56 protein-coding genes and 2 tRNA genes (1 of these 58 running past the window's edge) are annotated in these 57,671 nt (G+C 29.9%); 25 read left to right on the forward strand and 33 right to left on the reverse strand.

Annotated elements, in window-relative coordinates:
• Positions 1-338: 338 nt before the first annotated feature.
• The 5 genes from hypE to ABIN73_05150 are packed head-to-tail and all read right to left on the reverse strand — an operon-like array spanning position 339 to position 4,390.
• Positions 339-1,346: a hydrogenase expression/formation protein HypE gene (gene hypE / locus ABIN73_05130; protein ID MEO0269104.1), complete on the reverse strand. Its 1,008-nt coding sequence runs from the start codon at positions 1,344-1,346 to the stop codon at positions 339-341.
• Between the two features lie 2 nt (positions 1,347-1,348).
• Complete coding sequence (locus tag ABIN73_05135; GenBank protein ID MEO0269105.1) at positions 1,349-2,122, reverse strand: ABC transporter permease; 774 nt, start codon at positions 2,120-2,122, stop codon at positions 1,349-1,351.
• Positions 2,115-3,053: an ABC transporter ATP-binding protein gene (locus ABIN73_05140; protein MEO0269106.1), complete on the reverse strand. Its 939-nt coding sequence runs from the start codon at positions 3,051-3,053 to the stop codon at positions 2,115-2,117. Before ABIN73_05140 ends, ABIN73_05135 begins: the two co-directional genes overlap by 8 nt.
• 7 nt (positions 3,054-3,060) lie before the next feature.
• Positions 3,061-4,155 (reverse strand): hydrogenase formation protein HypD, encoded by a 1,095-nt coding sequence (gene hypD, locus ABIN73_05145; GenBank protein MEO0269107.1) that lies wholly within the window; start codon positions 4,153-4,155, stop codon positions 3,061-3,063.
• Entirely contained in the window at positions 4,139-4,390 is a 252-nt protein-coding gene (locus ABIN73_05150; GenBank protein ID MEO0269108.1) for a HypC/HybG/HupF family hydrogenase formation chaperone, read from the reverse strand. Before ABIN73_05150 ends, hypD begins: the two co-directional genes overlap by 17 nt.
• Before the next feature lie 55 nt (positions 4,391-4,445).
• On the opposite strand from ABIN73_05150, the gene ABIN73_05155 reads away from it, so the two are divergent.
• The 5 genes from ABIN73_05155 to ABIN73_05175 are packed head-to-tail and all read left to right on the forward strand — an operon-like array spanning position 4,446 to position 9,057.
• Positions 4,446-4,808, forward strand: coding sequence for a sulfite exporter TauE/SafE family protein (locus tag ABIN73_05155; GenBank protein ID MEO0269109.1), 363 nt, complete (start codon positions 4,446-4,448; stop codon positions 4,806-4,808).
• 8 nt (positions 4,809-4,816) lie between these two features.
• On the forward strand, positions 4,817-5,011 hold the full coding sequence (locus ABIN73_05160; GenBank protein ID MEO0269110.1) for a MoaD/ThiS family protein: 195 nt from the start codon (positions 4,817-4,819) through the stop codon (positions 5,009-5,011).
• Positions 5,008-7,548 (forward strand): S8 family peptidase, encoded by a 2,541-nt coding sequence (locus ABIN73_05165; GenBank protein ID MEO0269111.1) that lies wholly within the window; start codon positions 5,008-5,010, stop codon positions 7,546-7,548. Before ABIN73_05160 ends, ABIN73_05165 begins: the two co-directional genes overlap by 4 nt.
• Entirely contained in the window at positions 7,545-8,213 is a 669-nt protein-coding gene (locus ABIN73_05170) for a segregation/condensation protein A (protein MEO0269112.1), read from the forward strand. Before ABIN73_05165 ends, ABIN73_05170 begins: the two co-directional genes overlap by 4 nt.
• On the forward strand, positions 8,203-9,057 hold the full coding sequence (locus tag ABIN73_05175) for an FkbM family methyltransferase (GenBank protein MEO0269113.1): 855 nt from the start codon (positions 8,203-8,205) through the stop codon (positions 9,055-9,057). The genes ABIN73_05170 and ABIN73_05175 overlap by 11 nt, the downstream gene beginning before the upstream one ends.
• On the opposite strand, the gene hypF is transcribed toward ABIN73_05175, so the two are convergent.
• From hypF to ABIN73_05230, 11 genes are read right to left on the reverse strand one after another with little or no spacing between them, the layout of a single operon-like run.
• The gene (hypF, locus tag ABIN73_05180; GenBank protein ID MEO0269114.1) at positions 9,045-11,312 is read right to left on the reverse strand and encodes a carbamoyltransferase HypF; all 2,268 of its coding nucleotides are present in this window, start codon (positions 11,310-11,312) and stop codon (positions 9,045-9,047) included. The genes ABIN73_05175 and hypF overlap by 13 nt on opposite strands.
• Positions 11,309-11,974: a hydrogenase nickel incorporation protein HypB gene (gene hypB / locus ABIN73_05185; GenBank protein MEO0269115.1), complete on the reverse strand. Its 666-nt coding sequence runs from the start codon at positions 11,972-11,974 to the stop codon at positions 11,309-11,311. Before hypB ends, hypF begins: the two co-directional genes overlap by 4 nt.
• 21 nt (positions 11,975-11,995) lie before the next feature.
• Positions 11,996-12,343 carry a hydrogenase maturation nickel metallochaperone HypA gene (locus tag ABIN73_05190; protein ID MEO0269116.1) on the reverse strand — a complete coding sequence of 116 codons (348 nt, stop codon included), beginning with the start codon at positions 12,341-12,343 and terminating at the stop codon, positions 11,996-11,998.
• On the reverse strand, positions 12,343-14,010 hold the full coding sequence (locus ABIN73_05195) for a formate--tetrahydrofolate ligase (protein ID MEO0269117.1): 1,668 nt from the start codon (positions 14,008-14,010) through the stop codon (positions 12,343-12,345). The genes ABIN73_05190 and ABIN73_05195 overlap by 1 nt, the downstream gene beginning before the upstream one ends.
• A 24-nt stretch (positions 14,011-14,034) precedes the next feature.
• Positions 14,035-14,532, reverse strand: coding sequence for a hydrogenase maturation protease (locus ABIN73_05200; GenBank protein ID MEO0269118.1), 498 nt, complete (start codon positions 14,530-14,532; stop codon positions 14,035-14,037).
• The gene (locus tag ABIN73_05205) at positions 14,510-15,973 is read right to left on the reverse strand and encodes a Ni/Fe hydrogenase subunit alpha (GenBank protein MEO0269119.1); all 1,464 of its coding nucleotides are present in this window, start codon (positions 15,971-15,973) and stop codon (positions 14,510-14,512) included. The genes ABIN73_05200 and ABIN73_05205 overlap by 23 nt, the downstream gene beginning before the upstream one ends.
• 3 nt (positions 15,974-15,976) lie before the next feature.
• Positions 15,977-16,963, reverse strand: a complete 987-nt coding sequence (locus tag ABIN73_05210; protein MEO0269120.1) for an oxidoreductase — start codon at positions 16,961-16,963, stop codon at positions 15,977-15,979.
• Positions 16,964-16,966: 3 nt separating this feature from the next.
• A complete protein-coding gene (locus ABIN73_05215; protein ID MEO0269121.1) occupies positions 16,967-17,419 on the reverse strand; it encodes a hydrogenase iron-sulfur subunit in 453 nt (150 codons plus the stop codon).
• Positions 17,420-17,432: 13 nt separating this feature from the next.
• On the reverse strand, positions 17,433-19,424 hold the full coding sequence (locus tag ABIN73_05220; GenBank protein MEO0269122.1) for a CoB--CoM heterodisulfide reductase iron-sulfur subunit A family protein: 1,992 nt from the start codon (positions 19,422-19,424) through the stop codon (positions 17,433-17,435).
• 14 nt (positions 19,425-19,438) lie between these two features.
• Positions 19,439-20,323 carry a CoB--CoM heterodisulfide reductase iron-sulfur subunit B family protein gene (locus ABIN73_05225; protein MEO0269123.1) on the reverse strand — a complete coding sequence of 295 codons (885 nt, stop codon included), beginning with the start codon at positions 20,321-20,323 and terminating at the stop codon, positions 19,439-19,441.
• A gap of 1 nt (position 20,324) precedes the next feature.
• Positions 20,325-20,891 carry a 4Fe-4S dicluster domain-containing protein gene (locus tag ABIN73_05230; protein MEO0269124.1) on the reverse strand — a complete coding sequence of 189 codons (567 nt, stop codon included), beginning with the start codon at positions 20,889-20,891 and terminating at the stop codon, positions 20,325-20,327.
• Positions 20,892-21,027: 136 nt separating this feature from the next.
• Between ABIN73_05230 and ABIN73_05235 the strand changes: the two genes are divergently transcribed.
• Together ABIN73_05235 and ABIN73_05240 are read left to right on the forward strand one after the other, a co-directional pair.
• Entirely contained in the window at positions 21,028-22,101 is a 1,074-nt protein-coding gene (locus ABIN73_05235; GenBank protein MEO0269125.1) for an alanine--glyoxylate aminotransferase family protein, read from the forward strand.
• A complete protein-coding gene (locus ABIN73_05240) occupies positions 22,098-23,477 on the forward strand; it encodes a class II fumarate hydratase (protein ID MEO0269126.1) in 1,380 nt (459 codons plus the stop codon). Before ABIN73_05235 ends, ABIN73_05240 begins: the two co-directional genes overlap by 4 nt.
• A 342-nt stretch (positions 23,478-23,819) precedes the next feature.
• On the opposite strand, the gene ABIN73_05245 is transcribed toward ABIN73_05240, so the two are convergent.
• The 6 genes from ABIN73_05245 to ABIN73_05270 all read right to left on the reverse strand — a co-directional run bounded on the left by ABIN73_05245 (position 23,820) and on the right by ABIN73_05270 (position 27,870).
• Positions 23,820-25,088 (reverse strand): hypothetical protein, encoded by a 1,269-nt coding sequence (locus ABIN73_05245; GenBank protein MEO0269127.1) that lies wholly within the window; start codon positions 25,086-25,088, stop codon positions 23,820-23,822.
• On the reverse strand, positions 25,085-25,549 hold the full coding sequence (locus ABIN73_05250) for an energy transducer TonB (protein MEO0269128.1): 465 nt from the start codon (positions 25,547-25,549) through the stop codon (positions 25,085-25,087). Before ABIN73_05250 ends, ABIN73_05245 begins: the two co-directional genes overlap by 4 nt.
• Positions 25,550-25,656: 107 nt before the next feature.
• Complete coding sequence (locus ABIN73_05255; GenBank protein ID MEO0269129.1) at positions 25,657-26,040, reverse strand: biopolymer transporter ExbD; 384 nt, start codon at positions 26,038-26,040, stop codon at positions 25,657-25,659.
• A complete protein-coding gene (locus tag ABIN73_05260) occupies positions 26,040-26,714 on the reverse strand; it encodes a MotA/TolQ/ExbB proton channel family protein (protein MEO0269130.1) in 675 nt (224 codons plus the stop codon). Before ABIN73_05260 ends, ABIN73_05255 begins: the two co-directional genes overlap by 1 nt.
• Complete coding sequence (ybgF, locus tag ABIN73_05265; GenBank protein ID MEO0269131.1) at positions 26,707-27,258, reverse strand: tol-pal system protein YbgF; 552 nt, start codon at positions 27,256-27,258, stop codon at positions 26,707-26,709. Before ybgF ends, ABIN73_05260 begins: the two co-directional genes overlap by 8 nt.
• 132 nt (positions 27,259-27,390) lie before the next feature.
• A complete protein-coding gene (locus tag ABIN73_05270) occupies positions 27,391-27,870 on the reverse strand; it encodes an OmpA family protein (GenBank protein ID MEO0269132.1) in 480 nt (159 codons plus the stop codon).
• Between the two features lie 114 nt (positions 27,871-27,984).
• Between ABIN73_05270 and ABIN73_05275 the strand changes: the two genes are divergently transcribed.
• From ABIN73_05275 to ABIN73_05325, 11 genes are all read left to right on the forward strand, one after another.
• Entirely contained in the window at positions 27,985-29,139 is a 1,155-nt protein-coding gene (locus ABIN73_05275) for an FIST N-terminal domain-containing protein (GenBank protein MEO0269133.1), read from the forward strand.
• A gap of 159 nt (positions 29,140-29,298) precedes the next feature.
• Positions 29,299-30,000 carry a BsaWI family type II restriction enzyme gene (locus ABIN73_05280; protein ID MEO0269134.1) on the forward strand — a complete coding sequence of 234 codons (702 nt, stop codon included), beginning with the start codon at positions 29,299-29,301 and terminating at the stop codon, positions 29,998-30,000.
• Positions 29,978-30,808 carry a DNA methyltransferase gene (locus ABIN73_05285; GenBank protein MEO0269135.1) on the forward strand — a complete coding sequence of 277 codons (831 nt, stop codon included), beginning with the start codon at positions 29,978-29,980 and terminating at the stop codon, positions 30,806-30,808. Before ABIN73_05280 ends, ABIN73_05285 begins: the two co-directional genes overlap by 23 nt.
• Positions 30,809-30,986: 178 nt before the next feature.
• Positions 30,987-31,061: transfer RNA gene (locus tag ABIN73_05290), tRNA-Glu, on the forward strand.
• A 10-nt stretch (positions 31,062-31,071) separates the two neighbouring features.
• Positions 31,072-31,143 (forward strand) — tRNA-Gln (locus ABIN73_05295).
• An 87-nt stretch (positions 31,144-31,230) separates the two neighbouring features.
• Positions 31,231-32,727, forward strand: coding sequence for a Do family serine endopeptidase (locus ABIN73_05300; protein MEO0269136.1), 1,497 nt, complete (start codon positions 31,231-31,233; stop codon positions 32,725-32,727).
• Between the two features lies 1 nt (position 32,728).
• Positions 32,729-33,460 (forward strand): signal peptidase I, encoded by a 732-nt coding sequence (lepB, locus tag ABIN73_05305; protein MEO0269137.1) that lies wholly within the window; start codon positions 32,729-32,731, stop codon positions 33,458-33,460.
• A complete protein-coding gene (locus ABIN73_05310; protein ID MEO0269138.1) occupies positions 33,441-34,376 on the forward strand; it encodes a TIGR00269 family protein in 936 nt (311 codons plus the stop codon). Before lepB ends, ABIN73_05310 begins: the two co-directional genes overlap by 20 nt.
• The gene (locus tag ABIN73_05315) at positions 34,366-35,118 is read left to right on the forward strand and encodes a glycosyltransferase family 2 protein (protein MEO0269139.1); all 753 of its coding nucleotides are present in this window, start codon (positions 34,366-34,368) and stop codon (positions 35,116-35,118) included. The genes ABIN73_05310 and ABIN73_05315 overlap by 11 nt, the downstream gene beginning before the upstream one ends.
• Positions 35,115-35,804, forward strand: a complete 690-nt coding sequence (gene bshB1 / locus ABIN73_05320; protein ID MEO0269140.1) for a bacillithiol biosynthesis deacetylase BshB1 — start codon at positions 35,115-35,117, stop codon at positions 35,802-35,804. The genes ABIN73_05315 and bshB1 overlap by 4 nt, the downstream gene beginning before the upstream one ends.
• Positions 35,805-35,810: 6 nt before the next feature.
• Complete coding sequence (locus ABIN73_05325) at positions 35,811-36,935, forward strand: hypothetical protein (GenBank protein MEO0269141.1); 1,125 nt, start codon at positions 35,811-35,813, stop codon at positions 36,933-36,935.
• Here ABIN73_05325 and ABIN73_05330 read toward each other — a convergent pair.
• The gene (locus tag ABIN73_05330) at positions 36,922-37,827 is read right to left on the reverse strand and encodes a CdaR family protein (GenBank protein MEO0269142.1); all 906 of its coding nucleotides are present in this window, start codon (positions 37,825-37,827) and stop codon (positions 36,922-36,924) included. The genes ABIN73_05325 and ABIN73_05330 overlap by 14 nt on opposite strands.
• Before the next feature lie 3 nt (positions 37,828-37,830).
• Entirely contained in the window at positions 37,831-38,364 is a 534-nt protein-coding gene (locus ABIN73_05335; protein MEO0269143.1) for a macro domain-containing protein, read from the reverse strand.
• 39 nt (positions 38,365-38,403) lie between these two features.
• Here ABIN73_05335 and ABIN73_05340 point away from each other — a divergent pair, with 39 nt between their 5' ends.
• The 7 genes from ABIN73_05340 (at position 38,404) to pbpC (ending at position 51,901) form a co-directional block, all read left to right on the forward strand.
• Positions 38,404-40,104, forward strand: a complete 1,701-nt coding sequence (locus ABIN73_05340; protein MEO0269144.1) for a hypothetical protein — start codon at positions 38,404-38,406, stop codon at positions 40,102-40,104.
• Between the two features lie 5 nt (positions 40,105-40,109).
• Positions 40,110-41,255, forward strand: a complete 1,146-nt coding sequence (sucC, locus tag ABIN73_05345; GenBank protein MEO0269145.1) for an ADP-forming succinate--CoA ligase subunit beta — start codon at positions 40,110-40,112, stop codon at positions 41,253-41,255.
• A 9-nt stretch (positions 41,256-41,264) separates the two neighbouring features.
• Positions 41,265-42,200 carry an aspartate-semialdehyde dehydrogenase gene (locus tag ABIN73_05350; protein ID MEO0269146.1) on the forward strand — a complete coding sequence of 312 codons (936 nt, stop codon included), beginning with the start codon at positions 41,265-41,267 and terminating at the stop codon, positions 42,198-42,200.
• Positions 42,190-43,425, forward strand: a complete 1,236-nt coding sequence (locus tag ABIN73_05355; GenBank protein ID MEO0269147.1) for a sigma-70 family RNA polymerase sigma factor — start codon at positions 42,190-42,192, stop codon at positions 43,423-43,425. The genes ABIN73_05350 and ABIN73_05355 overlap by 11 nt, the downstream gene beginning before the upstream one ends.
• Positions 43,422-44,225 carry a nitrilase-related carbon-nitrogen hydrolase gene (locus ABIN73_05360; GenBank protein MEO0269148.1) on the forward strand — a complete coding sequence of 268 codons (804 nt, stop codon included), beginning with the start codon at positions 43,422-43,424 and terminating at the stop codon, positions 44,223-44,225. The genes ABIN73_05355 and ABIN73_05360 overlap by 4 nt, the downstream gene beginning before the upstream one ends.
• Positions 44,226-44,292: 67 nt before the next feature.
• On the forward strand, positions 44,293-49,635 hold the full coding sequence (locus tag ABIN73_05365; protein ID MEO0269149.1) for an MG2 domain-containing protein: 5,343 nt from the start codon (positions 44,293-44,295) through the stop codon (positions 49,633-49,635).
• Complete coding sequence (gene pbpC / locus ABIN73_05370; GenBank protein ID MEO0269150.1) at positions 49,592-51,901, forward strand: penicillin-binding protein 1C; 2,310 nt, start codon at positions 49,592-49,594, stop codon at positions 51,899-51,901. Before ABIN73_05365 ends, pbpC begins: the two co-directional genes overlap by 44 nt.
• A gap of 3 nt (positions 51,902-51,904) precedes the next feature.
• On the opposite strand, the gene ABIN73_05375 is transcribed toward pbpC, so the two are convergent.
• The 9 genes in view from ABIN73_05375 to ABIN73_05415 are tightly spaced (at most 46 nt apart) and all read right to left on the reverse strand, a layout consistent with a single transcriptional unit that may run on beyond the window.
• A complete protein-coding gene (locus tag ABIN73_05375) occupies positions 51,905-52,126 on the reverse strand; it encodes a hypothetical protein (protein MEO0269151.1) in 222 nt (73 codons plus the stop codon).
• A gap of 46 nt (positions 52,127-52,172) precedes the next feature.
• Entirely contained in the window at positions 52,173-53,327 is a 1,155-nt protein-coding gene (locus ABIN73_05380; protein ID MEO0269152.1) for a VCBS repeat-containing protein, read from the reverse strand.
• Positions 53,324-54,091, reverse strand: coding sequence for a class I SAM-dependent methyltransferase (locus tag ABIN73_05385; GenBank protein MEO0269153.1), 768 nt, complete (start codon positions 54,089-54,091; stop codon positions 53,324-53,326). The genes ABIN73_05380 and ABIN73_05385 overlap by 4 nt, the downstream gene beginning before the upstream one ends.
• A 1-nt stretch (position 54,092) precedes the next feature.
• Entirely contained in the window at positions 54,093-54,986 is an 894-nt protein-coding gene (locus ABIN73_05390) for a hypothetical protein (GenBank protein MEO0269154.1), read from the reverse strand.
• The gene (locus tag ABIN73_05395) at positions 54,983-56,467 is read right to left on the reverse strand and encodes a radical SAM protein (GenBank protein MEO0269155.1); all 1,485 of its coding nucleotides are present in this window, start codon (positions 56,465-56,467) and stop codon (positions 54,983-54,985) included. The genes ABIN73_05390 and ABIN73_05395 overlap by 4 nt, the downstream gene beginning before the upstream one ends.
• Complete coding sequence (locus ABIN73_05400) at positions 56,464-56,889, reverse strand: DoxX family protein (protein ID MEO0269156.1); 426 nt, start codon at positions 56,887-56,889, stop codon at positions 56,464-56,466. Before ABIN73_05400 ends, ABIN73_05395 begins: the two co-directional genes overlap by 4 nt.
• Positions 56,890-56,903: 14 nt before the next feature.
• Positions 56,904-57,434: a hypothetical protein gene (locus ABIN73_05405; GenBank protein ID MEO0269157.1), complete on the reverse strand. Its 531-nt coding sequence runs from the start codon at positions 57,432-57,434 to the stop codon at positions 56,904-56,906.
• 11 nt (positions 57,435-57,445) lie between these two features.
• Positions 57,446-57,655, reverse strand: coding sequence for a hypothetical protein (locus tag ABIN73_05410; GenBank protein MEO0269158.1), 210 nt, complete (start codon positions 57,653-57,655; stop codon positions 57,446-57,448).
• A 1-nt stretch (position 57,656) separates the two neighbouring features.
• Positions 57,657-57,671, reverse strand: the 3' portion of a protein-coding gene (locus ABIN73_05415; GenBank protein ID MEO0269159.1) for a YceI family protein. 570 nt of this gene lie beyond the right edge of the window; only the last 15 of its 585 coding nucleotides appear in the window; its start codon lies beyond the right edge, outside the window; its stop codon occupies positions 57,657-57,659.

Genomic DNA, 57,671 nt, shown 5'->3' on the forward strand with positions numbered 1-57,671 from the left:
GATCATACAGGAATATTTTGTAGTAGGCACTCCTTATAATCTTATTGAACCAGAAAAATTCAATATATTTATATATTAATAATCCTTACAAGTCTAAAATGTTATGGGATTTTACACTTTAAAATTTATTTCAGAAAAAAAATTCAAACCACAAAAACAAATTTCTAAACCAGGGCCCCCTCCTGCCCCAGTTTTTTTACTTAATCCCTCCATAACTTTACCTCCTTTTAGAGATTTCATAAAATGCAAATTTTGTTCCAGAATTAAAAACCTTTAAAATAGAGGATTTTTTATATTTAAAAGTGTCTCAATGAGACAGGCTTATGGGACACTTGAAATCAGCAGATTCTTGGTAAGGGATCAGAGTAGGGCATATCAAGAATTCTTGTAACACCTAATTTTGTTTTTAATTTAAGGATGCCTTTATCTTTTTTTTCTTTTACTTCACCTATTATTTCACTATCTTTTCCTTTTTCACATTTCCTTAATATTTCAACTGCCTTTTCTGCATCTTTTCTTTTTACAAAGAATATCATTTTCCCCTCATTTGCCATTAAAAGTGGATCTATCCCAAGTATTTCAGAAAGTCCTTTTACTTCATCTGTAACAGGGATTTTTTCTTCAAAAAGAATTATATCAAAACCTGATTCCCTTGCAATTTCATTTAAAACTCCCTGAACACCTCCTCTTGTTGGGTCTCTCATAAAGTGAACTTCTATTTTATTTTCATATAATTTTTCCCATAATTCATTTAAAGGTGCTGTATCGCTTTTTAGTTCACCTTCAATTTCAATATTTTCCCGTGAAACAAGAATTGAAAAACCATGAAGTCCAATGGGTCCATTTACTATTAAAAGGTCTCCCTCTTCAATTTTTTCGTATCCAATTTCAACATCCTCTGGAATAAATCCTATTCCTGAAGTATTTATAAAAATTCCGTCTCCTTTACCTTTTTCAACAACCTTTGTATCTCCTGTAACAATTTTAACTTTTGCTTTTTCAGCCGAAATTTTTACTGAATCAAGAATTTTTCTTAAATCTTCAAAAGGGAATCCTTCTTCTATTATAAGGGATAAGGTTATAAACTCAGGAAATGCACCAACTGCAACAAGGTCATTAACAGTTCCATTTACAGCGAGTTCTCCAATATTTCCACCAGGGAAAAAAATAGGAGACACAACATAGGAATCAGTGGTAAAGGCAATTTTTTTGTTTTTATTTGTTAAAATGGCCGAATCTAATAATTTTTCTAAAAAAGGATTTTTGAATCTTTTTTTTATTTCATTTTCTATGAATTCTCTCATCAAAATTCCGCCTGAACCGTGAGCAAGTTCAATTTTATCCATAATTAATAATGTCCGAGAACACCCAATTTTTTTGCTTTTTTCTCACAGATACTAAAAATATAAAAACCTGTTAAAAAGTAAAAAATAAAAACAAAAAGAAGAATAATAAAATCCACTGGATTCATCTCAAAAATTCTAACCTTATGAATCATATTCTGCGCAATCATTCTAACTCCAAGGGAAAAGGGTAAAAATTTAAACAAAAATATTTTATCAGAAGGTGCCATTATAAAAAATACAAATAAGAACTGGAAAATCTGATAAGTTGCCTGAATTCTTTTAAAGATTAAACCAAGACCAGCTAATATAAATCCAATTCCAAAACTTGGGAAAATTGTTAATAAAAGAAGAGGAAAAAGAGAAATAATATCAATATTTAAAAATTTACCTGTTGTTATCATCATTAAAAAAAGTAAAGGAATTGTCCACAGAAGATTTATAATGTAAGTTGATATTGTTCTATACAATAATACTTTATGTAATCCAAAAGGGGTCATTGAAAGTTGTTCAAGCGTTCCTGCCCGTGCTTCCTCAGTAATATGCCAGCATATTTCGTATCCAAGGATTGAAAAGATCCATATATAGTAGCCTATTATTAATCCTTCAAGGGTATTTCCTAAATTAAATGTTGAGGGCGAAATAATTTTAACACCTAAAAATAAGAGTATAAAAATTACATAAATTGTAATCATTGAAAAGAGAGTATTGAATAAATAACTTTTCATTTCTCTAATTTCCTTTTTAAAAATAGCCTTTAAAAGTATTAAATCATTCATTTTTTACAATTTTTAAATAAATTTCTTCAAAGTCAGGTGTTATTTCTTCAAATTTTTTTAACCTGAAATTTTTATTTCTCATCATTTCAATAACATCGTAAATAATTTCGATTGATTTCAATTCTATTTCCATGTTTGTGTTATATTCATTTTCAATAAATTTTACAAGTTCAAATTTTTCTTTGAATTCTTTTTTAATATTTTCATTTATTTTCCCTTCAATTTCAAAACTAAAAGCTTTATATCCAAAAAATTCTTTTAAGTTTTTTATTGAATCAATTGCAACAATTTTCCCTCTGTTTATGATAATAACTCTATCACATATATCTTCAATCAGTTTCATATTATGAGAACTAACAATAAGTGTTTTGGATTCCTCTTTTGCTTTTTTTCTTATTAATTCTTTAAGTTCACGGGTGGTTTCAACATCAAGTCCAAGTGTGGGTTCATCCAGAAGAATTATTTCAGTATCTTTTATAAAAGCACAGGCAACTGCAAGTTTCTGCTGCATCCCCCTTGAAAGAAATCTTGCCTCTTTTTTTTCTTTTTCCCTTAAATTAAAGAAATCAATAAGTTCCTCAATTTTATTTTTAACATTTTTATAACTCAATCCCTGTAGAGAAGCAAAAAATTCAAGGTTATCCCTTACATTCAATCTCCAGTAAATATTTCTATTTCCTTCAAGAACAGATGCTATATTTTTTAAGGCAAAAGAAGGGGCTTTCAAAATATCTTTCCCTTTTACAATTATTTGACCTGAATCAGGAATTATAAGTGTTGAAATGCATTTTATTGTTGTTGTTTTTCCAGCTCCATTTGGACCTAAAAGACCTACAATCTCTCCTCTTTTTATTTCAAAAGAAATGTTATCAACTGCCTTAATTCCTCCCTTGTAAGTTTTTTTTAAATTTATTACTTCAAGAACATTCATAATTAAATTAATCTACTATTTTTTTATATTTATAATAGGCTGCACAAGCGCCTTCTGAAGAAACCATTGGAGCACCAAGGGGATTTAGTGGAGTGCAATCTTTCCCAAATAGAGAACATTCAAAGGGTTTCTTCTTTCCCTGTAATATAAGGGCAGCAATACATCCTTCCTTTGTTTCCTCTATTTCCTCAATTTTTTCCTTAAGTAGATTTAAAGCATCAAATTCTCTAAATTCTTCCCTTAAAATCCATCCACTATCAGGAATTAAACCAATTCCCCTCCATTTTTGAGGTCCTATTTTAAAAACTTTTTTCATTATCTCCTTTGCTTTTAAATTACCTTGAGGTTTACAGGACCTTTTATATTGAATTTTTACAGTATTTTCACTTCTTTCAAGCATTTGAATTAACATAAAAATTCCCTCTGCTAAATCAACAGATTCAAAACCTGTTACAACTATTGGAACCTTGTATTTTTCTGAGATAGGGATATATTCCTCAATTCCCATTACTGTGCATACATGACCTGGTGCTAAAAATCCCTGAATCTTATTAAAGGGATCATTTAAAATTGCTTCAATAGCAGGTGGGACTCTAAATTGACTTAATAAAACAAAAAAATTTTTCAAATTCAATTCCCTTGCTTTTAATATTACACTGGCATGGCTCGGAGTTGTTGTTTCAAATCCAATACCAAAGAATATACATTTTTTTTCTTGATTACTTTTAGCAAATTCTATTACCTCAAAAGGTGAATAAATCATTTTGATTTTTGCTCCATCAACTTTTGCTTTAAAAAGAGATTCCCTTGAACCTGGAACTCTTAACATATCTCCGTAAGTAAAAAGTATTGTATCCTTTTTTTTGGAAAGTAAAATTGCTGTATCAATTATCTCTTTTGGAGTAACACAAACAGGACAACCTGGTCCATGAACAAGTGTTATATTTGGGGGCAAAAGTTCATCAATCCCTGAACTTAAAATTGAATGGGTCTGAGAACCGCATACTTCCATTATAGTCCATTTTCCCCTTACTATTCTTTTAGTTTCTTCTATAAATAATTTTGTCTTTGAAGCTTCTCTGAATTCAGAAAGATATTTCATTTTCTTCTAATTTTTTTAAATAATCTTCATAGGTTTTTAAACTTTCTTCCGCTTCTTTTTTATCAAGAATCTGAATAGCAAAACCAACATGAACAATCACATAATCTCCTTCTTTTGCTTCAGGGGTTAGGTCAATACATACTTCCCTTTTTATTCCTCCAAATTCAACTTTAGCAAATTTTGAACCATCTTTCTCATATATGTTTATTATCTTACCTGGTATTCCGAGACACATTATTAATTTTAATATAAATCATTGAACTAAAAAAATTTTTTTAATATTATTAAATATGGTTCAAATTACAGGTTTTGTTTTAATAGGACTCCTTGCAGGTATTTTGTCTGGATTATTTGGAATAGGAGGAGGGCTTATAATAATACCTGCTTTAATTTTGTTTTTTAAGATGAATCAGCATCTTGCTCAAGGAACTTCCCTTGGTGCTCTCCTTCTTCCTGTGGGTATTTTAGGATTTCTTGAATACTGGAGAAACGGAAATGTTCATATTAAAGGGGCACTTCTTATTGCTCTTGGACTTTTTATAGGTGCTTTTTTTGGTGCCTATATTGCTAATATTATTCCTACCAAAACTCTTTCTAAACTATTTGCCATTTTTCTAATTATAGTTGCATTAAGGCTCTTTTTTGGAAAATAATTATACCTATGAAAGTTAAAATAGGTAAAGAAGAAAAAATTTTTAAGGAAGAAATAAAAAGGGTTTCGGATATTTTTAAAAAACTTGCTCTTAACCCTGAAGAATATATTGTTGTTAGAAAAAATGAAGTTTTAACTGAAGATGAAATTTTAAGAGAAGATGATGAGATAGAACTTATAAGGGTTATTTCAGGTGGAATTTGATAGCAGAAATTTTATTTTCTGTTAACTTAATTGTTCCTCTTGGAAAGCCTGATTATAACTTATCCTATAAAGAATTAAAAAGAGAAATTGAGATAAAAAAGGAAAAATTTTTAAATAATTTTAAATTTTTAAAAAATAATATAAAAATTAAAAAAACTCTTATTCTTTCCCAGAAAATTCTTATTGAAATTCCTGATTCTCTTTTAAAATATTTTGAAATTAATAAAGTGCCTTACTCCTTTGACCATATTATACCTCTCCCTAAACTTTCGCCTTCAGGTTCCTCAGGTTCTTTCTGGCACAAAAAATTTATAAATGCGGACACTTTTTATAAAATTGGTATTAAGGGTAAAGGAAATGTAGCTGTCATTATTGATACAGGAATTGATACAACACATACTGAGTTAAAAAATAAATTAATTCTCTTCAAAGATTTTGTAAATTATGGACCACCTTCTGATCCTCTCGGTCATGGAACTTTTGTTGCATCACTTATTGCAGGTGATTCAGCAGGAATTGCTCCTCTAACAAAACTTATTGTTCTAAAGGTTTTTTCAGAGTTAGGTGGGTTAATATCGGATATTCATGAAGCCTTTGATTATGTTGCAGAACTTATTGAAAATGGAATAAATGTAAAAATATTAAATGGCTCTTTTGGAACTCATCCTCTTTTTGATGAATTTTTTCCAGATTTATTCTATTTAAAAAATAAGGGTGTATTTCTTTGTTTTGCAGCAGGAAACGAAGGACCCTCATCAGGGACAACATCCTCTCCGGGTAATTATCCCTTTGTTTTTTCCTCAGGAGCCTGTGATTCAAATTCAAATGTTACTAATTTTTCTTCAAGAGGACCTTCTCCCTTTTCTCATCCTTGGAGTGATACAATTTATTATTTTTTTAAAGAATGGAACTTTGTCTCACCTTTTTTAATTGCACCTGGAAAAGACATAAAGGGTGCTTTTCCTTTAAATCAGTATATAATAGCAGATGGAACAAGTGCCTCTTCACCAATTTTAGCAGGTAGCATTTCCCTTATACTTCAATATAATCCCTTTTTAACACCTGATTCTCTTGCAAGAATTTTTAAAAATAATTTAAGAAGAAAACCTTTTAATAATTATCCCAATTATGAGGAGGGTTTTGGTTTTCTTGATTTAAAAAAAATAATTAAAGTTTTAGAAAGAAAGGATACTCTTTTATACTCAATTCAGAATTTTTCCCTTAATTCAAAAAGTTTTCCCATTTTTCAGAATGACACTTTTATAGTTAATGTATCTTTAATTTCAAATAAGATTTTTAATGACAGTGTAAAAATAAAATTTTTAAAAAACCCGGATTATATTATTTTTGATACTCTTTTTAATTTCTATGCTCAGGATATTTTAAATTTTTCTTCAAGGGGAGTTCTTTTAAATTATCCTGATAATGACACACTTAAATTTAACTTTATACTAACTTTTTCAAATTTCTCAAAAATTTATGAAATGAAAGTTTTTCTTTCTGATTCCCTTTTAACAATAAAAAATAAGAATTATGAGTTTTCCATTTCTTCAACAGGTTCAATTGGATTTTTAAGTTCAGAGCAAAAGAAAGGAAAAGGTTTTATTTTTAAAAATTACGGAAATTTACTTTATTACGGCAGTTTTGCTTTTGGAAATTCTTTTAATTATATTGTTGATAGATTTTATGAAAAATTTAATATAGATGATAGAGATACAAGACCTTTAAAGGAAGATAAATTTTATTTTAAAAAAGAAAATAATTTCTATACCTTTAAATTCAGCGATGATTATTCTCAACATCCAAAGGGAAATATATTGAAGGTAAAATTAAAGGATTTTGATGAAGGTTTTTTATTTATTTTAAAACCTGAAAATTTTGTAGAGGAGATGTATTTGTCTTCCTTTTTTGACCCAGATATTTTAAATCCCCTTACAAATTTTGCAGATTACGACAGTGCTTCAAGAATACTTTTTACTTCAAAACAGGGGGGCCCTGTTTTTGGAATCCTTGATATTGATAATTCTACATTTTGTGGTGTTTTAAAAAATGAAATATACACCTACCCTTATGGAGGACTTCCTGATTCACTCCAATATCTTTTTATGAAGGGAGATATATGGGATTTTAGCAAGGATTTAGGTGATTATTCAATTTATATTTCAAAGAAAGTAAATCCGTTAGATTCTCTTTTATTTTTTATTTTTGCAGGAGAAAATTTTGATACACTTTTATCAAAGAGGGAAAGAATTTTGAATAAATTAAATTTAAGTCAGAGAAATAATTTTAGAGGAATTTCAAGAATCTATCCAAATCCATTTATAGACCCTTATCAAAAAAATTTAAAGATTATAAATTACGGTAAGGGAAAAATAACTTTTTATGATTTAACAGGTAGAAAAACTTATGAAACTCAGATTTTAAAGGATGGTTTAAATGTTATTAAATTAAATAATTTTAAAAATTCAGGTATTTATTTTTTAAGGTTTAATGATAAAAATAAAATTTATAAACTTGTATATCTTAATTTAAGATGACTGTAATTATAAAAACTTCCTTTTATTATGGTCCCCTTGAAATTCTTTTAAAGTGGCTTTTATCAAAGGAACTTGATCCTTTTAAAATTAAAATTTCTGTTTTAGCAGACGAATTTTTAAATTATTACTTGAAAAATCACCAAGTTTCATTTAAAGATGCTCTTGAATTTTTATATGCTTTAACTTTTTTCCTTGTTTATAAAACACACCACCTTTTTGAAAAATTTGATGGTGAAGAAGAAGAGGTGGAAAAAAAAGAGGAAGTTACTATTTCTTTTATCGAAATTATTGAATTTTTAAATGAAAGATATGAGAAGATGTCAAAAATGTATGGAAGGGAAGGGGAAGAGAGTTTAGATTATGATGAGAGTTTTGATCCTTCTCTTTTGTTTTCTCTTTTTACAAAATTAATTCAGAAATTACCAGAATTAAAGGAAAAACTTGAGGAAATACCAAAGATAGAAGAAAAGATTGATTACATACTTAAAGAATTAGAGAAAAATGAAATTATTTTTTTCAGTAATCTCATCTTAGGGTCAAAAAGTAAAATAGAGGCTATTGTTATGTTTCTTGCGCTTCTTGAACTTATAAGATTAAGAAAAATCTTATGTATACAGGAAAAAATTTTTGATGATATAATAATTAAGAAAAGAAATGAAGTTTAGTTATAATTTAAGAGATAAATTTTTATTTTTTTTATCTTATTTATTTTATAAGTTTATAGTTCCTTTAGAAGTTAAAAGACCAAGAACAAAGATGTTTATTTATGAAATGATTTATTCCTTTTATAAACTGATTGATTACAAGAAAAATTTCCCTTATTTTTTTAACGATAATTTAATAGTGACAAAATTTGGTAAATTTAAAATAAGAAGCAAAACTGCTGATGCAGCTTCTGTTTCACCTGCTTATGAAAGAAGGGATGTAAATTTTTTAATTAAAAAAATTGATGAAAAAATAAAAGAAAATAAAAAAATTTTATTTTGCGATATAGGTGCTGATATTGGTTACTATTCTATTTTGATAGGTAATAAGTTTAAAAGGAAGATAAAAATTTTTTCCTTTGAACCATTAAAAGAAAGTTTTGAATTATTGAAGGAAAATATTAATATAAATAATCTATCAGATACTATAGTTCCCTTAAATTTTGCTCTATCAGATTCTGAAGGTGAGTTTTACATTAATGTTAATATCTTATCACCTGGTGATAGTTCTTTGATTTATAGTTTTGATAATGGAGTTAAGATTAAAGTAAAAACAAAGAGACTTGATGATATTCTCGGAGATTATGTCAGGGAATTTGATACTGTTCTTGCTAAAATTGATGTAGAGGGTTTTGAAGAGAAAGTTTTAACTGGAGCAAAAAGATTTTTAGAAAATTCAAAAGAAGTAATTTTATTAATAGAAGATTTTATTAATCCTGAAATTATAAACTATCTTGAAAAAAATAATTTTAAATTTTTATGTAAATTAACAACATATAACAGTTTCTGGACCTATAAGTTATGATAGCTAATCTTGATCTGTCCTATAGAAATACCTCCATCATTTGGAGGTATCTGAGAATGAATAAAAATTTTTTTATTTTTTATTTTTTTAAAAATAAGTTCAGTTAAAAGTTTATTCTGAAATACACCTCCACTTAATAGTATTTTATCTTTATCTATAAGCTGGCTTATTTTTTTTACTATTTCTGCAAGGGTTAAATGAAATTTATAAGCAATGTAACTTTTATCCTTTTTTCTTTTAATATCAGAAATAATTTCTTCAAAAATTGGAACAAAGTCAATAACATAGTAATTTTCTTTTTTAATTTCAAAAGTGTAAGGAGATTTTAATTTTCCTTTATAATTTTCTGCAATCCATTCTAATATCATTGCTGCCTGACCTTCAAAAGTGCTTTTCTGTTTTAAGTTTAATAGTGAAGAAACTGCATCAAATATTCTACCAGCAGATGTTGTTTTAAAAATAGAAAGATTTTTTTCATAAGCACTTTTAAATATTTTCTTTTCTTCCTCAGTTAAACTTTTAATAGGTTCAAAATCCATTTCAAAAATTTTTTCACCGTAAATTTCATATAAAATACCAATTGCACTTCTTCTTGGTTCCTTTATTGCTTTATCTCCGCCCAGTAAGCCGAATTCCCTGAAACTGGCAAACCTTTTAAAATCTTTAAAATCACATATTAAAAATTCACCACCCCATATTTTACCATCTCTTCCATAACCTGTTCCATCCCAGGAAACTCCTAAAACCTCTTCTTCAATCCTGTTTTCAATCATACAGGAAGCAATATGAGCATGATGATGGAAAACTTTTATTAAGGGAATATTTTCATTTTTGCTTAATTCCTCGCCATATTTTGTTGAAAGATATTCAGGGTGAGCATCACAGGCAATAATTTCTGGTTTAAATTCATAAAGCTTTTTAAAGTCTTCTATTACTTTTTTAAAAGCATTGAAGGATTTTTCATTATCTAAATCTCCTATGTGTTGTGAAACAATTATTCTGTTAAACTTTGATATTGCGATAGTATTTTTAAGGTAAGGTCCAAGGGCAAGTATCTGTGGTAAGTTTTTTTTGATAATAAAAGGAAGGGGGGCATATCCTCTTGCTCTTCTTATTACGAGAGGTTTATTGTTAATAATTTTAACAACTGAATCGTCAATATATCTTTCAATAGGCCTTGTATTCATTAAAAAGTAATCTGCTATATCTTTTAATCTCATAAGAGCTTCTTCATTTTCATAGGCAATGGGTTCTTCTGATAAATTACCAGAAGTGCATATAATTGGAAAATCAATTTTACTCATTAAAAGGTGATGTAAGGGTGTATAAGGTAAAATTGCACCTATATAGGGATTATCTGGAGCACAATATTTTGATAATTTATTGTCTTTTTTTGATTTTATAGTTAAAATCGGTGATTGAGGTGATAAAAGTATTTCTTTTTCAATTGAAGAAATATAGGCATATTCTTTTAAATGTTCAAGGTTTTTAAACATAATTGCGAAGGGTTTTTCGTCCCTCTTTTTTCTTTTTCTTAATTCTAAAACACATTCATCAGATAAGGCATTTGTTAAAAGTTGAAATCCGCCAATTCCCTTTAAGGCTATTATTTTTCCCTTCTTTAGAAATTGTGCTGTTTTTTCTATTGCTTTTTCTCCTTTTTCAATAATATTTCCTTCTCTATCTGTAAGAAAAACTTCTGGACCGCATTCAGGACAGGCATTTGGTTGTGCATGAAATCTTCTATTGATGGGATTTTCGTATTCTTCCTTGCATTCAGGACACATTTCAAAAATTTTCATTGTTGTATTTTTTCTATCATAGGGAATATTTTGAATTATACTGAACCTTGGACCACAATTAGTGCAGTTTGTAAAAGGATAAAAGTATCTTCTATTTTTTTTATCAAAAATTTCTCTTTTGCATTCTTCACAGGTTGCAATATCTGGTAGAATAAAAGCGATTTTTTCTCCCTTTTCTTCTGATTTTAAAATTTCAAATTCATTTTCATTTTTAAGGGGAATTTCTTTTATTTCAAATAGTGTATATGTTGTTAAGGGAGGTTTATCCCTTTTAAGTTTTGAAAGAAATTTGTTTAAGTTTTTAACTTCTCCTTCGACTTCAATTGTAACTCCTTCAGGATTATTTTTAACAAATCCATTTAATTTGTTTTCCTTTGCAATTCTATAAACAAAGGGTCTAAATCCTATTCCCTGAACTGTTCCTTCTATTTTTATTAAAAATCTTTTCTTCAAGATTTGAAGTATTCTTCTCTTTTATTTTTAATAAATTCTGCTACTTCTTTTATATTATCTCCTTTTAATGCTGATATTTTGAAAATTTTAATGTTTTCTTTAATTTTTTTTGCTTCTTCTTCAACTTTTTCAATATCAAAGTTAAGATATGGTAAAAGGTCAATTTTATTTATTAATATAACATCACCTGTTAAAAAGGCTTTAGGATATTTTGGTAATTTATCGTCACCCTCAGGTGTTGATAACATTATAATTCTTAAATGTTCTCCCAAATCATAACTTGCAGGGCAGACAAGGTTACCAACATTTTCAATAAAGAGATATTCTGTGTTTTCAGGTATTAGTGAAATAGATTTTTTTATCATAATTGCTTCAAGGTGACAGGTTCCGCCTGTTACAATCTGGTAGGAATTTCCTCCTTTTTCCCTTATTCTTTTTGCATCTCTTTCAGTTTCAATATCTCCAACGAGTATAAAAACTTTATTTTTTTCAAAAAAGCTAAGTAATTTTTCAATGAAAGTTGTTTTACCTGCTCCAGGTGAAGATATTATATTTATTACAAATATTTTTCTTTTATTAAAAAATTCTCTTAACTCCTGAGCAATTTCTTCATTAACTTTTAAAATTGGTATTGAGATATCTTCTCTAATTATTTTTGTCATAATTTTATATTAAATTCTCTTTTAAAAATTTTCAATAACTAAACTTTTTATAAAAATTTTATCTCCTTTAATTATTTCTCCGCCAAAGTTTTCGCAAAAAGGGCATAGAAAGGGAAAATAAGGAGTATTAAAAGTTTTTCCGCATTTTAAACATTTAATTTCAGGTTCTATTAAGTTTATTTTTAATTCTGTTTCTTTGAATTCTGTTTCTTTTTTTAATATTTCAAAGGCTTCTTCAAAAAGAACCGGTTCTGCTCCTGAAAGTTTTCCAAAATCAAGTTCTACCTTAAGGATTTTTTTTGCTTTTTTCTCCTTTTTCTGTTCTCTTAGTAATTCAATAAGATTATTTGCTAAAGAGTATTCGTGCATTAAAATATTCCTGTTATTTCTCCATTTTCATCAATATCAATATTAATTGCTGCTGGTTCTTTGGGTAATCCAGGCATTTCAAGTATGTCACCGCAAAGGGGAACTATGAATTTTGCTCCTGATTTAATTCTTACATCATCTATTCTAAGTTCGAAATTTTTAGGCCATCCCCTTAATTTTGAATTATCTGAGATTGAATACTGGGTTTTTGCCATACAGATATAAAAATCATTGAAATTAAGTGTTTCACAAAGTTCTATTTTCTTTAAAGCATTTTCTGAATATATAACTGTGTTTGCTCCATAAACTTCTTTTGATATTTTTTCAATTTTTTCCTTTATTCCTGATTTTATATCATAAAGTCTTTTAAAGTTTTCTTTTTCATTTTCAATAACTTCAATAATTTTATTTGCTAATTCTTTACTACCTTCTCCCCCTTTTAAGAAACCTTCACATATAGAAAAGGGAACTTTTTCCTCAATTAATAGTTCTTCGAGTTTTTTTATTTCTCTTTCTGTATCAGAAGGAAATCTGTTTATAGCCACCACTGTTCTGAGTCCGAATACATTTTTAAGTATATTTATATGTGCTTTCAAATTTTCAAAACCTTTTATTAGGGCGTTTTCATTTTCTGTTTTTAATTGTTCCTTTTTAAGACCCCCGTGATATTTCAATGCTCTTATTGAAACTACGAGAACTGCACAATCTACTTTTGTATCAAGTTCCCTTGTTACAATATTTATGAATTTTTCAGCACCAAGGTCAGAACCAAATCCTGCTTCTACAACTGCGTATTCGCAAAGTTTTAATGCTAAATCTATTGCTAAAACTGAACATGTGCCATGAGCTATATTTCCAAAAGGTCCTGTGTGTATTATTGCAGGTGTATTTTCACTTGTTTGAACAAGGTTAGGTTTTAAAGCATCTTTTAGAAGTGCAGCCATAGCTCCCTGGGCTTTTAAATTTTTTGCAAAAACCGGTTCCTTTTTATAGGTAAATCCTAAAAGAATGTTTGAAATTCTTTCTTTAAGTTCATTATAGTTTTTAGAAAGTCCAAGTATTGCCATTATTTCAGAAGCAGGAGTGATTACAAATCCATCCTCCCTTAAAGGTCCATTTTTCAAGGGATTGAGTCCTACTATCACCTTTCTTAAAGATCTATCATTCATATCAATGGTTCTTGGCCATAATATATCGTTAGGGTTTATTCCAAGAGAGTTGCCATGGAAAATTGAAGCATCTAACATGGCTGAAAGCAAATTATGAGCTGAACTTACTGCGTGAAAATCTCCTGTAAAGTGAAGGTTTATTTCTTCCATAGGTAAAACCTGGGAATAACCACCACCTGTGGCTCCCCCCTTTATTCCAAAAACAGGTCCAAGTGAGGGTTCCCTTAAACAGACGATAGATGTTTTTCCCAATTTCCAGAAAGCCATAGAAAGGGAAATTGAAACAGTTGTTTTACCTTCACCAAAGGGCGTTGGAGTCATTGCAGTTACAAGGATTAGTTTGCCTTTTCTTTCCTTTGTTTTAAAAAATTCTGGTTCAATTTTAGCCTTATATTTTCCGTAAAGATATAGAGAATTTTCGTTTATTCCAATTTTTTCAGCAATTTCTTTTATATCAAAGAGTTTTATAGATTTAGCAATTTCAATATCAGATTTCAATTTCCCCTCCTCCTTTTTTAAAATTTATTTTAAAAAATCCCTTATTATTTTTTCAATTTTTGTGATAATTTCAGGTATTTTTTTCTTTAAGTTTTCAGATAGTTCTGGTTTTATAGTATATGGGTCTTCAACAGAAATTCCTATTATAAGCAATTCTTTTGGGAAAGGAATTTTTAATTTTTTTGCAATTTTATAAATTTCAGGTAATCCTATGTAATGGTTACTTTTTATTTGTTTTGAATCAAAATCTTTCTGTTTAAAAATGTATATTTCTCCTATGTCTTTTTTTCCGGTGAAAATACTGTCAATTATTACTGCTTTTTCATAAGGCGAAAGAAAATCAATTAAAGAAAGCCCCATTTCTTCAGTGGATATAATGTCAGCAAGATTTAAAAATTTTTTTTCTAAAAATTTGGTTAAATATATTCCTATTCCATCGTCACCTCTTATTGTATTACCGAGTCCAAGAATTAAATACTTCTTCCTTAAATCTTTTTTTTCAAAAGTTTTTAATCTTATCAATTATGTTGCCCTTTTTATCCCTTATATTTATAAGAAGTGGTATATTTCCTGGTAGTGAATGAGTTCCGCAAGCATGACATGGATCATAAGCTCTAAAGGCCATTTCAATCATATTTAATATTCCTTCATCATATTTTCCATTTTTTATAAGACCTTTTGCTGCTTTTTCTACGGACATTGCAATTCTTGCTGCATTGTTCTGGGTAGCAACAATAAGATTTGCTTTTGTTATAAATCCCTTTTCATCAGTTTCATAGTGATGTATTAGTATTCCTCTTGGTGCTTCAACAACACCAATACCTACTGAAGGTATTTCTTTACTTATGTTTCTTATATTATCTGATGTAATTTCAGGATCCTTTGCCAATTCAAGAAATCTCTCAGCAGCATAAATCATTTCAATTACTCTTGCCCAGTGATTTGCAAGTGTATGGTGAACAGGTTTTACGCCCAGTGTTTTATAAAATTCTTCATACGCCTCTTGAGCTTTTGGTGTTGCCATTCCCTCTGAAGCATTTAACCTTGCAAGAGGTGCTACAGAATAAACACCTGAATCCTTTCCGTCAATAAATCCTTTCCATCCTACTTTTTTAAGGAAAGGAAACTTTATATAGGTCCAGTTTTCAACATGTTCTGCTATGTAATCTTTGTAATCCCTTACATCAAATAGAGCAAATTCTTTTCCTTCAGGGTCTACAACTCTTATTTTTCCGTCATAGAAATTAACCTTTTTGTTATTATCAACAAGACCCATATAATAGGTTCTATGGGTGTAAGTATCCGATGTTATAAGTTCTACATATTCTTTGTTTGACAAAACTATATCTTTGAAAACCTTTAAAGTAAAGAGGGCAAATTCAACTCCTTTTTCAGCAACCTTTACAAAATTTTTTCTTTCTTCCTCTTTTAATCCTCTTGTAACACCACCTGGAACTCCCCATGCGGGGTGAATAACTTTTCCTGCAAGAAGTGTCATAAGTTCTCTTATTTCCCTTCTCATTGAAATTACTTTTTTACCTATTTCAAGCCCCACCTTCTGTATTACTCCTAAAACATTTCTTTCTTCTTTTTTTGCTTTTGGTCCAACAATAAAGTCAGGTCCTCCAAGAATATAAACATGGAGTGCATGGTCTTCAAGCATAAACATATTGTAGAGCATTTCTCTTAATTTTTTTGCAGGAGAAGGTGGTTCCACTTTATAAAGGTCATCGAGAGCTTTTGTGCTTGCCATGTGATGTGCTGTTGGACAGACACCACAGATTCTTGGTGTTATAATTGGCATATCCTCAGCTGGTTTACCTTTAACAAAAATTTCAAATCCTCTTAACTCTGGGACGACAAAATAGGCTTTTTCTACATTTCCATTTTCGTCAAGAAAAATTTCTATTTTTCCGTGCCCTTCAAGTCTTGTAATTGGGTCAATTGTTATTCTATGTTCCATTTTTTACCCTCCATTTTTTTTATTTTTTGTTTCAAAAATTAAAGATTTAGGTAAGGAATATTTATAAACTATTCCAAGGGGATTTGGCATCCATTCATTTATTATTTTTTCAATCTCTTCTTCATTATTTGAATCAATTAAAGATGCTAAAAAAGAAAGAGCTTTGGCACCGTAGTCTTCAATTCCGTCGAGAGGTCCAAAACAACCTGTGCAAGGATAATTTGCTTTTACACATAAAGCTTCACATCCACCCCTTGTTACAGGTCCAAGACAGGCAAATCCCTGTATTAGTAAGCACTTATCCTTTTCCGGTTGATTTTTATCAATTCTTTTAAATTCTTTTAAAGTAATTTTTTCTGGTTTTGTGTCATTTAAAGGACATTCATTACATAGTGCTTTGCTACTTGCACCCAAAACACTTCCCTTTGGTGGTAAATTACCAGAAAATAAAGTATCAATAGAATTTTTAACAACATTTCTTGTTGGAGCACATCCAGGAATATAATAGTCTACATCTATTACCTGGTCAAGAGCATAAACTCTCTCATAGAATTCTGGAATTTCAAAAGCAAGGTTTTTCTCTATGTATTGTGGTGTTGGTCTTTTGTCCTCTGGATTAAAAACAGTTAAACCTTCCTTGTAATAGTAATTCATTATTTCTTCTTTTGAGTAAGAGTTAGCGAGTCCTGGTATGCCACCAGTATATGCACAGGAGCCAAAAGCTATAACAATTTTTGATTTTTTTCTTAAAAGTTTTACCATTTCTTCCTGTTCAGAATTTCTAACTGATCCATTGATGAAGGATACAAGAATTTCTCCGTCTTTTAGATTTTCTACATCTTTTCTTTTAAAATCCATCGCGACTGGCCAGAATACAATTTCTGCTTTTTCTACAACCTGTAAAATATCTTCAGCAAGGTCTACTACTGCTTCCTCACATCCTCCACATGAAGCACACCAGTAAAGAGCAATTTTAGGTTTTTCACTCATTTTTTACCCCCCTTTTGTAGAAGTTAATAATTTTTTAAAGGCTTCATCATTGGAAATAGGACCTAAATTTTTTATCTCTTCTACAAATTCCTTAACAACCCTTTGTAATTTTTCTCCTTCTGATGCTGAAATCCATTCAAGTCTCAATCTTTTATCGTTGATTCCCATTTCTTTTAAAACTCTTTTTAGAAGTTTATATCTCCTTAAGGTTTTGTAATTACCTTCAATATAGTGGCAATCACCTGGATGGCAACCCCCAATTAAAACACCATCTGCACCGTTTCTGAATGCCCATAAAATGAACTGAGGGTCAATTCTTCCAGAACACATTGTTCTTACAATCCTTAAATTAGCTGGATAATCCATTCTTGAGACACCAGCTAAATCTGCTGCAAGGTAAGTACACCAGTTACAAAATATTCCAAGTAATTTTGGTTCAAAATTATTATTTTTCATTTTAAACCTCCTTTTAAACTAAAGCACCTTCAATTTCAGCGTAAATTTGTTCATCAAGGAATAATCTTTGCTGTGCTGCCTTAGATGGGCAGGCAGCAACACAAACTCCACATCCCTTACAGAGTGCTTCGTTTATATGAGCAATCTTCTTTTCTTCGTTAAAGGAAATAGCAGAATAGGGACATAGAGCAATGCAGACATGGCATCCTGAACATTTTTCTTCATCAATAAAAGCTGTATTGGGTTCAAGAGTAATTTCGGATTTATCAATGAGGGCAAGGGCTTCTGCTGCAGCTGCTTCTGCTTGAGCTACTGTATCGGGAATATCCTTTGGACCCTGACATGCACCTGCAATAAAAACTCCATCTGTGAATGTTGAAACAGGAGCAAGTTTTGGATGCCTTTCAAGGAACCAGCCTTCCTTTGAGCAGGAAATGTTTAAAAGTCTCCTTACTTCATCGGCATCAGGTTGAGGGGTGAGACCAACTGAGAGAATAACCATATCAACTGGAATTCTCCTTACAACACCGATAAGGGTATCTTCCACTCTTATTATTAATTTACCCTCTTCTTCAGGAGTAATTGCCCAATCAGTAACTTCTGCAACTTTACCTCTTATAAAATGGACTCCTTCTTCCATTAATTTGAGATAAAACTCCTCATAACCTTTTCCAGGTGTTCTCATATCAATATAAAAGTTATAGACCTCAGCGCCTGTTCTTTCCTTTATAAGGTGGGCAAGTTTGAGTGAATACATACAGCATACTCTTGAACACCATATATTATAATTCTTATCCCTTGAACCAACACAGTGAACAATTCCAACGGATTTTGGTGTTCTTCCATCCCTTAAAATAATTTCGCCTCCAGTGGGTCCAGAAGAGTTTACAAGTCTTTCCACCTCAAGGGAAGTATAAACATTTGGATATCTGCCATATCCATACTGAGGAATCTGGGAAGGATCAAAAATTTTAAATCCTGTTGCAACTATTATAGCTCCAACTTCAACTTCAATTATCTCCTCTCTCATATTGAAGTCTATTGCACCCCTTTCACAGGCTTCCTGACATGCTTTCTTGCATTTCCCAGATAAAAACTGAATACATGTAGCAGGATCTATTATAGCAGCAAGAGGAACGGCCTGAGGAAAAGGAATATAAATTGGTTTTCTTTTTGAAAGACCTTCATCAAATTCATTTGGAAATTTTCCTTCTTTATAAACGCAATTTTTTATACACTCGTAACATCCAACACATTTTTCAATGTCAACATATCTTGGTTTTTTTCTAATTTTTACTTTAAAGTTACCTACATAACCATCTACATTTTCTACTTCTGAATAGGTTAGAAGTGTAATATTAGGGTGGTCTTTAACAGCAGTCATTTTGGGTGTTAAAATACAGGAAGCACAGTCAAGGGTTGGGAAAGTTTTATCAAATTTTGCCATATGACCACCTATTGATGGTTCTCTTTCAACAAGATAGACTTTTTTACCAGCATCTGCAATTGTTAAGGCAGCAGTAATTCCTGCTATACCACCACCAATAATAAGGACATCTGGATTTATTTTTTCTTTCTTCTTTTCAAGTGCTTCGTGAAATACAACCCTGTAAACTGCCGCTTTTACCATGGCTTTGGCTTTTTCTGTTGCTTCTTTTGAGTCCTTTGTTACCCAGGACACATGCTCTCTTATGTTTGCCATCTGGAAATAAAAGGGATTAAGTCCTGCTTCCTCAGCTGCTTTCCTGAAGGTGTGTTCATGAAGATGGGGAGAACAGGACGCTACAACAATTCTATTTAATTTCAGTTCCTTTATATCTTTCTTTATTAAATCCTGTCCTGGGTCAGAACACATGTATTTATAATCTCTTGCTACTATAACATTTGGTAAATTCTGTGCATACTTTACTACTTCTTCTATCTTAACTTTCCCTGCTATATTTGTTCCACAATGGCATATATAAACACCTATTCTTATTTCACCATTATGTTTTACACTTTTCATTATTTTTCCTCCTTTTAAACAGCTGCTTTTTGATATAAAATTTCAGGGTAAATAATATGATGATTAAATCCGAGTTCCTTTTCATCAATACCAAAAGCAACACCAAGAAGCTGTGTAAAGTAAATAACAGGTATAGAGAGCTTATCCTTAAACATTTTTTCCATTCTATCTTGATAAACTTCAAGGTTGAACTGACATAAAGGACAAACTGTGACAATCAAATGAGCACCTTTTCTTTTTGCTTCTCTTAATATAAGGTAAGAAAGACGGAATCCTACTTCCTCTATAGTTCCTGAAAGAGATCCTCCGCAGCATTTAGTTTTTAAAGCACTTTCAACAGTTTCTGCACCGGTTGCCTCAACAATCCTATCAAGATTTACAGGGTATCTTGGATTATCAAACTCTGTGAAGGGTCTTGTGAGAAGGCAACCATAATAGGAAAATACTCTTATCCCCCCAAGTGTTCTTTTAACTTTAGATTTTATTTTTTCAATTCCTACATCATTTATTAAAACATCAAGAGGGTGTCTCACTTTGACTTTCCCTTCGTAAACTTCTTTAAGGTTTGCCTTTTTAACTGCTTCACATATTTTTTCTCTTATATCAGGGTATTCCTTGATAAAATGAATCGTTTTGTTTAACACCATATAACAAGCTGAACAGGGTGCTATAATGTCTCTTTCTTCTTTTTCAGCTATTGATAAATTTCTTACAGCCATTTTAAAAGATGCAAGCTCATCAATTGACATGTAAGTTGTAGCACCACAGCAATTCCAGTCCGGAAGTTCTGGTATATCCATTTCAAGATATTTAAAAACAGCAAGAAGAGATTTTTCATAAGATTTTCCTGTGCCCTTTAATGAGCAACCAGGATAATAAAAATACTTTTTCTGATTCATCTTAAACCTCCTTTAAAAGTTTTTTTAAAGTGCTTTTATCCTTTATTTTTTCTTCCTTAAAACTTAATCTTCCCTTACTTAAAAGTTTTAATCCTAATGAAGCATTTTGAATAATTTTTAAAAGGGAAGTTTTAAGCCATAAATTCATAACAAGCTTTGCTTCAGATTGTCTTCCATTTCTTGAAACTATATCATAAAAAGTTTTTGCTAAAATGGGAATCGGGAATTTTTTGGGATACTTTCCTTCTTTTATAGCCATTCTTTTAAGAGCATACATAATGTATGTGATCTTTATGTTTTGAGGACATTCCACCTGACAAGAATAGCAAGAAGCACACAACCATATTGTTTTTGATGAGAGAACTTCATCTTTGAATCCTTCCCTTACCATCGCAATTATCCTTCTTGGTGGATAATCCATATAAATTGAAAGGGGACATGTTCCAGAACATGTTCCACACTGTATACATTCTAAAATACCTTCACCCCCTGGAGAATTTATAACTTCTTTTGTAAAATCCCTGTTAAGTTCACTTTCATATTTAATTGTTCTTTTAAATTTTTCCATAATCTTAATTTTACTTTAACTGGAATTGAACCTTCTTATTATAATGCAAATTCTGTTCCACCTATTTTTTTATTAAAATTGTGTTTTTTTAGGACATTTTTTTGAGACACAGATTACATTTAAATTATAATTTTTTATGAAAAGAAAAAAACTTTTTATTCCTGGTCCAACTGAAGTCAGGGAGGAGGTGCTTGAGGCGCAGAGAAAGTGGATGATAGGGCACAGGGAAAAGGATTTTTCTACACTTTATGAAAGAGTTATAGAAAAATTAAGAAAGGTTCTTGAGACAAAAAATTTTGTTACAATTTTTACCTCCTCTGCAACAGGTGTTATGGAAGGTTCAATAAGGAATTTAGTTAAAAAGAATTTACTTTCAACTGTTTGTGGTGCCTTTTCTTACAGGTGGATGGATATAGCAAAAAGATGTGGAAAAGAGGTGGATGTAATTGAGGTGGATTGGGGAAAGGCAATAAAACCTTTTATGGTTGAAAGGGAATTAAAAAATAAAAAATATGAGGCAATTCTTATTACTCATAATGAAACTTCTACAGGTGTTACAAATCCCTTAAAAGAAATCTGTGAAGTTGTGAGGAATTTGTCACCTAATACATTGATTTTAGTAGATGCTGTTAGTTCTCTTGCTGGTATAGAAATTCCAATTGATGAACTTGGGCTTGATGTTATTTTTGCAAGTGTTCAAAAGTGTTTTGCAATGCCTCCTGGTTTGACTGTTACTGTTGTAAGTGAAAGAGCACTTGAAAAATCAAAAGAAATAAATGATAGAGGTTATTATTTTGATTTTCTTGAGATGAAAAAGTATTATGATGAGAGAAAACAGACACCGGCAACTCCAGCAATTTCCCTTCTTTTTGCTTTTGATTATCAACTTGATAGAATGTTAAAAGAGGGAATGAAGGAGAGGTTTTTAAGACATTTAAAGATGGCTGAAAGAGTAAGAGATTGGGTAAAGGAAAGGGGATTTGAACTATTCCCTGAGAAGGGTTATGAGAGTAACACAGTTACTGTAATAAAAAATAACAAAAATATTGATGTTCCCTCAATGATTGAGAAATTAAGGGAAAGGGGATTTAAGATTGCAAATGGATATGGAAAACTTAAAAATATTACTTTTAGAATAGGTCATATGGGTGATTTGACTTTAGAAGAAATTGATGAACTTTTAAAAAATATGGATGAGGTTTTAAAGTGAAAAAAGACAGAATAGAGAGAGATAGTTTAGGTGAAGTTAAAGTTCCTTTTGATAAATATTACGGTGCTCATACACAGAGAGCTTTAGAAAATTTTTCTGTTTCTGAATTTAATTTTCCTTTTGAGTTTATAAAGGCATTATCTCTTATTAAAATCTGTGCTGCTGAGGTAAATTATGAACTTGGAAATTTAGAAGAGAGTTTATATAAATCAATAGTTAAGGCAGGAGAAGAAATTTATGAAGGAAAACTAAAGGATAATTTTCCCCTTGATATATTTCAGACTGGTTCTGGAACAAGCACAAATATGAATATAAATGAAGTAATTGCTGGAAGGGTTAATGAGATTATGACAGGAAAAAGGGGTGGAAAAAATCCCTGTCATCCGAATGATCATGTTAATATGGGGCAATCCTCTAATGATGTTATTCCCTCAGCAATGCAGATTGCTTCAAGAATTTTGCTTGATGAGTTAGTTTATGAAATTAAAAATTTTATAAAAATTTTAAAATTAAAGGAAAGGGAATTTAAAAAGATTATAAAAATAGGAAGGACCCATTTGCAGGATGCTGTTCCAATGACCCTTGGGCAGGAATTTTCAGGTTATCGTTCTCAAATGGAGAGTAATCTTAGAAGAATTAAGGGAGTTTTTAAAAATCTTGAACAATTGCCCCTTGGAGGAACAGCAATAGGAACCGGGATTAATTCTCATCCTGAATTTGGTAAAAGAGTATGTAAAAAAATATCAGAAAGAACGGGAATAAAATTTAAGGAGGCAAAAAACAAATTTGAGTATATAGCAGGAAGAGATTGTATGGTTGAGTTAATGGGTGCTTTGAATACACTTGCAGTAAGTTTAATGAAGATTTCAAATGATATAAGACTTCTTTCAAGTGGTCCTATGGCAGGATTTAATGAGATAGAGCTTCCTTCTCTTCAGGCTGGTAGTTCAATAATGCCAGGAAAAGTAAATCCTGTTATTCCTGAAATGATGATTCAGGTATGTGCTTTTGTTCATGGTGCTTACAATTCTGTTGTAACAGGTGCAGAGACTGGTCCTCTTGAACTAAATATGATGATGCCTCTTATTGCTTTTCTTTCAATAAATTCTATAAAGATTTTGAAAAATGCTATTAGGATTTTTGGAGAAAAATGCATAAAAGGAATAAAGGCAAATGAGGATGTCTGTAAAAGGTATGCAGAGATGAGTTTTGCTTTAATAACACCCCTTGCAAAAAGGATAGGTTATGATAAGGCTTCTTATATTGTTATGAAAGCAAAGAGGGAAAGAAAGACCCTGAAGGAGGTTTTAAAGGAGGAAAAAATTCTTGATGAAAAGGAGATTGAAGATATATTAAATCCCTTTAAAATGATTTAAAGATGATTTATAATAATCTTACAGAAATGGAATATAACGCAACCTAAAGGTTGCGGCTACAATAAATTATGGTAATAAATGTTAAAAAAATTAAAAAAATGGTAGGCGCAGGCTTTAGCCTGCGAATTTTTAATGATATTGAATGCTTCCCCCTTTAACCTTTCTCCACATTTTTCATAAGCTATTTAATCTTAATCTTTTTAACCAATATTTCACCATATTCTTTCTCTATTTCCTCCAAATTATAACAGGGCAATTTAAATTCTTTCGGTCTCATAAATAATTTTAAAGTATCTTCTATCTTTATTCAATAATTCTATTATCCCTTTAAAATTTTTCAGTTTACTCTAAAATTCCAGACCAATAAGGAAAATGGCAATTTCCAAGATCTGTTAATTTTTTTACATTTGAACCATCTATATTCATTACATAAACATCATTTTTTCCCTCTCTATTAGAAACAAATACGATATGAAGGCCATCAGGAGAAAAACAGGGATCCTCATTTACCCCTTCATATGTTAATTTATAAACTTTTTCACCAAAATTATCAGTCAGATATATTTGATTTTTGCCTTCATCATCAAGTCCTACATATACAACATAATCACCTTTTGGAGAAAAATTGGGAGAAGTATTATAACTTGTCTCATAGGTAATTCTCCTTAAATTCAATCCATCTCTATCCATAACAAAAATATGAGGAGAACCCAAACGATCTGATACAAAAGCTATCTCGTTTCCATTTCCTGAAACCGAGGGTGATATATCTATAAAGGGGGAAAAAGTTAGTCTCTTTAACTTTTTATTTTCAATATTTAAAATGTATATTTCAGGATCTCCATCTTTTGAAAGAGTTACACATAACTCTTTTGAATTTGGGAAAAATCCACCAGGGAGAAGAAGATTTTCACCCTGTAATAAAAGAGAACTTTTATTCTTTTCAAGATCTATTAAATAAATACCCATTAAATCTCTTTTTATATAGGTTGAATACACTATCTTTTTTCCACAGAAAGAAACCCTCGGAAAAAGTTTTTTCTCACCTTGAGAATCTATCTTTTTCATGTTATAACCGTCATAATCCATAATATAAAGATCCCTTTTACCATTTATATCACGGGTAAAAACAATATATGTTTCAAATATTCCTTTTTCACCTACTAATTTTTCTACCACAAAATTACTGATTTTATGAGCTAATTTTCTTTTTTCCAGGTTCAAAGAAAAATTCTCTGACGCTACTTTTTTCTCAAGAATAACATCTAAAAGCTCAATAATTAAACTGTTATTTCTTATATCTACCTTAGACCTTAAAAGAATATTTGTTCCAAGTGTTCTCCAGAAACCAAAATCAGAATAATGATTTTTTTCTATAATATCCAGATTTGGAACAGTTAGAGTAAAATAAAGGGAAAATTCAAGATCACTTATTACAACTTTCTCTATCTCCCTTAAATTCATCTTAAGTTCATCAGAAATTTCTTCAAAAAATCCAAAAGGAAAAATACCTATATCAAGTTTCTTAAATTCTCCTCCTTTCAACTTCAAATAAACTTCACCCTGTGAAAATAAGAGAACTGGTAAAATAAAAATTATTAATTTTTTCATGGAACTTCAAATTCAAGATAAACTCTTAAAAATTCCATATTCATCTCTATAGGTAATGGTGGAACTTTTTTTGTCAGAACAACTGCTCTGTATGCTGATTGGTCAAAAATTGTGTTACCTGAAGTTTTTTCTATCTTTATATCCTTTATACTTCCATCCTTTAAAATAACAAAGAAAATTGTTGTTCTTAAAGTATCTCTGTTTACATATCCATAACTCCAGTTTTCACCTATTTTCCTTAAAAGAATATCAAAATAATAGGAATAAGGCATATCTAAATTTATCTTTGCTTTCCCTCCACCCTTTAATGGAAGTTCTTTCAAAGATTCCTTTTTTACTTCCTTCTTTTGCTCTTTCTTCTTTGATACCTTTTTAAATTCTTTTACTTTTTCAACAACCTGAGGTTCTTCAGGAGCTTTCTCAATAAATTTACTTTCACCTTCTATTTCCTTAAATTCCATATAAAAAACTGTGGGAGATAAAGAAAATTTTTCTCTTTCCTTTTTTAATAAAAGGAAATTAAAAAAAATAATATGTAAAAAAAAGGAAATTAAAAACTCCCTTAACATTATCTTTTTGGTTCAATTATAAATCCGAGTTTTTCAAAACCTTTTTCTCTTACTTCACCAACAATTTCCATGACAAACCCATAAGATAGATCCCTGTCAGCCTTTATAAATACTTTTCTTTTTCCTTTCTTTTTAAGAAGCTCAAGGTAAAAAGGAAGTTTTGAAAACTCAACTTCTTGTTCCCCTAAAAATATTTTTTTATCATTTCTTATTGTTATTGTAATTTCCTCATCCTTTATTTCTTCAACCTTTTTTGACTTGGGCAGATTAACCTCAAAACCTGTCTGAAGAAGTGGACTTGTTATCAAAAATATAACAAGTAATGTTATACTAACATCAGCAAGGGAGGTTATATTTATTTCTGAAATATATTTTCTATCCATTAACTAAAATATATGTATTTTTTAAATTTTATTTTCATCTCAGCAAGAAAATTATTGCATAGTGAATCATATCTCTCTATCTGATTTATAAAATAATTGTGAAAGATAAGCGAGGGTATAGCAACAAGTAAACCTGCTATTGTTGTTACAAGAGCATCAGCAATTCCAGGAGCAAGAACACTTATATGAGCAGAACCTGTCCTTTTTATCTCAAGAAAAGATTCCATAATTCCCCATACAGTCCCGAGAAGACCAAGAAAGGGACTTACACTTGTTATTGTTGCTAAAACTGGGACATATTTTTCAAGTTTTTTTATTTCTCTTTTATAAATGTTATCAATGTTATCAAAAAGAATTGAGAGATAATTATTCTTTTCTTCGTTTTCTTTAATTTTATTAGCCTCATTCCTCAGTTCTTTAAAAATTAAAGAGAGTAAAATATCTTCCCCCAAAAAGAGAGGATTTTTTTCCATTAACTCTTTAAAACTATAGTTTTTTAAATTATTGATAAATTTTTTTGTTTTATTTTTCAAAAATAAAAATTCAAAAAATTTTTTAAAAAATATTGCCCAGGAAATAACTGAAAGAAAAAAAAGTATTATAAGGATTAATTTTGCAAAGGGACTTGCGGTCTTAAATCCCCTCACAATAATATCAAGATTTAAATTACTCATTTTCTAAAAACTTTAACCTTTCACCTGCCCTCAATGCCTCTTCAGAATCAGGAAACTTTTTTATAATCTCCTTGTAATAAAATTTAGCCTTTTTTATATTCCCTTCCTTTTCCTCTAAATCTGCAAGTTTCAAAAGAGACTCTTTAGACCTTTGAGAATTTGGATAGTTTCTAACAATTTCTTCAAAATTTAACCTTGCCTTTTCTTTATCTCCAAGTAAAAGGTAGGAATCACCAAGAAAATACTTTACATCTATAATAAGATCACTTTCAGGAAATTTCCTTATAAACTCCTCAAATTCATCTTTTGCCAAATTATATTCACCAAGTGTATAATCTCTTAAAGCTTGAGAATAAAGAAAGGATTCTTCATAAGACCGAGATTTTTCCTCACTTTCAATCACTTTATTTCTTGATTTTCTGATAGAGTTTTCTATCTCAGAAAGTCTTGTTTCAAGGGATAAGAGTTTCCTTTCAAGAATTTCAAGTCTATATGTTATATCTGCTTTTAATTCTTTTATTTCCTTATATTCCCTTCTTTGCAAAGTATCAATTTTCTGAGTTCTTACATAAATTTCATCAATTTCATCCCTAACTCTATTAAGTTCATTTCTAAAATTTCTTATAGATGCACATTGATTTAAAACTAAAAATAAGAAAATTAATCTTTTAATTTTTTATTCTTTTACCTTAAATTCAGCTCTTCTGTTAATTGGTTTATTGTTTGGGTCTATAAGCCTTGTTTCACCGTAACTGACGATTGAAAGTCTTTTGGGATCAATTCCAAGTTTTATAAAGTAATCTCTTGCAGATTTTGCTCTTCTTTCACCAAGACCCATATTGTATTCCTCAGTTCCTATATCGCAGGTATGTCCTTCAATTATCACATTAACCTCAGGATAAGCCTTTAAGATTTCAGCATTCTTTTTAAGAATTTCAGCATCAAGGGGTCTAATATCATATTTATCAAAATCAAAATGTATTGTTTCAAGAATAAGAGGCGGTCTTTGAGGTGTTTCTTCCTTTATTTCTTCTTTTACTTCTTCAAGAGGTTTTGGAAGTTCTTCTTTAACAGGTTCAGGTTTAACCGTTTTTCTTGGTGCACACATAAATAGAATTGATATAGCACCTGCTAAAAATAAGAATTTCTTTATCATGGGTCCTCCTTTTAAGTTTATTATTATAACATTTCAAAATTCAATTTTCAATATTTAAGTTTTGATACCACTGGAAAATTCTCTATATAATATAATTTTAAAAAGGAGGTAAATATGAAAGTATTTACATTTAAAGAAAATGGTGAAATAAATGGTAATATAAAAGGTTTAGATGCAAGATGGTGTCTTTTATATTCTACCTGCACAAGTAAATACAGGAATGTGATTAATGAAATAAAAAATACCTATCCAGATATAGATGTTTTTGGAGCTACTTCTTTTCAAGGTACCTTTTCTCCAGCAGGTTTTCAAAGAGGAGGCAGTTTTTTAATTGGTGAAAGTAAAGATGAAATAAATGTAAAGGCAGTTATTGATGCTTTTGATGTAAATGAAGCAAGAAAAAGAAGCTTAAGCTTGGCTGAAAAAATAAAAGAGGGGTTGGGAGATTTACCAGATGTAATACTTATGCATGCGACTCCCGGATTTGAGGAAAGGATAATAGAAGGAATAAATGATTTTTATGGAAATGAAGTTCCTGTATATGGAGGCAGTGCAGGAGATGATGATTTAACCGGAAAATGGAAAATTTTTTTAAATTTAAAGGAAGTAAGTGAAGGTTTATTACTTGTGGGAATAAAATCAAGAAAAAAAATATATAGTGGGTTTTTGTCAGGTTATTTACCAACTAACAAAAAGGGGAAAGTAACAAAAGCAGAAGGAAGAATAATTTATGAGATTGATAACCGACCTGCTGCAATAGTTTATAATGAATGGACAAATAATCTTATTTCAGAGGAATTGGAAAAAGGGGGAGTTATTTTAGGAAAAACAACACTTTACCCAATTGGAAGAATAATTGAAAAAATTGCAGGGGTTCCCTTTTATCTTCTTTCCCATCCACATATGGTTTTTCCGGATAAAAAATCATTAAGTTTTTTCACAGAGTTTAAAGAAGGAGATGAAGTTATTTTGATGCATGGTTCAGTAAATGCTTTAATTGATAGAACAGAACAGGTAGCTTCAAGAGCCTTAGGGCTTGATAAAGGTAAAGCAAAATTATATGGAGGAATTCTCATTTACTGTGCAGGTTGTGTAGGTGCAGTAGGAGAAAAAAGAGATGAAATTATTGATGCTTATAAAAAAATTGTAGGAGACATACCTTTCATAGGTGCTGCAACTTTTGGTGAGCAGGGTTGCTTCAGAACTAAAGGTGGTGAAAATAAGCACGGTAATTTAATGTGCAACACAATTCTGTTTGGAGAGATATAAAATATGATGCAAACAGCAATATAAAGAGGAACATTTTGTAGTAGGGACTCCTTGTAATCTTATTGAGCCAAAAAATTAAATATAAATATCATAATTGATATTTTACTTCTTTTTTCTTTAAAATTTACAAATAAAAAAAAATATAAAAAATATATTTATATGAAATTTGAAGATTTGATAAAACTCTATGAAGAAAAAAAGAGGCAATATAAAGATAGGGCTTTTGAACACATTTCAGAATTATTAAAAGAAGCAAAAGAATTACATAAAAAAGATTGGGAAAAATCTCCGACACCAAATAAAGATCATGAACAATCCTGGCGTGCATTTAAAGGTAAAAATTTAGAAAAACTTATTATTTATATTATTAAAGATGAAGTAAAAAGCCTCGGTCTAAGAATTGTAGAAGGTAATGTATTAGAAAGAAAAAATAGTAATAACTTGTCTGAAGAGTTAAATCGTGTAAAAAGAAACCTTTTAATTGATTATGGAGAATTTGGATTTCATTTGCCCGACGTTGATATAATTATTTACGAACCAAAAACCTGTGAAATTATTGCTGTCATTTCAAGTAAGGTGACACTGCGCGAAAGAATTGCTCAAACTGGTTATTGGAAAATTAAATTAAGCCAGGATAAAATTACAAAAAATATTAAAGTTTTCTTTATAACACCTGATGAAGATAAGACTCTAAGCATTAGAAAACCGGCAAAGAAAGGCAGAGCAATTGTTGAAGTGGATACAGATGGAAGTTATGTTATGAGTGAAGAGGAAATTGAAGAAAGTGATAAAGTTAAAAAATTTGATAAATTTCTTATTGATTTAAAAAAATTGATAAATGAAAAAAGAAACAAAAGATAAATTAAAGCAACCCCACCTTTTTCCAGAAGAAAAAGAGGATAAGAAACAACCTTTCTTACACGAAGCGGATGAAAAACCGCCTTTGGAAACGACCACTCTCTGGGATTACCCTAAGCAGAGTTATGGCAAAAAGCCCAAAGGAGATAACAAATTTCAAGGCGTAACTCCTGCTTTCATCATTTGGAATATGGTTCAAAGGTATACAAAGCCGGGCGATTTAGTTGTTGACCCCATGGCAGGAAGTGGAACAACGATTGATGTATGCGAAGAAGAGGGAAGAAGGGTAATCGGTTATGATATTAATCCAAAACATCCAAAAGTTATAAAAAATGATTCGCGGAAAATTCCTCTTCCTGATAATTCCGTAGATATGGTTTTTATTGATTCTCCTTATGGTGATAATGTTAATTATTCTGATGACCCGGCTGACATTGGAAAAATTTCTGCTGAAGACCCAAAATTCTATGAGGAATTAGAAAAAGTTGCCAGAGAAATTTACAGGATTTTAAAACCAGGAAAGGTATTGGGGTGGTTAATAGGTGATCAATGGGTAAAAAGAAGATTTACTCCTGTGGGATTTAAAATTTATCAAATGTTAGTTGATAAGGTAGGGTTTGAACCAATTGATATAATATGTGTGGCAAGAAGAAATCAGAGTTCAAATACAAGGATTTGGCATTATAGGGCAAAGAAATTTAATTTCTTTTTGCGAGGATTTAAATATTTATTTTTGGTAAAGAAACCCGATATAAAAGCAGAGAAAAAATCTAAGTCTCCTGCAAAAATAAAATGGCAGAAATACAAGTAATATCCCATTTGTGAATTTCATCAATAATTTTTTTAAATCTTCAAGTTGAACCTTCAATCAATAGGCATAACTTCAAAGGAATATCAACTTACAATAGCTATGAGATGAGCATTGAAAATTAAAAGAGTTTGCAGGATAATTGATTTTTTAGAAGAGAAACTTTATAATTAATAAAAAAGGCGCCATCGTCTAGCAAGGTCAAGGACACCTGGTTCTCAGCCAGGAAACCCGGGTTCAAATCCCGGTGGCGCCAACTTATAAACTGGGGGATCGTCTAATTGGCAGGACGTCTGGCTCTGGACCAGATAGTCGGGGTTCGAGTCCCTGTCCCCCAGTTTTTGATTGGAACTTAAATTTAATTTTTATCGTCTTTAAGATAAGTATAGCTAAAGGTTCAAATCCTCTAAAATTTTTAACTTAAAATGAAAAAGATTTTTATTGCCTCAATAATATCTCTTTTTGCAGGGTTTGTTATTGCAAGTATTTTACTTTTTAAACTGGAAAAAGCAAATAAACTTGAAGCAGAAGTAAAAACATCCGAATCAGAAAAAAAACCAAATATAGAAATTTCACCGGGTTCAAATTTTTCTTTTTCTGAACTCGCAAAAAATGTTATACCAGGTGTTGTTAATATAAGGGCTACAAAAAAAATAAAACTCCCCTCATTCCATTTTGAAGACCCATTTTTCAGGGAATTCTTTAAAGATTTTTTCAAATTTGAGCCACCAAGAGAGCAGGAATATGAAACAGATATTTTAGGTTCTGGTTTTATTTTCAGGAAAAATGGAAATAAATATTACATAATGACAAACTACCATGTAATAAGAGAAGTTGATAAAATAAAAATAATTCTATGGGATAAAAGAGAATTTGACCCTGAAGAAGTAAAAATTGTAGGAAAGGATAAATTAACAGATATTGCAGTTCTTGAAGTGGAGTCAAAAGATGAATTAACTGTTTTAAAACTTGGAAATTCCGATGAAATTGAAATTGGTGACTGGGTGATCGCAGTTGGTAACCCATTTGGATTAAACGGAACTGTAACCTTCGGTGTAGTTTCAGCTAAACACAGATCAGGAATAAACTTACCCGGCGGAGAAATTTATCAGGACTTCATACAAACTGATGCTGCTATAAACCCTGGGAATTCAGGTGGACCTCTTATAAATATGAAAGGAGAAGTGATAGGAGTAAACACAGCTATAACCTCCCCAACTGCTGGAAATGTGGGTATAGGTTTTGCTATTCCCATAAATATTGCTAAAAAAACTGCAGAACAGCTTATAGAAAAAGGTGTTGTAAAAAGAGGTTATCTTGGTGTAAGAATACAGGAAGTAAGTTCAAGTATTGCAGAAAGGTACAAATTAAAAAAGCCTATGGGAGCACTTGTAACAAATGTGGAAAAGGGAACACCTGCTGAAAAGGCAAAAATAAATGAAGGTGATTTAATTATTGAAGTGGATGGAGAACCTGTAAAGGATGTAGAAGATTTAAGGCTCAAAATCGGTTCCCATTTCCCTGGAGATAAAGTAAAAATTAAACTTATAAATAAAGAAGGAAAAGAAAGGGAAGTAACAGTTACCCTTGCTGAACTTAAAGAAGAAAAAATAGCAAAAACTCAAGAAGAAAGAGAAGAATATACCTGGCTTGGAATGAAGGTTGAAACAATTGATGAAAGATTAAAGGATAAATATGGAATTGAAGAAGATGAAGGTGTTGTTGTAGTTGATATTGAACCTGATTCTCCTGCTTATGATTCTGGAATTAGAGAAGGTGACCTAATTGTAAAAGTTGAAGATATGAGAATAAAAGATTATGAAGATTTTGAAAAAGCAAAAGAAAAATACGAAAAGCAAAAGGTAATTTTATTCACTGTGATGAGAAAGGGAATTAAAACTATTATAGCAGTTAAAAAGTAATTTGGATAAAAAACCTTTAAAAAAACATATTGAAGAATGGGTATGGGCTTTTATTGTTGTATTCTTTGTAATTAGACCCTTTTTTCTTCAGGCTTACAGAATCCCATCTGGCTCAATGGAAGATACTCTTTTGCCGGGTGATTTTCTTTTTGTTTTTAAACCAATATTCGGATTTGAAATTCCTTACACAGAAATAAAGTTTTTTCAATTTATAAAACCTAAAAGGGGTGATATTGTTGTTTTTAGATACCCCCTTGACATATCAAAAGATTTTGTTAAAAGGGTTATAGGTTTAGAGGGTGATACGATAATGATAAGGGATAAAAGGGTATATGTTAACGGTAAATTACTTATTGAAGAATATGCAATCCACAAGGATGAAAGAATAATCCAGTCTCCTTACAATTTAGATAACAAAGTATTTATTGAATATTTTCAAAAGGAATGGGAAAAAAGAGTTTTTATTGATGATATAAATATAAGGGATAATTTTGGACCAGTCGTTGTTCCACCCAAAACATATTTTGTTATGGGCGATAATAGAGATTTTTCTTCTGATTCAAGATTTTTTGGGCCTGTTCCTGAAAAATACTTAAAAGGAATACCATTTTTTATTTATTTTTCTTGGGATGGAAGTGTTCCTTTTTATAATATATTTAAAAGCATAAGATGGAATAGATTGTTCCAGTTCCCCTTTCTATGGAGAAAAAGATATGAGATGCAGAATATGTAAGGAAAGAGCCGTTATAAACATAAAAACACATAACTTACAGCTCTGTAAAGAACACTTTTTAGAAAGATTTGAATCAGAAACTAAAAGAATAATTAAAAAATATAAAATGATTAAAAATGAAGATAAGGTAGCAGTTGCAGTTTCAGGAGGCAAAGATTCTCTCTCCCTTTTATATGTTCTTCATAAACTTAAATACAATGTCCTTGGAATACATTTAAACCTTGGTATATATAGTGAAAATTATTCTTTAAATTCTGAAAACTTTGTTAGAGATTTTCAGGAGAAATTTAATATACCAATTTTAATTTATGATATAAAGAGAAATCAGGAAAAGGGAATTGAAGACCTTATTAAAAATAGATGGAAAGAAAAACCCTGTTCAGTTTGTGGTATGGTTAAAAGATATTTAATGAACATTCTTGCACTCAAAAATAACTGTAATGTTTTAGCAACAGGACACAACCTTGATGATGAATCAGCAAGACTCTTCGGAAATATTCTATACTGGCAGGAAGAACATATTGAGCATCAGGAATTGGTTTTAAAAGAAGAAGAAGGTTTACTCAAAAAAGTTAAACCCTTTATTTTTTTCACTGAAAAGGAAATTGCTTTATATGCTATTTTAAAAGGAATTCCATATATAAGGGATGAGTGTCCTTACTCAATTGGTGCAAAAACTTTAAAATATAAAAGTATTCTAAATAATCTTGAAAATGATTCACCGGGAACAAAATTGAGATTTCTAAAGGGATTTTATGAATTTAAAAGCAAAATAAATAAAAGTAATTTAAAAACTTTTAAGGGAACAAAAAAGTGCCAGGAGTGTGGAATGCCTACAAAAAGGGATATATGCACTTTTTGCACAACCTTTGAAAAACATCCTTTTAAAATTGAATTAAAGGTAAATGAAGGATAAAAAAATTTTTGTTATAATACCTGTTTTCAATGAGGGAGAAACACTTTACAGAATAATTGCAGAAACAAAAGACACTTTACCTGAAGCAAAGATAATCGTAGTTGACGATGGTTCAGATCCACCTGTAAGACTTATAAAAAATCCTAAATTGATTCTTATAAGGCATGATGAAAATAAAGGTTATGGCTATACTTTAATAAGTGGTATAAATTTTTCAATCTCAGAAGGGGCTGAAATAATTCTAACAATAGACTCAGATGGACAACACTTCCCAAAAAGAATACCTGAATTTTTAAAAAAGATTGAAAAAAATGACTTAGTTTCAGGGACACGTTACCACCCTCTTTCCATTAAATTATCAGAACCCCCATTTGATAGAAAAATAATAAATAAAATAATAACAGAAATTTTAAATGAATTAACTGGTTACAGAATAACTGATTCCTTCTGTGGTTACAGGTGTTATAGAAGTTTTGTATTTGAAGGATTTTACCCTGAGGATAAAGGTTACGGATTTCCACTTGAATTATGGTATCACATTTACAAACACAAATTTAAATATGATGAAGTTCCAGTCGAACTTTATTATCCCGTTAAAAAAGATTTCCCAGGTGAAATAAGTTATTCTGAAAAGAGATTAAAGTATTATTTAAAAATAATAGAAAAAAAGTTTAACAAAAAAGTTACTAAAAAGGGAATGGAACTTTTTAAAAAATATTTAATGGAAAGGGAGAAAGTATGAAAAAAACTCTAATTGCCTTTGGTGCCCATCCTGATGATGTGGAACTCTCCATAGGTGGTTTTATTGCAAAACTTTCAAGAAAGGGGTATAAAGTTATAATATGCGATTTAACAAATGGTGAACCTACACCCTTTGGGAATCCTGAAACAAGAAAAAAAGAATCAGAGGAAGCAGCAAAAATTCTCGGTGTAGAAAGAATAACACTTGATTTACCAAACAGATACCTGATGGATAGTGTGGAAGCAAGAATAAAAGTTGCAGAAGTTATGAGAGAATTTAAACCTGAAATAATATTAACCCACCATGGAGAGGATCAGCATCCTGACCACATAGAAACAAGGAAAATTGTTCAGGCTGCAAGATTTTATTCAAAACTTACAAAAGTGGACTGGAAAGGAGAACCATTTTATCCACCAAAACTTTTATTCTTTCACGCCTCCCATAAAAGAAAAATCTTTCATCCTCATTTAGTTATAGATATAACAGATACCTTTGAAATAAAAATGAAAGCATGCGATGCCTATAAATCCCAATTTGGTTTTTATGAAGAGAAAAGAAGAGAATTTCTTAACATAATAGAAATATTTAATAGATTTTATGGAAGACTAATAGGTGTAAAATATGGTGAAATTCTTTTTATTGAAGAACCCCTTCCTGTTAAGAGTTTTGATTTTCTCTTTGAGTAATAAAAAATGGAATTATACAAAATCCCTGAAAAATCCGGTGAATTTATAATTAAACCTTTAAATACTGAGGAAATTTTAAAATTATGTGAGGAAAATAGAAAAAAAAGAGAGAAATTTAAAAAATTTTTTGATTTTGAAATTAAAGGTAATTTTACAGTTACATCCTCCCATCAAACAGTTTTTTATCATCCAGGAATATGGATAAAACCTTTATTTATGACTGAATTAAAAAAAAGAGGAATAAATTCAAAATTTTATGAAAATGATATAGATGGGACTGATAGAATTTTTTTTTATTATCCTGATAAAGAATTTAAGATAAAAAGAGAATTTTTATTTTACAGTCCCTTTAAAATTGCCCTTGAATATATTGAGAGTAAAGAAATTGAAAAAAATAAAAGTCTGATTGAAAAAGTTATTGAAAAACTTCCCGAAAATTTAAAAATAAGAGCAGAAAAATTTTTTCAAATTTTTTTTAAAAATCTTGAAATAAAAAATTTTTTTTCAGAAGCCTTCTCAACTTCAAGAATTCAATTTGAACAGGAAGCACTATATGAAAATTTTTTTCTTTCAGATATCTTAACTTCAAAAGAATTTTTTTCCTTTTTTTCCTATTTTTTTATCAATGCTGAGAAAGTTTATGAATGTTATAATGAAGCAATAATTGAGTATAGAAAAAAATTTAATATAAAGAATAAAACTGAACCAGCCCTTCTTTTAGAAAAAAAGGATGATATAATAGAACTCCCCTTTTTCTTAAATTTAAAAGAAAGATTTAGAGTTTTTAAAAAGAAGGATAATCTATACACTGAAAAATTTGAAATTTATCTTGGTAGGGAAAAAGAGGAAGTATTATTTAATTCAATTACATTACCAATAAGACCAAGAAGTTTAATTTTATCAATGTATTATAAAATCTTTGAATCTGACCTTTTTTATCATGGCATTTCAGGTAAAAATTATGATATAGCAACAGATATTTTTATAGAGAAACTTTTCGGAATTTCCCCACCTGTTACAGGAGTTATAAGTTTAACCCTTTTCTTAGAGAATATAGAGAGAAGGGATTTTCCTTTTTTCTTTTTTGATAAAGGAGGAATATTAGATTTAATAAACTCTACTTTTTCTTAAAAAGTTTAACCCTAACATTTTCTGGTTCCAGTTTTACTACACTAACATTATCTGGAAGCCTGACTTTGGGTTTAAGAAAAAATTCACCCTCAGAAAAATTCAAAGCATTTACAATTACACTAATATCCTCTCTATTTAAATTTCTCAAAACCGATTCAGGTCCCTTTAATCTTAAAAACAATTTTGAAGGTTCAGTTTCAATCATATACTCTTTTGGAGCTAAAACTATATAAGGAATATTTGTAAAATCTTTTTCTTCAAGTCTTTCTATTTCTACATAAACATCTATTGAATCAGGAGAGATATCTATAACTTCTGATGGTTTTAAAAGACCAACCTTTTCTCTAAAACTTTTTTCTCTTTTTTCCACTGACACATAATTGGTTTTTATACTATCTATACTTTTTAAAATTGAAAGAGGTCCTGTTATTTTTACGTATCCTTCAGCTTTTTTTAACTTAATAGTAAAGCCAGATCTTGGATTTCCTGTTATCATTGCACTTACAGGAACTTCCTTTTCGGATTTTTTATCAAATCTTAAATTTAAAAAATCCTGTTTGAATTTTATATCATTTATTTTTACAAAATGAGGTATTACGAATTTTATATCAGAAGTTTTATAAATATTTTTACCCCTTTTGGGATTCTCAAGATTAATTAAAAATTTGGGTCTAAAAAAATTAATAAAGATAAGAGACCTACCATCTGCTACTACTTCCACCTTTATTTTTTTAGGGGGAGGTTCAAGAAAAGTAAGAGAATCAGGAATTCCTTCATAAGTTATTTCAAAATCCCTTTCCACCTTATAAGTTTTACTGGTAACAGAAAAAAACCAGATCAAAATTCCAAAAACAAAGGAAATTAAAATTTCTATTATATCCCTTTTTTTCATTAATTATAAAAACTCTTCAAAATACTTACAGGTTTCTAAGTTTATATCACAGAGATAAACTTCTCTAATTGAATCTGCCTCCCTGGTAAGAAAATCCTTAACTTCCTCCACTATTATTTTAGTTCCCTTTTCTTTTGGAAAACCAAAAATACCTGTTGAAATAGCAGGAATAGCAATACTTTTTATTTTTTTATCTTCACCAAGTTTTAATGCGCTTCTAACAGCATTTTTTAACTTTTTTTCCTCATCACCCTCACCCCATCTTGGACCAACAGCATGTATTACATATTTAGCCTTCAGTTTTCCTGCACTTGTTACAACAGCACTTCCCACAGGACAATAACCAATTTTATCACTTTCTTCCTGTATAATTTTTCCACCTTTTCTCACAATAACTCCTGCAAGTCCTCCCCCATGTTTCAAGTACTCATTCGCAGCATTTACTATTGCGTCAACTTCAAGTTCAGTAATATCACCATAAAAAACATATACTTTTCTTTTATTTATTTCTTTCTCCTTTAAAATTTCGGTGGTCATTTTTTAATTATATACCATTTTTAAGTTAAAATTAAAAATATGGAAAAAAGACTTTTACAAGATGAAAAAGAATATTTAAATAAGATGATTAGAATTGCTAATAAAAAGGGAGTTTGTGTAAAGATTGTTGAAGATAATGAAAGGGGGAGAATATTTATGGTGGCAAAAGATTGGCCAGGACTCCAGGATGCAATTTCAACTGCAATACATGAAAGGGGGTTTAATCTTAAGTTCTTTATGGGGTTTGTTCTTGAGAATGATTTAGCCGGTATAATTGCAGAGGTAGATATAAGAGATAAAGAAATAAGAGAAAAGTTTAACAAAGAAAAGGAATTTTTAAAACATTATTTACCTGATATTGCTAAATTTGATCCATGGATGAAAAGTTTAATTGATTCAACGGCTTCAAAATTAAGAATTTTCAGAGAGGTTTTAAGAATTTTAAGAAAAGAAGTGAAAAAGAAAAAATTGATAAAGGAAATAGTTCTTGAAACTGAAAAATTCTTTTCTTCAAGATCATGGGCTTATATAGGAGATAGAAAACCTCAGGATTTAGCTCAACAGATTTTAATGCAGATTGAACTTAGAAACTTAGTCAAGGAAAAAGGGGGTATTCATGTCCATATTAAAAATTTCAGAACAGTTTCAGAGGAGTTAACTGGCATTTTAATAGCAGGTCCAGCAAGAGAACTTTTTTTAGATCAGGTTTTGGATGTTTTAAGGGATATAATACCTGATTTTAGAAGGAAGTTTGAAAAGGTTTTTACAGAAGAGGGTGTTACTGTTATAAGACTTGAAATTCAAACACCAGAGGAAACATGGTATCCTGAGGAAAAACATCTTTTAATTGAAAACTATTTAATTGAACATCTTAAATTAAGAAGAAGAAAAATATTGAGTGAAAGAATGAGGATAAGTCCTGAAATTATTGGAAGAATAATAATTCCATCTCTTATTCAAGAAGCAAGAAATACAAAAATACCACAGATTTATATTTCTTTAACGGGTATAACTGAAGAAAACTACTACTTTAAAATAATGGGGGTTGTGCCAAGAAAGGAGGAAGGTTCATACACCGATAATATTATAAAGTTTCTTGATAAAGAAGAAGGCATAAGGGTTTTATCTTCAAAAGCACCGACCTTTTCCCATGAATTCGAAATAATAATTATTAATATATGTGCTGAAACAATTATATATGATACACCGGAGGATGTTTATAAGAGGTTAAATGAAATTTTAAGGGAATTAATAGGATCTTTTAGGGATTTTGATCAGGGATTAAGAAATATAGAACAGTTCAAATTTAATCAACTGGAAGAAAAAATGGCAGGTTCTGGGATTGAATCCCATCTTTTAAGGAGACTCTTTTATTCCTTAGATGAATTTTTCAGAGTTCAAGCGGATATAGATGATCTTTCCGTAGGTTTTAAAATATTCTGGGATAGTATTAATAAATATATTAGTAAACACGAATTTATATGCAATTTGAAAAATGCAAAAAAAACCTCAATAATTACTTTCTGTGGAGAGCATTCAGAAAAGATATTTGAAAAAATTCTTGATGAATTCAGAGGAAAAGAAATCTCTGCTTTGAGATTTGATGACCTTGGTTTTATTGCTTATTTAATATTTTTATCTTATAATCAAAAACCTGTAGAGTATGAAGAAATCTACAAAAAACTGAAAAAAATCTGCGAAAATCTTTTAATAAAGGTTCAAATCCCTGAAAAAGTGTAAAAGAAATGAAACTACTTGAATATCAAGGAAGGATTTTATTTGAAAAATATGGAATCCCTGTTAAAAAGGGAGATGTGGCAAAAACACCTGAAGAAGCATACGAAATTCACAAAAAAATAGGAGGGGAAGTGGTCATTAAAGCCCAGGTTCCGGTTGGTGGAAGGGGAAAAGCGGGTGGAATAAAAATTTCTGATTCACCTGAAAGGACCAAGGAACTTGCAGAAAAAATACTTTCTTTAACTATAAAATCATACCCAGTAAAAAAGGTTCTTGTGGCTGAAAGTGCAAAAATTAAAAAGGAAATGTACTTATCTCTTACACTTGACAGAAAAAGTTCTAAAATTCTTTTAATGGCAATTAGAGAAGGTGGAATTGAAGTTGAAGAAATTGCAAGGGAAAGACCCGAAAGTATTTACACAGATTTTATACCAGTATTAAGGGGGATATCAAATTATCAATTAAGAAGGTTTTCAAGTTTTCTTTTCCCTGATAACATTAACTTAAGGAAAGAGGCTGAATCAATACTTTTAAAAATATATAAACTATTTAGAGAATGTAATGCAAATCTTGTGGAAATTAATCCTCTTGCCCTCTGTGATGATGGGAAACTGTGGGCTATTGATTCAAAAATAATATTAGATGACAATGCTTCTTATAAATATCCTGAATTTGTTCCAGAAAGGGACATGGATTATGAAAACCTGAAAGAATTTGAAGCAAAGGAACATGGATTATCCTATGTTAAACTTAACGGAAAAGTTGGTTGTGTTGTAAATGGCGCTGGTCTTGCAATGGCTACTATGGATACCCTTAAAAAATTCGGGGGTGAACCCGCTAATTTCCTTGATATAGGTGGTTCATCATCTCCTGAAAAAGTAAAGGCAGCTATACAAATTCTTCTTTCTGATGCAAATGTAAAATCTGTATTTTTAAATATATTTGGCGGTATAACAAGATGTGATGATGTAGCAAATGGTCTTGTTAGTGCTTTTAAAGAGTTAAAACCTAATGTCCCAATTGTAATAAGACTTACAGGAACAAATGAAGAGGAAGGAAGGAAAATAATTGAAAATTCAGGACTTAAACTTTTTACTGCAAAAAGCATGGATGAAGGCGCAAAATTAGCAGTTGAAATGGCTGAGAAGATGTAAAGCTTATTTATGAGAATCTGTATTCTTGGTGCAAGTGGTCTTGTTGGAAAAACTCTTCTAAAAGTTTTAGAGGAGAAAAAATTCCCCTTTAAAGAAATCATTCTTTTTGGAGGAGAAGAAAAAGAAATAAAAATAAATGGAAAAGAATTTAAAATAGAAAAATTTGAAGGAAAATTACCTGAATGTGACCTTTTTTTTTCCTGTCTTGATACAGATGAAGCAATTCAAATTGTTCCCCAAATATTAAAAATGAGAAAAAGAGTTATTGATAATTCTTCAGCCTTCAGACTAAAAGAGGATGTCCCCCTTGTGATACCAGAAATAAATATAAATGTCCTGAAAAAAGAAAATCTTCTAATTGCAAATCCCAACTGTTCCACAATTCAACTTTTACTTTCAATTTTCCCACTTTTTAAATTCGGAATTAAAAAAATTTTTGTATCAACATATCAATCGGTGTCAGGGGCAGGTAAAAAGGGACTTTTATCTTATAATTATGAAAAAAGGGGTGAAATATATAAGGAAAGTCCCTTCCCTTATAGGATTTTTGAAAACCTATTTCCTTACATAGGAGAAATAGAAGAAGGTGAAACTCTTGAAGAAAGAAAAATAAAGGAAGAAAGTAAGAAAATTTTAAATAGAAGAGATATAGAAATTTACCCTTTATGTGTAAGAGTTCCTGTTCCATATGTTCATTCCCAAACTGTTTTTCTTGAAATCTCAAAAAGTGTAAAAGAAGAGGAAATAATAGATGAAATTAATAGTAAAAGTTATTTAAAATATGAGGAAATTCCATCACCAATTAATTATATAGATAAAGATATTGTCGGAATAGGAAGGATAAAAGTAAATGGTAAAATTGTTAAATTTTTTTCCTGTATGGATAATTTAAGAAAAGGTGCTGCAACCAATGCAATACAAATAGGGGAGTATTATGTCAGATAAAAAATCATACGGAGATAAGGTTCTTGAAATATATTTCAAAGAAATATCAAGATACCCGATTCTACCTCCTGATGAAATAGATGAACTTGTGATAAAAGCACAAAAAGGAGATAAAATTGCAAAGGAAAAAGTTGTCCATTCTCTTTTGAGAATGGTTGTCAGCATAGCAATGAAGTATAAAGACTTTGGAGTGCCTGTCCAGGATTTGATAAATGAAGGTAACCTTGGTCTTTTAAGGGCAATTGAGAAATTTGACCCAACTAAAAAAGTTCACTTTATAGGGTATGCTCCTTACTGGATAAAACAAGCAATAACAAGGGCTCTTGATGAACAATCCACAACTGTTAGAATTCCCTCTGAACACAGAACAGCAATAAGAAAAATAAAAAGAGCCGAGGAGGAACTGGGTTTTAAAAGAGGAGAAATAACAGATGAGGAAATAGCAAAACTAACAGGTTTACCTCTGGAGGAAATAAAATTTGCAAAATCTATAATCAGTCAGGAATTTTCCCTCGACCAACTGACAATTGAAGGTGAAGAAAAATCTTCATGGGAGGAGATAGTAGAGCAAAAATCCCTCCCTTCACCTGAAGTGGAATTTGCTGAAGAAAAGAGAAAATTGAAAATAAGAAAAATTTTAAACAATTTACCTTTAAGAGAAAGACTGATAATCTATCTTTATACAGGCACTGAATTTTCCTGTTACGAGATACTGAAAATAGTTAAGGAATACATGAAAATGATGGGTTATGATTTTAACCCAAAGGAATTAATAATTAATACAGTCCACAAAGTTATAAATGATTCTCTAAATGAACTTAATAAATTAGGTGAGAGATGTTATGATTTCCTTAACAACCTTAAAAAAACAGGTGATTTTGAATTATGGAAAAAAATTGCTAAAAATAAATCTCTTATTGAAAAAATATTTCAATCAGATAAAATTGATATAAAAGAGGCTGTTCTTATTCACAGGTTCTGGAAATATATAGAGGATGACATAGAAAGAAAAAAGATTTTCCTAAAATGGACAAAAGAGACATTACCAGAAAAAGATAAAAGAAATGTATTTTTACTTTACTTTGCCCTTGATTCAGGTTATCCCCAGATACTTGAATTTATAGGTGATTTATTAAATATTTCAAGAGAAAGGGTAAGACAGATAAAAGAAAGAACAATGAAAGAACTTCAGGAAAAATTTAAAAAGGAAAGGGTCGAAATTTGAAAATAGGTTTTTTTCAGTTTAAGCCCTATCACGGAGATAAAGAGAAAAATCTTGAAATAATAAAAGAAATAACAAAAAAAAGTAAATCTGAATTAATTGTTTTTCCGGAACTTGCTACATCAGGATATCTTGTTCCAGATAAAAATTTTTTAGAAAAAAATTCCTTTTCTGTTCCTGAAAGCAAGGAATTTGAAGTTCTTTTAAAAACTGTCAAAGAAACAAGAACAGGTTTAGTAACAGGTTTTCCTGAAAAAAATAATGGAAAATTTTATAACTCTGCCTTATATATTTTACCTGATGGTAAGTATGGCGTTTATAGAAAAATACATCTTTTCTATAAAGAAAAACTACATTTTGAAAAAGGTAACAATCCTCTCGATGGTATATTTGAATATAATGGATTTAAATTTGGAATAATAGTTTGTTTTGATTGGTTTTTTCCTGAACAGATAAGGTATTTAACCTTTAAAGGTGTAAACATGATTTTACATTGTGCAAATCTTGTTTTACCATGGTCTCAGAGAGCAATGAGAATTTATTCTGTTATCAATAGAATTTTCACTTTGACATGTAACAGGATTGGAGAGGAAAGTTGCGGGAATGAAAAGTATATCTTCACAGGAAAAAGTCAGATTGTTTCACCCTCGGGTAAAATAATAGCAAGAGCAAACTCTAACAATGAAATTTTAAGAGTAAAAGAAATAAATTTAAAGGAGTCAGAAGACAAAAATATAAATGAATACAACAACATATTTGAAGATATAAAAAATTTCTTCCCCTATAACATAAAAATTCTATAAAATTTTTCCCCTTTTTTAAAAAAACTTTTAAATTGAAAGAATTTAATTAAGAGTTATAAAATTTACTATGAAGGATAAAAAAATTTTTTTTATTTTATTATCATCATTTTTTATTTTAATAATTTTAGTTATATCTCTTTTAATTATCCTCTTAAAACCTGAAAAAGAGAAAAAAATAAAAGAAGGTTTAATAAAGGTCCAAATTGAAACTCAGGGGGAACTTGATTATATTCCTAATGAAATACCTATTCAATTTTCCAGAAAATTCTTAGGGGCTGAGGGAATAATTATTGAAGAGGAAGAGATTAGTAATTTTATCCTAATTGAACCCTTTATAAAGTCTTATGGAAAATGGGTATCTGAAAATACATTTGTAATTTATTTTTTAGAAAGACCTGAACTTGATAGAGATTATACTATAAAATTATTAAAAATCCCCTTAAAAGCTGAAGTAGAATCAATAACTCCCATCAAAATAAGTTTTAAAACACCACCCTTTAAAGTTTTAAATGCCTCTCTTTTCTCAATTGAAAAGAAAAAAGCAAGTGTAAAAATTGAATTTAATGAGTCTTTAAATATTAAAGAAATACTCAATAAAGAGATAAAAAAATTTTTAAAAGTTCTTGATTCAAAAAATAATGAGGTTGAGATTGTTGATATACAGAGATTTCAACAAAACCTTGAAGAGATCCTTTTGACCTTTTCTATCACAAAAGCACCAGAAAAGTATAAATTAGTTGTTTTAAAAGGACTCAAAAGCACAAGAGGTTTCCCTTTAAAGGAAGATTACGAGTTTGAGATTCCAATTGGATTTCATGAAAATCCAATAAGTGTCCTGTCTTACAATGTGGAAGAAATAGAAGAGGGATTTATGATTACCTTTAATCTTTCATCTCCAGGGGAAGAAAAATTTAAAATTATTAATAAAAACCTTTCGGCACTAATAAGAATTAACCCGCCAATTTCTTTTAAAGCACAAACTTCGCAAAATTACATATACATTTTAGGGAATTTCAGCCCTGATAGGGAATATGAAGTAATTCTTAAATCAGGAATAAAGAGCGAAAAAAGTGCTCTTTTATCTGATTATAAAGTTAAAATAAAAATTCCGGAGAAAAAGGAAGTTCTTCAATTTCTTTACAGGGGAAGGTATTTTGGGAAAAAGGGAGAATGGAAATTACCTTTAAAAATTTCAAAAATAGATTCTTTAAAAATGAATATAGTTTATGTGCCACCCCAGAATGTTCTTTTCTGGTATTCAAGAGACTGGGGAGAAATTTATTCTTTTAGAAGCTACGGAGAAGAAGTAGTAAAAAATTATAAATTAGAGGTAGAAGAAAATAAAAAATTGTTATGGATTGACCTTAAAGATTTTTTAAAGGAAATTGAAAAGGGGATTTATTTAGTTGAAGTTTTTGGAAAAACAAAGAAAAATAGATTCTTAAGTGATAGAATTGTTGTATGCATATCTGATATTTCCCTTATAGTAAAGTGGAGTGATAAATACATATATGTTTGGGCACTTTCATCCTCAACCCTTGAACCTGAACAGAATGTTAATATTGAAGTAAGATCAAGTAAAAACTTTTTAACAGGTAAAGGTATAACAGATAATAACGGCTTTTGTAAAATACCGATTTTAAAAAAGGAAAGAGAACCCTATATAGTTTTTGCAGAGAAGGATAGGGAATGGACATACATGCATATTCCTTCCCTGAGGTTAAAAAAGGAAGAGTTTGAAATATACGGAGAAGACCCTTATATTCCTTATCTTACTTATATTTATCCTGAAAGAAATCTTTATAGACCAGGTGAAGAAATTCATTTTGCAGTAATTGTAAGAGAACCAAAAACCTTTAAAGGAGTTTCAATTCCTCTTAAAGTTATTATCAGGGATCCGAGAGGTAAAGATGCACTTTCCTTAACCGGTAATACAGATCAATCGGGTATTGCTGAATTTTCTTTCCCAACAACTCCTGCATCACCAACTGGAAAGTATATGATTGACCTTCAAATTGGTGATAGAGTCCTTACCAATAGTTATGTTTTTGTTGAAACTTTTGTTCCAGAAAAAATGAGTATAGATATTAAAATTCCTGAAAAGATAAACATTTACGAAAAATTCCCTGTAAATATAAAAGCAGAATATCTCTTTGGAGCACCTGCTTCTCTTGAAAGTTATTCAATCTGGATAAAGGCAAGTGAAACTGAATTTAAACCTTCAGGATATTACGGATACTCCTTTGGAACTATAAAAACACAAGATAAGGCTTTACCCTATTATCAATCAGAAAGAATTTATGGAAAACTTGACGAAAAAGGTGAAGCTGAAGTTTTCATGCAGGTTCCAAAGGATATTACCTTTTATGAGCCTATCAATTTAGAAATAAATGTGGAAGTTACAGAAGGGGGAAGCGGCAGGGTAAGTTCAAAAAGTTTAAGTAAAATAATTCATCAGAGACCCTTTTATATAGGGCTTATTTCAGACATTAAAAGAATAAGAGAAGGATTCCCTGTTAAAATAAAGGGGGTTCTATTAAAACCTGATGGCTACTTTTATACAAATAAAACAAAACTTACTTACAGGGTTTATATGTTAAAATGGTCTTACAGCTATTATTACTATGAGGAAGAATATGAATACTATGAAGGGGATAGTCACTGGGAATCTAAATCACTTAAAATACCTGTTTCAGAAGAAAAGGAAGTAATTGCTGAGGATGGAAAATTTTCCTTTACCTTTACTCCCCAGAGTTCCTATTATGATTATCTTGTTGAGGTTACTGATGAAAAAAATCTTGCCTTTAGTGAGTTAAAAATATCAGGGTGGGGATGGTATTATGAAAGAGATTTTGTGGAATCACCCGAAATAATTCCTATAAGCGTCGATAAAAAGGAATATGATGAAGGTGAAATTGTTAATGTGGAAGCACTTTTACCCTTTGAGGGAAAAATTTTATGGACTGTGGAACTTGATTCTATTTACATTAGGGAAATTAAAGAATATAAGGGAGAACTTGCAAATTGGTCATTTAAAGCTCCTTCAGGTGTTTCAACTGTTTATATAAGTGCTCTACTTGTCAGGTCAGGTGAAAATTATCTCGTTCAAAGGGCTTATGGAATTCAGAAAATAAGAATAAGACCCAAAAAAATTCATCTTGATTTAAAAGTAGAAGTTCCGGAAAAGATAAAACCTGGAGAAGAACTTTTAATAAAAGTTAAAGGTGGAGAAAAATTTAAAGGAACTATTTCAATTGTGGATGAGGGAATTCTTCAGATTACCTCTTTTAAGACACCTGACCCATATAACGGTATTTTGAAAGATTTAGGATTAATTTTAAATACAGCAGAATCTTTTGGATGGATTATAAAGAAGTTTTTAGAAAAAACAGGGGGTGGACTTGCTGAAAGGGAAGAAGAATTTGTATCACCAAGATTTACAAAACTTGTTTCCTACTGGAGCGGAATAATTGAAAGTTCCTCTGATGGGAAAATTGAATATAAAGTTAAAATTCCTCAATATAATGGAAAATTGAGAATAATGATTTCAGGAGTTAATGAAAAAAAACTTGGAAGTGCTGAAAAAGAAGTAATAGTAAAAAGCGATGTTATTGTTTCTCCAACAATTCCAAGATTTATGTGCACAAATGATGAGTTCAGTTTCCCGATTACAATTATAAATACAACCAAATCAATTAAAAGAACTGAAATTAAAGTATCACTTGAAGGAGCAAAATCTGAAGAAGATAAATTTATTGTTACAACACCTGCTGAAGGAAAAAATATTATATGGGTAAATTGCAAGGCAGATAATATGCCAGGTTCAATTAAAATAAAAATTGAAGGAAATAGTGAGGGAGAAAGGTACTATGAAGATTTTGAAATTCCACTTTATCCAAATAAGCCTTATATAACTAAAACAGAGTATGTAAAAGTTACTCCTGATAAAAATGATTTATCACAATATTTTGAAGAATTTTATCCAAAAGCCCATGACGTAAATCTAATACTTGCTCCAATACCAGGTCTTACAAGACTAAATCATTTAAAATATGTTATTTCCTATCCTTACGGCTGTATAGAGCAAACATCAACAAAAACCCTTCTCCTAATTAAACTTAAAAATCTTTTACCCTTCATAAACCCTGAAATTACACAAGATAAATATACGGATATGGTAAATTCAGGAATAAGAAGGATAATATCAATGCAAACTCCTTCAGGTGGTTTTGCCTTCTGGCCTGGAGGAGGAGATCCAGAACCCTGGGCAAGTGCTTATGCAACACTTGTTTTAATTGAAGCAGAAAAGGAAGGATTTTTTGTTCCTGAAGGAGTTATAGAATCTGCGCTTAATTACCTTGATGCAATTTATGATAAAAACGGGCTTACATACTATGTTCTTGCAAGGGGCGGCTATCTTTCTAAAAAGAAAGAATATTTAGATAGAATTATAGCTCTTTCAAGAAAGGAAAAATTTGATGTTCCAAGCGGAATTTTTGTTTGTGGAGCAATAAATGAATTAGGTAAAAAAGAAGAGGCAAAAAATCTCCTTGAAAAAGTTTTAAAAGAAGAAGAACCAAAAACAAGGAGATATTCCTTTGACTTTTATACTCCCCTTCAATATAAGGGAATGAAATTATTTATTACACAGACTATTGACCCCGCTAATTCTGAAATAGAAAAACTTCTAATAGAAATTGGAGAAGCTCTTTCAAGAAAAAGTTTCTATTATACTACACAGGAACTTGCATGGTGTTTAGCAGGAATAGGAATGTATATGGAAAGATTTGAAAGAGAGAAATATGATGTTGAACTTTCAATTGATGGTAAAAAATATAAACCCTATGAGGGGAAAGGTGTTTATTCATGGTTTTTAAAAAATATAGGTGGTAAAAAAGTTTCGCTTAAAATAAAATCAAAGGAAAATCTGTATCTCTGTATTGAAAACTCAGGTTTTTCTAAAAGGGGAGAAAGTTTTAAAGCGGAAATAAATGGTCTTTATTTAAAAAGGAAAATTTATACCTTTAAAGGAGAAAAAACTGAAAACGCAGAACAGGGTGATTTACTTGTTGTAAAAATTGCTGTCAAATCAACAGGTTATTATGAAAATGTTGCAATAGAATCACCCATTCCGGCAGGTCTTGAAATTGTAAATCCAAGAATTGAAGAAACAAGCTTACCTTTCTGGGTAAAAAGAACAAAAATAATGACACCTACATATGTGGATATAAGAGATGATAGAATAATTTTATTTGGAAGTGTTATGCCAGATACTCTTTATTATTATTACTTAACCCGTGCTGTAACTCCTGGAAAATTCTTTACATCTCCTGTCAGGGGATTTGTTATGTATAATCCAGAAATAAATGGTAACTCCGATGCCTTTTATTTTAAAGTTAACAAAAAATAAATATTCAATTTTTTTAATTTTTGTTTCTATTTTCCTTTTTTTAATTTATTTTATTCCTTTACCTGAAAATATAAATCCTGAATGGTCAAAAATTGTTAGGTTCAGAGATGGTTCTCCAATGAGGGTTTATATAACCTCTGATGAAAAATGGAGAATCTTTATACCCCTTGAAAAAATTGATCCACTCTTTGTTAAAACAACAATACTCTATGAGGATAAATATTTTTATTATCATCCTGGTTTTAACCCCTTTTCCCTTTTGAGAGCACTCATTCAGAACATAAAGGAAAGGAAAATTGTTTCAGGTGGTTCAACAATAACAATGCAATTAGCAAGGATTCTTGAACCAAAGGAAAGAACAATAATAAACAAAATTATAGAGATTTTTAGAGCAATTCAATTTGAATTAAGACTCGGTAAAAAGAAAATACTTGAACTATACCTAAATATTGCACCTTATGGAGGAAACATAGAAGGAATAGGGGCTGCGATGCTTTTCTATTATGGAAGATTACCTATAAATATGACACCTGAGGAAGTCGCTTTTTTAGTTTCACTTCCCCAGTCTCCTTCAATAAGATTTCAAAAGGAAAAAGATAAGATAATAGGAAGAAACAGGGTTTTAAAAATTATGTTTGATAAGGGTCTAATAAGTGAAAGGGATTACTTTGAAGGATTAAAAGCGCACATACCTGAATTAAAAAAGGCTCCCTTTTATGCTCCCCATATAAGTGATTTTCTTGTTTTGAATTATTCTCAAAATGATATAAAAAGCACCATTGATAAGGAAATTCAACAAAAAATTGAAAATATTGCAAAATCTTACAAAAAGAGAATAAGGGATATGGGGGCAACAAATTTAAGTGTTGTTGTAATTGAAAATAAAACAAGAAAAGTAAGGGGGGCTATAGGTTCTCTTGATTATTTTGATAAGGAAAATCAGGGTGAGGTGAGGGGTTTCTATGCTTACAGGTCTCCTGGTTCTACTTTAAAACCCTTTCTTTATATTCTTGCAATAGAGGATGGACTTATTAACCCTTTATCACTTATTGAGGATGCACCTTACAAATTTGGTGATTTTGAACCTGTAAATTTTTTGAAGGATTTTAAAGGACTTGTAAAAGCTGAAGAAGCCCTTTCTAATTCTTTAAATATCCCCTTTATATTAATTTTAAAAAGATATGGGTATTCAAGATTTGTCAGAAAATTAATGGAAGCTGGTTTAAAAGGTCCTCTAAGTTTTGAAAAATACGGGCTTCCAATAATAACAGGTGGTATGGATACAAGACTCTTAGATTTAACAAATTTATATGTAACAATTGCAAAAGGTGGTATGCATGGTAAATATGTTTTAATTGAGGATGAAAATACAGAAGAGAAGGAACTTTTTAATAAAGGAGCCTGTTTTTTAGCATTAAAAGCACTATCAAAAAGATCAAGACCCGATGCTCCAAATTTAAAAAAATTTGTTATGCCCTCAGGAAGAATATGCTGGAAAACAGGAACCTCTTTTGGTAGAAGGGATGCATGGTCAATTGGATTTCAGAAAGACTTTACAGTTGGTGTATGGGTTGGAAATTTTAGTGGTGAAGGTTCTGACAGTATTATTGGAGTAAAATTAGCTGCACCGATAATGTTTGATATAATAAAGGCAATAGAAAAACCTTTTAATGGATTCTTTGACTGGGAATATAAAGCAATTAATGAAATAGATTCAGTTGAAGTATGTGCCTTTTCAGGATATAAAAAGGGAAATGCTTGCAGTGAAACAAAACTTGCACCAATGTTAAGGAATGCTCACACTTATATAGAATGTCCCTTTCATAAGAAGTTTATTATAGAAAAGAAAACAGGATACAGAGCAAATCCTTATAAAAATTACAAGAAAAATGAAATTGTTGAAAAAACCTTTATTGTATTTCCCCCGCCAGTTCAGAAAATTTTAGGTGGTAAGGGAAAACCCCCTGAATTTCCCCCTGATTTTAAAATTGTTGAAAAAAAGGAAAAATTGAAAATATTAAGTCCTATTGATAATGCCTTATATTTAATTCCCAAGGGGATAAAAAGGGCATCAAAAATTCCCTTATTGGGTTTTACCTCAGCAAAAAAAGATACTATATTCTGGTTTTTAAATGGAAAATTTATTGGCAGGACAAGGTCAGGTGAGGTTCTTGAGATAGAACCTGATGAAGAAGAAGTTGTAATTGCAGGTCAGGATGCATCAGGTAACACTGAAGTTGTTCGTATTCAGGTTATAAGGGAATAAAATTTATAAATATAAAAAAAATTTATATCTCTTTTCAGGGATTCTGTAAAGTTTTTTATCTATAAAAAGTTCAATATAAAATTTTACAAAGTTTAATCTCTTAAAAGGAGGGAATCTTCCATAAAACTTTTTCTCATTACCAAATAAAGGGGAAGGGAAAAAACTTTTATTCTTATAAAAAAAGAGAATACCTTTTTCTAAATTAACCTCCCTATCAAAATTCAAAACAATATCATAAAAAATTCTGTTAAAAATCTTTCTCCTTAATAACTTAATCCTTATCCTCATTGCCTAAAAAACCATTACCATAATTTCCCCTGAATCTTTTAAAGCTTGATTTTTTTCCCTCTGTTTTTATAACAAAAAGTTTTCCATCAAAACTCACATTAACAATTTCAAGTAACCCATCACCATCCAGATCCTCAATATAAGGAGTTGCCACAAAAGAATTTGAAAGTTTTACAGGATTAAAAAGCCTTTTACCTTCTCTATTTACAACATAATAATTACCCTCATAATCAAAAATCACTATTTCCTCATATCCATCATTGTCAAAATCAAGGGTACAGGGTGATGAAATTGAGGGACTTTTAATCTTAAAGGGAAAACATTCAAGAATTTCTCCCCTTATATTGAAAACATAGAGAGCATCAGAAATAACAATTATCTCTTTAAAATTATCACCATCAATATCAGCAATACAAGGAGATGAAATCGTAAAACTCTTAAATCTATAAGGAAAATTTTTTAGATAATTACCAGTAAAATCAAGAACATGCAAACTGTTATTTGTAACTATAATTTCATTTTTTCCATCAAAATTAATATCATCAATAACTGGACTTGCCCATATATAAAAGGAAAGATCTTTTTTGAATTTTAATTCTATATTATTACCATCAAAGTAACCGAGATATAAAAAATTATCCCAGGAACAGAAAACAAAAAAATTTTTACCATTTAACTTAAAAAGAGAGGGAGAAGAAGAAATAAAACCTAAAGTTTTATATCTAAAAATTTTTTCACTTTTAATTATATAAAGATAAAAATCATCGGAACCAAAAATTATCTCCTCAATACCATCCTTATCTATATCATAGATAAGTGGGGAAGAAAAAATATCACCTCCTGTTTTCAAAAATTTATAATCTATTTTATTATTCTTTATCCTTAAAGTATAAAAGTTTTTGTTATCAGAACCAAAATATAAGAAAATGCTCTCATCTTTTTTTGTTATATAAGGTGTTGAAGCAACTGGACCTGATATTTTCAAAGGAAAGGGGTTTATAAATTTAAAATTCAAAGGATCTATAACAAATATACTTTCACTCAAAACTATAATTTCCTTTATTCCATCAGAATTTATATCATATACAATAGGTGAAGATGTAAAACTTTCCTTAAGATCAATTTTTTTTATAATCATTTTCTCTGAATAACAAAAATAAGTTGTTCACCCATTATGTTAAATGGATATCTTAAAAAAAGGAAATTTTCTATTTTAAATAATATTTTTAAAATAAAAGAGGGCAATTTTCTGTGAGGTCTTAAATAGGATGGCGGAACCAAAAATGGGAGTGCAAATATTTTTATCACCCTGAAATTTTTCTTTAAACATCTTATTACATATTTATAGGAATAATACCTTGCTATACAATCGTATTCTTTTCCATCAACTGTTATCTTTCCATAACCCTTTAATCTCTTTTTAAAAAAGTTATATTTCCTAATTAGAAAAAAAATAAAATCAAAAAAATAGAACCTATTTATAATAGAGAAAACAAAAATTGAATTTTTCTTTAAAACTTTACTTAATTTATCAAAAAAGGATTCAAGTTCATAAAGACAATTTAAAACGCCAAAGGAAGAGTAAGCACCATCAAATTTTTTCCTCAGAAGGTCAATATCTTCGGCTTTCATATTTATTAAATAAACTTTTCCATTTTTTATTTTTTCCTTCGCCCTTTTTAACATTCCTATACTTAAATCAAGGGCTAAAATTTTCTTTACCCTTTTTACCATAAACTCTGTATCTGTTCCTGTTCCACAACCAATTTCAAGTAAAAAATTCTTATCCTTTAAATAATTTTCCAAAATTAAAAAATTTATCCTTCTGAAATTTAAATCAAAGTCTTTCTTTTTTTCATCATAGATTTCTGAATAAAAGTCCCAAAAATCTTTTTCCTTCAATTCAGCTCAAATTCAATTTTTTTATTCTTCTTTCAAATTCCTTTTCTATTATAGTAATTGTATCTCTCGGATGTATTTTGGCAGAATTTTCATTTATACCTTTTACAATTATATCCCTTATATTATCTTTATATTTTTTTTCAAAATAATTTTTGGTTAAACTTAAAAACTTTTTTTCCAATTTATCAAAAATTCCGTAGGAAAAAATTTTTTCAAGAAAATATTTTAATTTTAAAAAAAGAGGAGGATAAGATTTATTTCCATTTCTTTTAAAATTTGGTAAATAAGTATTTATCCAACTATTACTTTCAAGAAACAAATCATAGTAAAAAGTATTGTAAACAGGGAGGAGGCTTGCAATTTCTACTGCATAAAAAATGTTTTTTTCTTTGATCTCTAAATCTTTATCTGAAATTATATAATTAGGACATAAATATTTATAGGAATTAAAAAGAAAAAACCTTTTAAAGGCAACAAGAAAGAATCTCAAAAAAAATACCCTTTTACTTCTTGCAATTATAAAGTAATCTATATCACTCTTTTTACCCGCAACTCCCTTTGAAATGTCACCGGAAATCATAATAGCCCTGACAAAAGGAAAAGAAGATACTATCCTTATTAAAAGCTTCCCCCTTTTAAGAAGAGTTTTAGCCCTTTTTTCACCAAATTTTCTTATTTTTACTATACTTTCTCTGCCCTTTAGATAAATATAACCATCTTTACTTTGAATAAGACCTTCTTTTAAAAGTTCATTAAGTTTTTTTTCAAATTCTTTTTTTTCTATCTTTATATCAAAAAGAAAATTGTAAAGTTCTTCCTCTTTTAAAGGAAATTTAAAAATATCAAAATAGCAAAGAGTTTTTAATATTGATTTCTCAATAGAACTTCCACTCATCTTCCAAAAGCAGGAATAAATTTTATCTTGTTTAGAAAGGGAAATTTTGAAAGGAGAAATCCCAAAAAATTTACAATAATCCTTATAACTATAAGTTCTATTTTGTTTTTAAAATAAAGCCTTTTAAAACTTTTTTCTCTTAAGAATTTCTCATCCTTCCACTCTCTATAAAAAAGTCTTATAACCCACCTGTAAAAAGTTGTATTAAATTTTTCCCTTTTAAAAAGAAGTCTATTTTCTGCTGTATAATCCCAATCCATAAGATAATTGAACTCATCAAAGTGGAGCCTATTTCTTACATTTTCATAAAACTCTGTGCCCGGAAGTGGATAAGCAACTGTTACACTGAATTCATCAGGTAAAGTATCCCTTAAAAGTTTTATTGATTTTTTTATATCCTCAAAATCCTCTCCCGGATAACCCAACATCATAAAAAAGTGAGTTTTAACTCTGTATTTTTTACATAATTCCGAAGCCCTATATATATCTTCAACTTTTGTTCCTTTTTTCATAGAGTCAAGAACTTTTTGGGAGCCAGATTCTGCACCGAAATAAATCTTTATCATTTTTAAATCCTTAAGTGCTTTCATTAACTCTTCATCAATAAGGTCAACTCTCGAAAGACATTCAAAAGGAATTGCTGCATCCCTTTTTAAAACCTCATCTCTCCACTTAAAAACAAAATCTCTTTTTATACCTGTTATATCATCAACCACTCTCAAAAAATCAGGATTATATTTATCTTTTATAAGCTTCATTTCTTCTGCTACATTTTCAGGACTTCTTATTCTCAATTTTCTCCCAAATACAGATTTCTGACACCACTTACAACCATATGGACAGCCCCTTGAATTAATTATAGAAAGAGAAAAAACACCGTGTTTTTTTCTCCACATTCTTTCATAGGGTTCAAAATCAACAAGTTCCCTCGCTGGAAAGGGAATTGAATCAAGATCCTCTACAAGTTTTCTTTCACCTGTAAAAAAAACTTTATCATCTTTTCTTATATAAATTCCCTCAATATCCCTTATATCTTCCTTATAATCTCCCTTCTTAAAAAAATGATTCATAAGTTCACAGATAGTAATTTCACCTTCACCTTTTACAACCACATCAACAGGAAAATCACCTCCATCTTTATAAAGCAGATATCTTTCCGGAATAGCTGAAGGGTCAGGACCACCAAGAATAACCTTTGCTCCATAATTTTTTGCAATCTGAGCTATAATCAGGGAATTTCTTCTCACTGTCATCAATGCCTGAATACCCACAAATTCGGGTTTATTTCTTTTAACAAATTCCTCAAAATCAATATAATCCTCTTTAAAAGCACAATCAAAAATTTCTACATCATAACCTTCTTTAATCAAACTTGAAGCAATATATAAAAGTCCAAGTGGAAAATAGGGAGCCTGAATCCTTTGCTCCACTGGGTCCTTCTTTATAAATAAAGCATGAACTAAAACAATTTTATTTTTCATAGTCTATTTGTAAAAAAGGATTTAAACTTCCTTTCCAAAGAAAAACTATCAGAACCTTTTAAAAAAATAAAAAGAATAACAATAAAATTCTCTATTGCATGAGAAGCACCAAGTAAACTATCTCCTCTTCCAAAATGATAAAAAATTGCAACAATCATCGTAAGTGCAATAAAAAAAGAGGCTGGTCTTATAAATAAACCGAGCATTAAAAGTAAACCACCTAAAAATTCAGAAATAGAAGCCATAAAACCAAAAAAGGTTGGGAATACATTTATACCAATATAACCTGTTGCTTTCCCAATTTTAGCCCAAGTTTCAGGACCACCCTTTATCTTGGGCAAACCATGAACAAAAAAATACATAAAGCCAAATAAAAATCTCAAAAGAAAAAAATATAAATCATCCTTTATTTTATTTCCCATAATCTAATTTTTTATTACCAGATAATTGTCCCCACTGATAAAAGGATTACACCGAATGATAAAAGCATCAAATTTCTATGCGTATAATAAAGGTTATAATCAGGTTTTGTCCTTGCAGAATAAGCCATATAAGCACCGTACCCCATCAAAGAAGCCGAAGTTAAAGACAAAATCATATGGATAGTCCTTTTCTTTCTTCCCTCTTTTTTATTAATCAATTTAAAGTAGCTATAAGAACCTGTTAAACCATTAGTTAAATAAAGGCTGAAAGTTAAGTATCCGAAAACCTTATGCGTATACCTTAAACCCTGTGGTGGTAATTTACCTTCATTATAGTATCCATATAGAATTGTTGCCCCGAGGGCAGCATTTGTTAAACCTGATATAAGAGCAGTATAACCTGTAATTCTGTGTAATTTCAGAAGAAAGAAATCCTCTTTGAAAGTATCAGTTTTTTTTTCTTTAAGGTATTCTTTTGAAATATCCTGAGCAGATAGATATCCAAAAATTAAAAAAACTAAAACTATTTTTTTATTAAATAACATTTTATTCCTCCTCAAAAAAAAACTTCAAATTCATAAATTTTTTCTTTTCCATTTATTTTTAAAATAAGGGGAAGTAATATTTCACCTACATTTTCCTGATATTCCTTTATAGTGTGCATTATTAATCCAAAAGTTAATACGTATGCTTCAAATTCAAAATTTCCACTTAAAACTAAAAGCCTATAACTCAAAAGTATAAAGAGTAAATATTTAGGTAACATTTTATCTTATAACCTT

The organism is candidate division WOR-3 bacterium, assembly GCA_039804025.1.
Taxonomy (GTDB): domain Bacteria; phylum Hydrothermota; class Hydrothermia; order Hydrothermales; family JAJRUZ01; genus JBCNVI01.

What these genes read in the sequence shown, in the direction of transcription:
- hypD (MEO0269107.1), bottom strand. Translation starts at nt 4,155, where the DNA reads ATGAAATATCTTTCTGAATTCAGAGAAGCTTCAAAGACAAAATTATTT.
- ABIN73_05225 (MEO0269123.1), bottom strand. Translation starts at nt 20,323, where the DNA reads ATGAATCAGAAAAAGTATTTTTATTATCCTGGTTGCTCATTAAAGGGC.
- ABIN73_05330 (MEO0269142.1), bottom strand. Translation starts at nt 37,827, where the DNA reads ATGAAAAAAAGGGATATAATAGAAATTTTAATTTCCTTTGTTTTTGGA.
- ABIN73_05250 (MEO0269128.1), bottom strand. Translation starts at nt 25,549, where the DNA reads ATGGAATTTAAGGAAATAGAAGGTGAAAGTAAATTTATTGAGAAAGCT.
- ABIN73_05140 (MEO0269106.1), bottom strand. Translation starts at nt 3,053, where the DNA reads ATGAATGTTCTTGAAGTAATAAATTTAAAAAAAACTTACAAGGGAGGA.
- ABIN73_05205 (MEO0269119.1), bottom strand. Translation starts at nt 15,973, where the DNA reads ATGGAACATAGAATAACAATTGACCCAATTACAAGACTTGAAGGGCAC.
- ABIN73_05150 (MEO0269108.1), bottom strand. Translation starts at nt 4,390, where the DNA reads ATGTGTCTCGGAATACCAGGTAAGATAATAAACATATATGAGAAAGAT.
- ABIN73_05215 (MEO0269121.1), bottom strand. Translation starts at nt 17,419, where the DNA reads ATGAAAAATAATAATTTTGAACCAAAATTACTTGGAATATTTTGTAAC.
- ABIN73_05255 (MEO0269129.1), bottom strand. Translation starts at nt 26,040, where the DNA reads ATGGATAGAAAATATATTTCAGAAATAAATATAACCTCCCTTGCTGAT.
- ABIN73_05210 (MEO0269120.1), bottom strand. Translation starts at nt 16,963, where the DNA reads ATGAGTGAAAAACCTAAAATTGCTCTTTACTGGTGTGCTTCATGTGGA.
- sucC (MEO0269145.1), top strand. Translation starts at nt 40,110, where the DNA reads ATGAAACTACTTGAATATCAAGGAAGGATTTTATTTGAAAAATATGGA.
- ABIN73_05395 (MEO0269155.1), bottom strand. Translation starts at nt 56,467, where the DNA reads ATGAAAAATAAAATTGTTTTAGTTCATGCTTTATTTATAAAGAAGGAC.
- ABIN73_05390 (MEO0269154.1), bottom strand. Translation starts at nt 54,986, where the DNA reads ATGAGTGGAAGTTCTATTGAGAAATCAATATTAAAAACTCTTTGCTAT.
- ABIN73_05300 (MEO0269136.1), top strand. Translation starts at nt 31,231, where the DNA reads ATGAAAAAGATTTTTATTGCCTCAATAATATCTCTTTTTGCAGGGTTT.
- ABIN73_05350 (MEO0269146.1), top strand. Translation starts at nt 41,265, where the DNA reads ATGAGAATCTGTATTCTTGGTGCAAGTGGTCTTGTTGGAAAAACTCTT.
- ABIN73_05365 (MEO0269149.1), top strand. Translation starts at nt 44,293, where the DNA reads ATGAAGGATAAAAAAATTTTTTTTATTTTATTATCATCATTTTTTATT.
- ABIN73_05190 (MEO0269116.1), bottom strand. Translation starts at nt 12,343, where the DNA reads ATGCACGAATACTCTTTAGCAAATAATCTTATTGAATTACTAAGAGAA.
- ABIN73_05405 (MEO0269157.1), bottom strand. Translation starts at nt 57,434, where the DNA reads ATGTTATTTAATAAAAAAATAGTTTTAGTTTTTTTAATTTTTGGATAT.
- ABIN73_05235 (MEO0269125.1), top strand. Translation starts at nt 21,028, where the DNA reads ATGAAAAGAAAAAAACTTTTTATTCCTGGTCCAACTGAAGTCAGGGAG.
- ABIN73_05340 (MEO0269144.1), top strand. Translation starts at nt 38,404, where the DNA reads ATGGAAAAAAGACTTTTACAAGATGAAAAAGAATATTTAAATAAGATG.
- hypB (MEO0269115.1), bottom strand. Translation starts at nt 11,974, where the DNA reads ATGACAAAAATAATTAGAGAAGATATCTCAATACCAATTTTAAAAGTT.
- ABIN73_05260 (MEO0269130.1), bottom strand. Translation starts at nt 26,714, where the DNA reads ATGAGTAATTTAAATCTTGATATTATTGTGAGGGGATTTAAGACCGCA.
- ABIN73_05335 (MEO0269143.1), bottom strand. Translation starts at nt 38,364, where the DNA reads ATGACCACCGAAATTTTAAAGGAGAAAGAAATAAATAAAAGAAAAGTA.
- hypE (MEO0269104.1), bottom strand. Translation starts at nt 1,346, where the DNA reads ATGGATAAAATTGAACTTGCTCACGGTTCAGGCGGAATTTTGATGAGA.
- ABIN73_05325 (MEO0269141.1), top strand. Translation starts at nt 35,811, where the DNA reads ATGGAATTATACAAAATCCCTGAAAAATCCGGTGAATTTATAATTAAA.
- ABIN73_05310 (MEO0269138.1), top strand. Translation starts at nt 33,441, where the DNA reads ATGAGATGCAGAATATGTAAGGAAAGAGCCGTTATAAACATAAAAACA.
- ABIN73_05380 (MEO0269152.1), bottom strand. Translation starts at nt 53,327, where the DNA reads ATGATTATAAAAAAAATTGATCTTAAGGAAAGTTTTACATCTTCACCT.
- ABIN73_05355 (MEO0269147.1), top strand. Translation starts at nt 42,190, where the DNA reads ATGTCAGATAAAAAATCATACGGAGATAAGGTTCTTGAAATATATTTC.
- ABIN73_05280 (MEO0269134.1), top strand. Translation starts at nt 29,299, where the DNA reads ATGAAATTTGAAGATTTGATAAAACTCTATGAAGAAAAAAAGAGGCAA.
- ABIN73_05220 (MEO0269122.1), bottom strand. Translation starts at nt 19,424, where the DNA reads ATGAAAAGTGTAAAACATAATGGTGAAATAAGAATAGGTGTTTATATA.
- ABIN73_05155 (MEO0269109.1), top strand. Translation starts at nt 4,446, where the DNA reads ATGGTTCAAATTACAGGTTTTGTTTTAATAGGACTCCTTGCAGGTATT.
- ABIN73_05160 (MEO0269110.1), top strand. Translation starts at nt 4,817, where the DNA reads ATGAAAGTTAAAATAGGTAAAGAAGAAAAAATTTTTAAGGAAGAAATA.
- pbpC (MEO0269150.1), top strand. Translation starts at nt 49,592, where the DNA reads ATGGTAACTCCGATGCCTTTTATTTTAAAGTTAACAAAAAATAAATAT.
- ABIN73_05270 (MEO0269132.1), bottom strand. Translation starts at nt 27,870, where the DNA reads ATGATAAAGAAATTCTTATTTTTAGCAGGTGCTATATCAATTCTATTT.
- bshB1 (MEO0269140.1), top strand. Translation starts at nt 35,115, where the DNA reads ATGAAAAAAACTCTAATTGCCTTTGGTGCCCATCCTGATGATGTGGAA.
- ABIN73_05170 (MEO0269112.1), top strand. Translation starts at nt 7,545, where the DNA reads ATGACTGTAATTATAAAAACTTCCTTTTATTATGGTCCCCTTGAAATT.
- ABIN73_05315 (MEO0269139.1), top strand. Translation starts at nt 34,366, where the DNA reads ATGAAGGATAAAAAAATTTTTGTTATAATACCTGTTTTCAATGAGGGA.
- ABIN73_05245 (MEO0269127.1), bottom strand. Translation starts at nt 25,088, where the DNA reads ATGAAAAAATTAATAATTTTTATTTTACCAGTTCTCTTATTTTCACAG.
- ABIN73_05275 (MEO0269133.1), top strand. Translation starts at nt 27,985, where the DNA reads ATGAAAGTATTTACATTTAAAGAAAATGGTGAAATAAATGGTAATATA.
- ABIN73_05400 (MEO0269156.1), bottom strand. Translation starts at nt 56,889, where the DNA reads ATGGGAAATAAAATAAAGGATGATTTATATTTTTTTCTTTTGAGATTT.
- ABIN73_05175 (MEO0269113.1), top strand. Translation starts at nt 8,203, where the DNA reads ATGAAGTTTAGTTATAATTTAAGAGATAAATTTTTATTTTTTTTATCT.
- ABIN73_05285 (MEO0269135.1), top strand. Translation starts at nt 29,978, where the DNA reads ATGAAAAAAGAAACAAAAGATAAATTAAAGCAACCCCACCTTTTTCCA.
- ABIN73_05410 (MEO0269158.1), bottom strand. Translation starts at nt 57,655, where the DNA reads ATGTTACCTAAATATTTACTCTTTATACTTTTGAGTTATAGGCTTTTA.
- ABIN73_05135 (MEO0269105.1), bottom strand. Translation starts at nt 2,122, where the DNA reads ATGAATGATTTAATACTTTTAAAGGCTATTTTTAAAAAGGAAATTAGA.
- ABIN73_05230 (MEO0269124.1), bottom strand. Translation starts at nt 20,891, where the DNA reads ATGGAAAAATTTAAAAGAACAATTAAATATGAAAGTGAACTTAACAGG.